At 72.7% G+C, this 55532-nt stretch carries 54 protein-coding genes (1 of these 54 running past the window's edge); 29 read left to right on the top strand and 25 right to left on the bottom strand.

The window, feature by feature from the left end; translation table 11 throughout:
• Nucleotides 1-167: 167 nt before the first annotated feature.
• Together ABEA26_RS04605 and ABEA26_RS04610 are read right to left on the bottom strand one after the other, a co-directional pair.
• Nucleotides 168-1460, bottom strand: coding sequence for a GAF domain-containing protein (locus tag ABEA26_RS04605; protein WP_345589460.1), 1293 nt, complete (start codon nucleotides 1458-1460; stop codon nucleotides 168-170).
• A gap of 305 nt (nucleotides 1461-1765) precedes the next feature.
• Entirely contained in the window at nucleotides 1766-3427 is a 1662-nt protein-coding gene (locus ABEA26_RS04610; RefSeq protein ID WP_345589462.1) for an acyl-CoA dehydrogenase family protein, read from the bottom strand.
• A gap of 99 nt (nucleotides 3428-3526) precedes the next feature.
• Between ABEA26_RS04610 and ABEA26_RS04615 the strand changes: the two genes are divergently transcribed.
• Nucleotides 3527-4660, top strand: a complete 1134-nt coding sequence (locus tag ABEA26_RS04615) for a YihY/virulence factor BrkB family protein (RefSeq protein WP_345589464.1) — start codon at nucleotides 3527-3529, stop codon at nucleotides 4658-4660.
• A 17-nt stretch (nucleotides 4661-4677) separates the two neighbouring features.
• Here the strand turns inward: ABEA26_RS04615 and ABEA26_RS04620 are convergent, their stop codons facing one another.
• On the bottom strand, nucleotides 4678-5568 hold the full coding sequence (locus tag ABEA26_RS04620) for an NmrA family NAD(P)-binding protein (RefSeq protein ID WP_345589465.1): 891 nt from the start codon (nucleotides 5566-5568) through the stop codon (nucleotides 4678-4680).
• Nucleotides 5569-5650: 82 nt separating this feature from the next.
• Here ABEA26_RS04620 and ABEA26_RS04625 point away from each other — a divergent pair, with 82 nt between their 5' ends.
• Nucleotides 5651-6586, top strand: coding sequence for an AraC family transcriptional regulator (locus tag ABEA26_RS04625; protein WP_345589466.1), 936 nt, complete (start codon nucleotides 5651-5653; stop codon nucleotides 6584-6586).
• Between the two features lie 10 nt (nucleotides 6587-6596).
• Nucleotides 6597-7286, top strand: coding sequence for a helix-turn-helix domain-containing protein (locus tag ABEA26_RS04630; protein ID WP_345589467.1), 690 nt, complete (start codon nucleotides 6597-6599; stop codon nucleotides 7284-7286).
• Here ABEA26_RS04630 and ABEA26_RS04635 read toward each other — a convergent pair.
• Complete coding sequence (locus ABEA26_RS04635) at nucleotides 7266-7670, bottom strand: VOC family protein (RefSeq protein WP_345589468.1); 405 nt, start codon at nucleotides 7668-7670, stop codon at nucleotides 7266-7268. The two genes, ABEA26_RS04630 and ABEA26_RS04635, sit on opposite strands and share 21 nt — an antisense overlap.
• Before the next feature lie 94 nt (nucleotides 7671-7764).
• Between ABEA26_RS04635 and ABEA26_RS04640 the strand changes: the two genes are divergently transcribed.
• From ABEA26_RS04640 to ABEA26_RS04650, 3 genes are read left to right on the top strand one after another with little or no spacing between them, the layout of a single operon-like run.
• On the top strand, nucleotides 7765-8439 hold the full coding sequence (locus ABEA26_RS04640) for a hypothetical protein (RefSeq protein WP_345589470.1): 675 nt from the start codon (nucleotides 7765-7767) through the stop codon (nucleotides 8437-8439).
• Between the two features lie 25 nt (nucleotides 8440-8464).
• Nucleotides 8465-9127: a ThuA domain-containing protein gene (locus tag ABEA26_RS04645; protein WP_345589471.1), complete on the top strand. Its 663-nt coding sequence runs from the start codon at nucleotides 8465-8467 to the stop codon at nucleotides 9125-9127.
• Between the two features lie 51 nt (nucleotides 9128-9178).
• Nucleotides 9179-10102: a phosphotransferase gene (locus tag ABEA26_RS04650; RefSeq protein ID WP_345589472.1), complete on the top strand. Its 924-nt coding sequence runs from the start codon at nucleotides 9179-9181 to the stop codon at nucleotides 10100-10102.
• A 35-nt stretch (nucleotides 10103-10137) separates the two neighbouring features.
• Here ABEA26_RS04650 and ABEA26_RS04655 read toward each other — a convergent pair whose 3' ends face one another.
• From ABEA26_RS04655 to ABEA26_RS04675, 5 genes are all read right to left on the bottom strand, one after another.
• The gene (locus ABEA26_RS04655) at nucleotides 10138-10992 is read right to left on the bottom strand and encodes an ABC transporter permease (protein ID WP_345589473.1); all 855 of its coding nucleotides are present in this window, start codon (nucleotides 10990-10992) and stop codon (nucleotides 10138-10140) included.
• Between the two features lie 65 nt (nucleotides 10993-11057).
• Complete coding sequence (locus ABEA26_RS04660; RefSeq protein ID WP_345589474.1) at nucleotides 11058-11972, bottom strand: ABC transporter ATP-binding protein; 915 nt, start codon at nucleotides 11970-11972, stop codon at nucleotides 11058-11060.
• A complete protein-coding gene (locus ABEA26_RS04665; protein WP_345589475.1) occupies nucleotides 11969-12337 on the bottom strand; it encodes a transcriptional regulator in 369 nt (122 codons plus the stop codon). Before ABEA26_RS04665 ends, ABEA26_RS04660 begins: the two co-directional genes overlap by 4 nt.
• Complete coding sequence (locus ABEA26_RS04670) at nucleotides 12334-12840, bottom strand: hypothetical protein (RefSeq protein ID WP_345589476.1); 507 nt, start codon at nucleotides 12838-12840, stop codon at nucleotides 12334-12336. The genes ABEA26_RS04665 and ABEA26_RS04670 overlap by 4 nt, the downstream gene beginning before the upstream one ends.
• 119 nt (nucleotides 12841-12959) lie before the next feature.
• Nucleotides 12960-13298 (bottom strand): STAS domain-containing protein, encoded by a 339-nt coding sequence (locus ABEA26_RS04675; RefSeq protein ID WP_345589477.1) that lies wholly within the window; start codon nucleotides 13296-13298, stop codon nucleotides 12960-12962.
• 155 nt (nucleotides 13299-13453) lie between these two features.
• Between ABEA26_RS04675 and ABEA26_RS04680 the strand changes: the two genes are divergently transcribed.
• The gene (locus ABEA26_RS04680) at nucleotides 13454-14956 is read left to right on the top strand and encodes a carboxylesterase/lipase family protein (RefSeq protein WP_345589478.1); all 1503 of its coding nucleotides are present in this window, start codon (nucleotides 13454-13456) and stop codon (nucleotides 14954-14956) included.
• Here the strand turns inward: ABEA26_RS04680 and ABEA26_RS04685 are convergent.
• Nucleotides 14913-15152, bottom strand: a complete 240-nt coding sequence (locus tag ABEA26_RS04685; RefSeq protein ID WP_345589479.1) for a DUF397 domain-containing protein — start codon at nucleotides 15150-15152, stop codon at nucleotides 14913-14915. The two genes, ABEA26_RS04680 and ABEA26_RS04685, sit on opposite strands and share 44 nt — an antisense overlap.
• Nucleotides 15149-15967, bottom strand: coding sequence for a helix-turn-helix domain-containing protein (locus ABEA26_RS04690; RefSeq protein ID WP_345589566.1), 819 nt, complete (start codon nucleotides 15965-15967; stop codon nucleotides 15149-15151). Before ABEA26_RS04690 ends, ABEA26_RS04685 begins: the two co-directional genes overlap by 4 nt.
• A gap of 112 nt (nucleotides 15968-16079) precedes the next feature.
• Between ABEA26_RS04690 and ABEA26_RS04695 the strand changes: the two genes are divergently transcribed.
• Nucleotides 16080-16487: an ATP-binding protein gene (locus ABEA26_RS04695; RefSeq protein ID WP_425587783.1), complete on the top strand. Its 408-nt coding sequence runs from the start codon at nucleotides 16080-16082 to the stop codon at nucleotides 16485-16487.
• A 24-nt stretch (nucleotides 16488-16511) separates the two neighbouring features.
• Here ABEA26_RS04695 and mmuM read toward each other — a convergent pair whose 3' ends face one another.
• Entirely contained in the window at nucleotides 16512-17420 is a 909-nt protein-coding gene (gene mmuM / locus ABEA26_RS04700; protein ID WP_345589482.1) for a homocysteine S-methyltransferase, read from the bottom strand.
• 160 nt (nucleotides 17421-17580) lie between these two features.
• On the opposite strand from mmuM, the gene ABEA26_RS04705 reads away from it, so the two are divergent.
• From ABEA26_RS04705 to ABEA26_RS04715, 3 genes are read left to right on the top strand one after another with little or no spacing between them, the layout of a single operon-like run.
• A complete protein-coding gene (locus ABEA26_RS04705; RefSeq protein ID WP_345589483.1) occupies nucleotides 17581-18417 on the top strand; it encodes a CPBP family intramembrane glutamic endopeptidase in 837 nt (278 codons plus the stop codon).
• Nucleotides 18414-19595 (top strand): sensor histidine kinase, encoded by a 1182-nt coding sequence (locus ABEA26_RS04710; protein ID WP_345589484.1) that lies wholly within the window; start codon nucleotides 18414-18416, stop codon nucleotides 19593-19595. Before ABEA26_RS04705 ends, ABEA26_RS04710 begins: the two co-directional genes overlap by 4 nt.
• The gene (locus tag ABEA26_RS04715; RefSeq protein WP_345589486.1) at nucleotides 19592-20251 is read left to right on the top strand and encodes a response regulator; all 660 of its coding nucleotides are present in this window, start codon (nucleotides 19592-19594) and stop codon (nucleotides 20249-20251) included. The genes ABEA26_RS04710 and ABEA26_RS04715 overlap by 4 nt, the downstream gene beginning before the upstream one ends.
• Nucleotides 20252-20342: 91 nt before the next feature.
• Here ABEA26_RS04715 and ABEA26_RS04720 read toward each other — a convergent pair whose 3' ends face one another.
• Nucleotides 20343-20879 carry a hypothetical protein gene (locus tag ABEA26_RS04720; protein WP_345589488.1) on the bottom strand — a complete coding sequence of 179 codons (537 nt, stop codon included), beginning with the start codon at nucleotides 20877-20879 and terminating at the stop codon, nucleotides 20343-20345.
• 118 nt (nucleotides 20880-20997) lie between these two features.
• Here ABEA26_RS04720 and ABEA26_RS04725 point away from each other — a divergent pair, with 118 nt between their 5' ends.
• The 5 genes from ABEA26_RS04725 to ABEA26_RS04745 all read left to right on the top strand — a co-directional run bounded on the left by ABEA26_RS04725 (nucleotide 20998) and on the right by ABEA26_RS04745 (nucleotide 26052).
• Nucleotides 20998-21480 carry a hypothetical protein gene (locus ABEA26_RS04725; protein ID WP_345589490.1) on the top strand — a complete coding sequence of 161 codons (483 nt, stop codon included), beginning with the start codon at nucleotides 20998-21000 and terminating at the stop codon, nucleotides 21478-21480.
• Nucleotides 21477-22265 carry an isocitrate lyase/PEP mutase family protein gene (locus ABEA26_RS04730; protein WP_345589492.1) on the top strand — a complete coding sequence of 263 codons (789 nt, stop codon included), beginning with the start codon at nucleotides 21477-21479 and terminating at the stop codon, nucleotides 22263-22265. Before ABEA26_RS04725 ends, ABEA26_RS04730 begins: the two co-directional genes overlap by 4 nt.
• Nucleotides 22266-22442: 177 nt before the next feature.
• Nucleotides 22443-24167 (top strand): PHP domain-containing protein, encoded by a 1725-nt coding sequence (locus ABEA26_RS04735; RefSeq protein WP_345589494.1) that lies wholly within the window; start codon nucleotides 22443-22445, stop codon nucleotides 24165-24167.
• A complete protein-coding gene (locus ABEA26_RS04740; RefSeq protein WP_345589496.1) occupies nucleotides 24164-24697 on the top strand; it encodes a hypothetical protein in 534 nt (177 codons plus the stop codon). Before ABEA26_RS04735 ends, ABEA26_RS04740 begins: the two co-directional genes overlap by 4 nt.
• A gap of 89 nt (nucleotides 24698-24786) precedes the next feature.
• Nucleotides 24787-26052 (top strand): MFS transporter, encoded by a 1266-nt coding sequence (locus ABEA26_RS04745; protein ID WP_345589567.1) that lies wholly within the window; start codon nucleotides 24787-24789, stop codon nucleotides 26050-26052.
• A 45-nt stretch (nucleotides 26053-26097) separates the two neighbouring features.
• Here the strand turns inward: ABEA26_RS04745 and ABEA26_RS04750 are convergent, their stop codons facing one another.
• Nucleotides 26098-27354, bottom strand: coding sequence for an FAD-binding protein (locus ABEA26_RS04750; protein ID WP_345589498.1), 1257 nt, complete (start codon nucleotides 27352-27354; stop codon nucleotides 26098-26100).
• A 106-nt stretch (nucleotides 27355-27460) separates the two neighbouring features.
• Between ABEA26_RS04750 and ABEA26_RS04755 the strand changes: the two genes are divergently transcribed.
• On the top strand, nucleotides 27461-28780 hold the full coding sequence (locus ABEA26_RS04755; RefSeq protein ID WP_345589500.1) for a radical SAM protein: 1320 nt from the start codon (nucleotides 27461-27463) through the stop codon (nucleotides 28778-28780).
• Nucleotides 28781-28813: 33 nt separating this feature from the next.
• Here ABEA26_RS04755 and ABEA26_RS04760 read toward each other — a convergent pair whose 3' ends face one another.
• From ABEA26_RS04760 to ABEA26_RS04775, 4 genes are all read right to left on the bottom strand, one after another.
• A complete protein-coding gene (locus ABEA26_RS04760; RefSeq protein ID WP_345589502.1) occupies nucleotides 28814-29413 on the bottom strand; it encodes an FHA domain-containing protein in 600 nt (199 codons plus the stop codon).
• A complete protein-coding gene (locus ABEA26_RS04765) occupies nucleotides 29410-31407 on the bottom strand; it encodes an AAA family ATPase (RefSeq protein ID WP_345589504.1) in 1998 nt (665 codons plus the stop codon). The genes ABEA26_RS04760 and ABEA26_RS04765 overlap by 4 nt, the downstream gene beginning before the upstream one ends.
• Before the next feature lie 32 nt (nucleotides 31408-31439).
• Nucleotides 31440-33098, bottom strand: coding sequence for a hypothetical protein (locus ABEA26_RS04770; RefSeq protein WP_345589505.1), 1659 nt, complete (start codon nucleotides 33096-33098; stop codon nucleotides 31440-31442).
• Nucleotides 33099-33200: 102 nt separating this feature from the next.
• Nucleotides 33201-35483: a serine/threonine protein kinase gene (locus ABEA26_RS04775; RefSeq protein WP_345589507.1), complete on the bottom strand. Its 2283-nt coding sequence runs from the start codon at nucleotides 35481-35483 to the stop codon at nucleotides 33201-33203.
• A gap of 187 nt (nucleotides 35484-35670) precedes the next feature.
• Between ABEA26_RS04775 and ABEA26_RS04780 the strand changes: the two genes are divergently transcribed.
• Nucleotides 35671-36900, top strand: coding sequence for a macro domain-containing protein (locus tag ABEA26_RS04780; protein ID WP_345589509.1), 1230 nt, complete (start codon nucleotides 35671-35673; stop codon nucleotides 36898-36900).
• On the opposite strand, the gene ABEA26_RS04785 is transcribed toward ABEA26_RS04780, so the two are convergent.
• Complete coding sequence (locus ABEA26_RS04785; protein ID WP_345589511.1) at nucleotides 36875-37600, bottom strand: 4Fe-4S single cluster domain-containing protein; 726 nt, start codon at nucleotides 37598-37600, stop codon at nucleotides 36875-36877. The genes ABEA26_RS04780 and ABEA26_RS04785 overlap by 26 nt on opposite strands.
• Before the next feature lie 238 nt (nucleotides 37601-37838).
• Between ABEA26_RS04785 and ABEA26_RS04790 the strand changes: the two genes are divergently transcribed.
• Genes ABEA26_RS04790 through ABEA26_RS04800 form a run of 3 tightly spaced genes read left to right on the top strand, consistent with a single transcriptional unit; the run spans nucleotide 37839 to nucleotide 40880 of the window.
• Entirely contained in the window at nucleotides 37839-38522 is a 684-nt protein-coding gene (locus ABEA26_RS04790; protein ID WP_345589512.1) for a hypothetical protein, read from the top strand.
• 26 nt (nucleotides 38523-38548) lie between these two features.
• The gene (locus ABEA26_RS04795; RefSeq protein WP_345589513.1) at nucleotides 38549-39307 is read left to right on the top strand and encodes a hypothetical protein; all 759 of its coding nucleotides are present in this window, start codon (nucleotides 38549-38551) and stop codon (nucleotides 39305-39307) included.
• Complete coding sequence (locus ABEA26_RS04800; protein ID WP_345589514.1) at nucleotides 39285-40880, top strand: hypothetical protein; 1596 nt, start codon at nucleotides 39285-39287, stop codon at nucleotides 40878-40880. The genes ABEA26_RS04795 and ABEA26_RS04800 overlap by 23 nt, the downstream gene beginning before the upstream one ends.
• Before the next feature lie 70 nt (nucleotides 40881-40950).
• Here ABEA26_RS04800 and ABEA26_RS04805 read toward each other — a convergent pair whose 3' ends face one another.
• Genes ABEA26_RS04805 through ABEA26_RS04815 form a run of 3 tightly spaced genes read right to left on the bottom strand, consistent with a single transcriptional unit; the run spans nucleotide 40951 to nucleotide 45976 of the window.
• A complete protein-coding gene (locus ABEA26_RS04805) occupies nucleotides 40951-41604 on the bottom strand; it encodes an RES family NAD+ phosphorylase (RefSeq protein ID WP_345589516.1) in 654 nt (217 codons plus the stop codon).
• Nucleotides 41604-42281: a hypothetical protein gene (locus ABEA26_RS04810; protein ID WP_345589518.1), complete on the bottom strand. Its 678-nt coding sequence runs from the start codon at nucleotides 42279-42281 to the stop codon at nucleotides 41604-41606. Before ABEA26_RS04810 ends, ABEA26_RS04805 begins: the two co-directional genes overlap by 1 nt.
• Entirely contained in the window at nucleotides 42278-45976 is a 3699-nt protein-coding gene (locus tag ABEA26_RS04815) for a CHAT domain-containing protein (protein ID WP_345589520.1), read from the bottom strand. The genes ABEA26_RS04810 and ABEA26_RS04815 overlap by 4 nt, the downstream gene beginning before the upstream one ends.
• Nucleotides 45977-46215: 239 nt before the next feature.
• On the opposite strand from ABEA26_RS04815, the gene ABEA26_RS04820 reads away from it, so the two are divergent.
• From ABEA26_RS04820 to ABEA26_RS04830, 3 genes are all read left to right on the top strand, one after another.
• On the top strand, nucleotides 46216-46593 hold the full coding sequence (locus ABEA26_RS04820; RefSeq protein WP_345589521.1) for a hypothetical protein: 378 nt from the start codon (nucleotides 46216-46218) through the stop codon (nucleotides 46591-46593).
• Complete coding sequence (locus tag ABEA26_RS04825; RefSeq protein ID WP_345589523.1) at nucleotides 46590-47246, top strand: hypothetical protein; 657 nt, start codon at nucleotides 46590-46592, stop codon at nucleotides 47244-47246. Before ABEA26_RS04820 ends, ABEA26_RS04825 begins: the two co-directional genes overlap by 4 nt.
• A 183-nt stretch (nucleotides 47247-47429) precedes the next feature.
• Complete coding sequence (locus ABEA26_RS04830) at nucleotides 47430-47684, top strand: hypothetical protein (RefSeq protein WP_345589525.1); 255 nt, start codon at nucleotides 47430-47432, stop codon at nucleotides 47682-47684.
• 123 nt (nucleotides 47685-47807) lie between these two features.
• Here the strand turns inward: ABEA26_RS04830 and ABEA26_RS04835 are convergent, their stop codons facing one another.
• Both ABEA26_RS04835 and ABEA26_RS04840 read right to left on the bottom strand, forming a co-directional pair.
• Nucleotides 47808-48602, bottom strand: a complete 795-nt coding sequence (locus tag ABEA26_RS04835; RefSeq protein ID WP_345589526.1) for a nucleotidyltransferase domain-containing protein — start codon at nucleotides 48600-48602, stop codon at nucleotides 47808-47810.
• Between the two features lie 168 nt (nucleotides 48603-48770).
• Complete coding sequence (locus ABEA26_RS04840; RefSeq protein WP_345589528.1) at nucleotides 48771-49649, bottom strand: CPBP family intramembrane glutamic endopeptidase; 879 nt, start codon at nucleotides 49647-49649, stop codon at nucleotides 48771-48773.
• A 186-nt stretch (nucleotides 49650-49835) separates the two neighbouring features.
• Between ABEA26_RS04840 and ABEA26_RS04845 the strand changes: the two genes are divergently transcribed.
• Nucleotides 49836-51095: a sensor histidine kinase gene (locus ABEA26_RS04845; protein WP_345589530.1), complete on the top strand. Its 1260-nt coding sequence runs from the start codon at nucleotides 49836-49838 to the stop codon at nucleotides 51093-51095.
• Nucleotides 51092-51778 (top strand): response regulator transcription factor, encoded by a 687-nt coding sequence (locus ABEA26_RS04850; RefSeq protein WP_345589532.1) that lies wholly within the window; start codon nucleotides 51092-51094, stop codon nucleotides 51776-51778. The genes ABEA26_RS04845 and ABEA26_RS04850 overlap by 4 nt, the downstream gene beginning before the upstream one ends.
• 154 nt (nucleotides 51779-51932) lie before the next feature.
• Here ABEA26_RS04850 and ABEA26_RS04855 read toward each other — a convergent pair whose 3' ends face one another.
• Nucleotides 51933-52796: an MmyB family transcriptional regulator gene (locus ABEA26_RS04855; RefSeq protein WP_345589534.1), complete on the bottom strand. Its 864-nt coding sequence runs from the start codon at nucleotides 52794-52796 to the stop codon at nucleotides 51933-51935.
• A 164-nt stretch (nucleotides 52797-52960) separates the two neighbouring features.
• Between ABEA26_RS04855 and ABEA26_RS04860 the strand changes: the two genes are divergently transcribed.
• From ABEA26_RS04860 to ABEA26_RS04870, 3 genes are all read left to right on the top strand, one after another.
• The gene (locus ABEA26_RS04860; RefSeq protein WP_345589535.1) at nucleotides 52961-53749 is read left to right on the top strand and encodes an alpha/beta fold hydrolase; all 789 of its coding nucleotides are present in this window, start codon (nucleotides 52961-52963) and stop codon (nucleotides 53747-53749) included.
• 382 nt (nucleotides 53750-54131) lie between these two features.
• Nucleotides 54132-55247 carry a ribosome small subunit-dependent GTPase A gene (rsgA, locus tag ABEA26_RS04865; RefSeq protein WP_345589537.1) on the top strand — a complete coding sequence of 372 codons (1116 nt, stop codon included), beginning with the start codon at nucleotides 54132-54134 and terminating at the stop codon, nucleotides 55245-55247.
• A gap of 130 nt (nucleotides 55248-55377) precedes the next feature.
• Nucleotides 55378-55532, top strand: partial view of a DNA-3-methyladenine glycosylase 2 family protein gene (locus tag ABEA26_RS04870; protein WP_345589568.1) — the beginning only. It continues 1288 nt past the right edge of the window; the window shows 155 of its 1443 coding nt (coding positions 1-155); its start codon is at nucleotides 55378-55380; the stop codon falls past the right edge of the window.

Below are 55532 nucleotides of genomic sequence, written 5' to 3' on the forward strand. Positions count from 1 at the left end.
CGAACCGTTTTTGCGGCCATCCGGCGGCCATCCGGCGGCCATCCGGCGGTGCGGGGCGCGGGAGGGCCCGGGCGGCGCGGGTTGTGTCGCGGGTGCGGGTGCGGGTGCGGGTGCGGGTGCGGGTGCGGTGCGGCCGCCCGCCGGTGCGGCCGTCCGGCCGGTCGCTGTCAGGTAGCCGGCAGCGCCCCCGCCCGGTGCTCCGCCACGACCGGTGCCGTCGAGTGGGGGAGCAGGTCGCGCGGGTCCTCGGGGAGGACCACCTCCACCTCCGCGCCTTCGCAGAAACGATACGGCCGGTGTTCCAGATAGGCCCCGAGGTACCTCCGTACCCGCGACATCTCCGCCCGTACCGTCACCGTGCGGGCCGGGTCGCCGAACACGTCGTCGGCCAGCTCGGCGGCGCTGCGGCCGGAACGGTGGACGGCCAGCAGGTACAGCAACTCGGCGTGCCGGGGACTCAGTTCCCGGGCCCAGTCCTCCGCCCCGCCCAGCACCCGGACCGACCAGCGGCGCGGCTGTCCGAGATTCAGCACGATCCGGGCGGCGTCCTGCGGTACCGGCCCTCCGGCGGCCCGTACCAACCAGCCGTCGCCCAGCGGCTCCACGGTGCACGCACCGAATCCGGGCAGCCACCTCGCCCCCGCCGCCGGGGACTTGGGCAGCACCACCCGGTCCAGGTACGGCATCCCGGTCACCGCCGCCGTCCAGCCCTCCCGGTCCGTCACCAAGGCCCGCCCGTCGAGTCGGGCCAGCACCGGAGCGGCCACCGCCCGCAGCCGCTCCAGCGACCTCACGTGCAGTTCGCGCAGGCGGGCCTCGGCGAGTCTGGCCACCGAGTCGACCCAGGCGAGCGTCGCCGGGTGCATCGTCTCCAGCGGCCCGCTCACGTCGACCACGCCGAGCAGAAGGCCGCTGCGCGGGTCGGTGATGGGCGCTCCGGCGCAGGTCCAGGTCGCCTGCGACCGGACGAAGTGCTCGGAGGCGAAGACCTGTACGGGCCGCCGGGTGACCGCCGGTGTGCCGATACCGTTGGTGCCGACCACGTCTTCCCGCCAGTCCGCCCCGAGTTCGAAACCGAGACCGTCGGCCTTGCGCAGCACTCGCGCGCTGCCCTCCCGCCACAGCACCCTGCCCTCGTCGTCGGCGACCACCATGATGTGGTGCGCGACGTCCGCGACCGACAGCAGACCCTCTCGCAGCACGGGCAGGACATGGCGCAGTGCCGAGGCCTCACGCCGCCGTCGTACCTCCTCCGGGGCCAGCAGCCCGGAGCGGAAGTCGTGCTCGGGATCGACACCGCTGCGCAGCATCCGGTCCCAGGACTGCTCGATCACCGGACGCGGCGCGACGGGAGCCCGACCGCCCGAGAGCTTCGCGGAACGGACCTCGTTGAGCATCCGCGCCGCACGCGCCGTGTCGACCGCGGCGAACTGAGTCACGTCCATCGGCGAGAGCGCCACTGGTCCCGTCCTCCCGGAAGCCGGATGCCCGGTTGTGCGGATATTCGATACTCGGATTCGTTCGAATGCTCGGACGTCCCGGCACCCGGGTGTTCGTCCGATACCGACCGCTTGCCCGTGACACGCGGACACAGTCCGCACACGGCCGGCGGCAAGTTGCAACCCCCTGCAACCCTGGTGGACGGCCATACCGGTGCCCAAACTTGAACCACGCCGCCCCGAGCGGCGTACGCGGCCTGCACAGGCCTGTGTGGTGGGGGTGGTGCCGTGTCGGCGCAGCACCACCTCCGCGCCACCCGGCGGAATCAGGCCACGGCCACCGGACGGGCCCGCTCCACCACCGACGCCAGGTCCAGCGTGGGCGGCAGCGTGCCGAAGGCCGCGCCCCCGTCACCGCCCAGCCGCGCGGCGCAGAACGCGTCGGCGACCTCCGGCGGCGCGAACCGGACCAGCAGCGAGCCCTGGAGCACCAGCGCCAGCCGCTCCACCAGCCGCCGCGCCTGCCCCTCGGCGGCCTCCAGATCGGCCAGCTCCGTCAGCAGGCCCCTGATCGCCGCGTCCAGCCGGTGATCGGCGCCGCGTGCCAGGCCCACCTCCGTCAGATAGGCGTCCATCGCGAGCGGCTCCCGCCCGAGCGCCCGCAGCACGTCCAGCGCCTGCACGTTGCCGGCGCCCTCCCAGATCGAGTTCAGCGGCGACTCCCGCACCAGCCGGGGCATCCCCGACTCCTCGACGTACCCGTTGCCGCCCAGACACTCGGCGGCCTCCACCGCGAGGGGTGCACACCGCTTGGTCACCCAGTACTTGGCCGCCGGCACCGCGATCCGCAGCAGCGCCCGCTCACGCTCGTCGCCACCGCCGTCGCCGTCGTGGGCGGCGTCGTAGGCCGCCGCCAGCCGCAGCGCGAGCGTGGTGGCCGCCTCCGACTCGATCGCGAGATCCGCGAGGACGTTGCGCATCAGCGGCTGGTCGACCAGCTTCGCGCCGAAGGCCTCCCGGTACGTGCAGTGGTGCACCGCCTGCGCCACGGCCTGCCGCATCAGGCCCGCCGAACCCAGCACACAGTCCAGCCGGGTCGCCGCCACCATGCCGATGATGGTGCGCACCCCGCGCCCCTCCTCGCCGACCCGGCGCGCCCAGGTCCCGGCGAACTCGACCTCGGCGGAGGCGTTGGACCGGTTGCCCAGCTTGTCCTTCAGTCGCTGGATCAGGAACACGTTGCGGGTCCCGTCCGCCAGCACGCGCGGCACCAGGAAGCAGGTCAGCCCTCCCGGGGCCCGCGCCAGCACCAGGAACCCGTCCGACATCGGCGCCGAGCAGAACCACTTGTGCCCGGTCAGCTCGTACGTGCCGTCCTCGGCCAGCGGGCGTGCCGAGGTGGTGTTCGCCCGTACGTCGCTGCCGCCCTGCTTCTCCGTCATGCCCATCCCGAGGAGCGCACCGGCCTTCAGGTGGGCCGGCCGCAGCTCCCGGTCGTACACCCGGGAGGTCAGCCGCGGCTCCCACTCGGCGGCGAGTTCCGGGTCGGCGCGCAGGGCCGGCACCGCCGCGTGGGTCATCGACAGCGGACAGCCGTTGCCCGCCTCCACCTGGGTCCACATGAGGAAGCCGGCGGCGCGCCGCACATGGCCGCCCGGCCGGGACCAGGCCGCGGTCAGGCCCGCCGAGACCCCTTTGCCGAGGAGCCGGTGCCATGCGGGGTGGAAGCCGACCTCGTCGACGCGGTGGCCGTAGCGGTCGTGGGTGCGCAGGACCGGCGGGTTCTCGTTGGCCTGCGCGCCCCACTCCTGGGTCTGGACCGACCCGCAGCCGCGGCCCAGCCCCGACAACTCCGCCAGCGCCTCCTCGTGGAGTTCCGGTGCCAGATGCCGTTCGACCGCGGCCGTCAGCGCCCGGTCGGCGGTGAAGACGTCGTAGCCGACCAGCGGCGGGGCCTGATTCGTCACGGTGTGGGTACTGCCTGCCATGACCGTGAACCTACCGTGCCGGGCGCCGGCGGGGGGCCCGCACGGCGCGGAGGACGTCCGCGGATGAGTGCGACCCTCCGCGGCGGATACCTTTAGGACGTGCAGCCAGCAAGTGAATCCCCTGAACAGCCCTCCGGCCGACTCCATCGCGCCCGGGTTCTGTACCGGAACGTATCCAAACGCAGGACCACCTGGCTGCTGCTCAAAAACACGGTCAACTCGTGCATGGAGTACCGCATCCTCGGCCTGGCCGCCGAGGCCGCGTTCTTCACGCTGCTGTCGGTGCCTCCGCTGCTGCTGAGCGTCATCGGCCTGCTCGGCTACGTCGACCTGTGGATCGGCGCCGACACCACCGAGAGCCTGCGCACCAGCATCCTGGACGCCTCCCGCGCCGTGCTCTCCGAGAAGGGCGTCGAACAGATCACCGAGCCGATCCTGGACGACGTGATGAAGGGCGGCCGGCCCGACGTCATCTCCCTCGGCTTCCTGTTCGCCCTGTGGTCGGGCTCCCGCGCGGTGAACGTCTTCATCGACACCATCACCGTCATGTACGGCCTCGACGGCGTCCGGGGGATCGTCAAGACCCGCCTGATGGCGTTCCTGCTGTTCCTCGTGGCGCTGCTGATCGGGTCCATCGCGCTGCCGCTGATGGTGGCCGGCCCGGATGTCGTGGTCGGGATCGTGCCGTGGTCGACGACGGTCGTCCAGGTGCTGTACTGGCCGGTCGTCATCATCCTGTCCGTCGCCTTCCTGACCACGCTGTACCACGTCTCCGTGCCCGTGCGCTCCCCGTGGATCGAGGACGTGCCCGGCGCGCTGGTCGCCCTGGCGATGTGGGTGCTCGGCAGCTTCCTGCTGCGCATCTACCTCACCAACACCGTCGAGGGCCCCACCATCTACGGCTCGCTCGCCGCGCCCGTCGCCGTACTGCTGTGGATCGGCGTGTCCGCGTTCGCGGTGCTCGTCGGGGCCGCGGTCAACGCGGCCATCGACCGGGTCTGGCCGGCCGCCGCCACCGCCGCGGCGCGCGAGGCCAACGAGCGGCTGCGGCAGGCGCAGGTCGCCGAGTACGTGGCCCGCTCCGCCGCGAACGGCGAGGCGGACCCCGACATGCCCTCCGAGTTCCCGGAACGCTGGTCCCGCTTCCTGCCCCCGGAGGACGTCACGTCCCGCCTGCGCACCCACGTGAAGAACCACCCGCCCGTGAACCACGACAAGCCGGAGGCCTCGTAACCGGCCGGCCAGGCTCCCTAGGGCCGGTCGGACGCCCCCGCGGCCCACGCCCCCGCCGCCGCGCCCTCCCGTACGAAGTCCCCGAAGTCCCTCGGCGCACGGCCCAGCACCTGCCGGACCCCGTCCGACAGACAGGCGTTGCGGCCGTCGAGCAGGTCGCCGAACAGCTCCACGAGGAACGCGACCTCCTCCTCCGGCACCCCGAAGCCGGCCAGGTTCTCCCCGTACTCGCGAGGCGACACGGCCCGGTACGTCAACGGGCGGCCCGTCTCCCTCGCGATCTCGGCGACCGCCTCCCCGAAGGTCAGCAGCCGAGGCCCCGAGACCTCCAGCACCCGCCCGGCGTACCGGTCGCCGGAGGTCAGCGCGGCCACCACCACGTCCGCGACGTCCCGCAGGTCCACGAACGGCTCCCGCGCCCGGTCACCGGCCGGGAACACCAGCTCCCCGCGCTGCCGCAGCTCCTCCACCAGCGGCCCCTCGCTGAAGTTCTGCGCGAACCAGGCGGCCCGTACGACCGTCCAGTCCACGCCCGCCCCGGCCAGCGCCTCCTCGGTGGGCCGCGCCTGCTCCTCGCCTCGCGCCGACAGCAGCACCAGCCGCCGTACGCCGAGCCCGGCCGCCTCCCGCGCGAGCGCCCCGACCGCCCCGGCGGCGTCGGGGGCGCCGACGTCGTCGGGACAGACCAGGTAGGCCGCGTCGGCGCCGCGCAGGACGTCCGCCCAGGTCGACCGGGACCGCCAGTCGAAGCCGGTCGCCCGGGACGCCGCCCGCACCGTCAGCCCGGCCGCCCGCGCCGCCTCGGCCACCCGCCGCCCGGTACGACCGGACGCCCCCGTCACCACGACCGTCATGTCCCCGTGTGCCCGCATGTCTCCGTGCGCCCTCATGTCCGCCATGTCTGTCATGGCTCCAGTCAACCGCCGGGCGCCCTACGTGCCCATCGCCGAACGACTCGCCGGCATACGCCTACGTCTACGCTGTGGCGCCATGGACGCACTCGCCGGTCTGCTGGAGGGGCCCCGCGCCCGGGGCGCGTTCATGATCCGTGCCTGTTTCGACCCACCGTGGGCCGTGCGGGTCGAGGACCGGGCGCCGCTGACGGTGATGCTCATGGTCCGCGGCGACGCCTGGATCGTCCCGGACGCCGGGGAGCGGCTGAGGCTGAGCGCCGGCGACCTCGCCATCGCGCGGGGTCCCGACCCGTACACCTGCGCCGACGACCCCGCCACCCCGCCGCAGGCGGTGATCCTGCCGGGCGGCGAGTGCCACTACCCCGACGGACGCCCCCTGGGCGGCTCGATGGACCTCGGCGTGCGCACCTGGGGCGGGCGGACCGACGGCGGCGCGGTGCTGCTGATCGGCACCTACCTGGTGCGCGGCGAGATCGGCGGCCGGCTGCTGGACGCCCTGCCGCCGCTGCTGTCGCTCCCCTCCAACGGGTGGGACAACCCGCTGACACCCCTGCTGATGACGGAGGTCACGCGGGACGAACCGGGCCAGGAGGTCGTCCTGGACCGGCTCCTGGACCTGCTGGTCATCACCGCGCTGCGTGCCTGGTTCGCCGGCCCGCGGGCCGAGCCGCCCGCCTGGTACCGGGCCCTGGGCGACCCGGTCGTCGGCCGGGCGCTGCGGCTGCTCCAGGACGACCCGGCCCACCCCTGGACGGTGGCCTCGCTCGCCGCGAAGGCCGGGGTCTCCCGCGCCGCGCTCGCCCGGCGCTTCACCGACCTGGTGGGCGAACCTCCCATGGCCTACCTCACCGGCTGGCGCCTCGCCGTCGCCGCGGACCGGCTGCGCGACACCGACGACACCCTCGGCGCCATCGCCCGCCAGGTCGGCTACGGCAGCGCGTTCGCCCTGTCCACGGCCTTCAAACGGGTGTACGGCGTCAGCCCGCAGGAGTACCGCAAGGCGTCGGCGTAGCCTGGCACCCGTGTACGTGGAACGGGCGTCCCGGCTGACCGGCGCGGTGGTGTGGACCAACACCCCGACCACGCCCGGCACGGGCCGGGTCCTGCCCGACGGCTGCATGGACCTGCTCTGGTACGACGGCCGCCTGCTGGTCGCCGGCCCCGACACCCGCGCCCACGTCACCGAGGGCGCCCCCGGCCCCTGGACGGGCGTCCGCTTCTACCCCGGCACCGCGCCCGCCCTCCTCGGCGTCCCCGCCCACGAGCTGCGCGACCGGCGGGTCGACCTCACCGACCTCTGGCCGGCCGACCGGGTACGGCGCCTGGCCGCGCGGGTGACCGCGGCCCCCGACCCGGCGAGCGGCCTGGAGGAGGCGGCGCTGTCCCGGGCGGCCGAGACCGAGCCCCCCGACCCGCTGCTGCGCCGGATCGTGGCCGCCCTGGACGCGGGCCGCCCGGTCGCCGCCACCGCCGACGGACTCGGCTTGAGCGCCCGCCAGTTGCACCGCCGTTCACTGGCCGCGTTCGGCTATGGACCCAAGACCCTCGCCCGGGTACTGCGGTTGCGGCGCGCTCTCGACCTGGCCCGCGCCGGCACGCCCCTCGCCGAGACGGCCGCCCGGTCCGGTTACGCGGATCAGGCCCATCTGACTCGGGACGTGCGGGAGTTGGCGGGCGTGGCGCCCGGGGAGCTACTGGGCCGACGCGGCTAGCGGCGCGAACAGGTCCACCCCGTGGCCGTCCGGGTCGTTCACGACGGCGTACCGCTGCCCCCAGACGGCGTCCCAGGGCTTGAGTTCGCCGTGGCACCCGGCGCCGGTCAGCTCCTCGTAGAGCGCGTCCACCTCCGCGGGACTGTCGCACAGCAGCGCGAGCGAGTGCCGCCCGCCGCCGGCCGGCGGCTGCCATCCTGGGTGGAAGGAACGGACGGACTCCTCGGTGTCGAGCAGCAGCCGGATTCCGCCCGGCAACTCGGCCTCGGCGTGCGGCTGGTCCCCGGTGTCCTCGGGGAACGCGAAACCGAGCCGGCGGTAGAAGGTCACGGACGCGGCCATGTCGGAGACGACGAGGCCGATGGCGTTGAATCGTGCGGTCATGGGGCCACCGTAGGCGGGGCGTGCGGGCGCGCTCTTGAAGGAATCGGACACGGAACGACTCCGCTGTGGAACACCTGTGCGGCAGGATGGGCGCATGAATCGTCGCGCGCGCGTCCTGCCGCTGTTGCTGACCCCGCTGTTGCTCACCGCGTGCGGTACGGGGTACCCGGCCGACGACCCGGTCGCCGTCGACGCCACTGCCGTCGCGGACGCCGGCGCTTCCGCCGGGCCCGAGGCGGCCCCCCTCGCACCCGACGAACTCGAGAAGCGGGCGAAGGCGATGGGTGCCTTGCCCGAGTTGGTCTACGTCACCAGGATCCCCGGTTTCACCCTGGCCCAGCAGTCCGTCGGCGTGCTCGGCGACGACGGTTTCTCCGCCGCCTACACGGACGGCTCGGGTGCCGTGGTCCACATCATGGTCGAGCGGGGCTCGATGACCGAGGAGACCTGCCGCAGCCAACCGGTCGGCGACATCAGCGGTGAATCGACCACGTGCGAGCCCGACGCCGAGACCTTCTACCGCACGGGCGGCGGTCGGCACGAGTACGCCCTGCCGAAGAACGGGCATGTGGTGAAGGTGTCCGCCGAGGCGGACGACGTGTCGCGCGAGGTCCTGCGCGACGCCGCCGTGTCCGTCCACCGGCCCGACGCCGCCGAGGCCGCGGCCACCCTGCCCTCACCGAAGCCCGTCACCACACCCGTGGAACGCGGCGACCTGCCCCCGTTCGGTGACGGCGCCCCCGACAACAGCGTGGACATAGGCGGCTGAACTTCCACGGCGAAGGGCGATGTTCATGGTTCCCCGGCTTCTCCTCTACACCCGCACCACCGGCTACCGGCACGACTCGATCCCGGCCGGGATCGCGGCGCTGCACACCCTCGGCGACTTCACGGTGGAAGCCACCGAGGAACCGGCGGCCTTCGAACGGCCCCTCGACCCGTACGCCGCCGTCGTCTTCCTCTCCACCAGCGGCGAGGTGCTCACCCCGGCCGGCCGCGCCCGGCTCGCCGCGTACGTCGAGGCGGGCGGGGGTTTCGTCGGCGTGCACGCGGCGGCCTGCACCGAGGACGACTGGCCGTACTACGGCGAACTGCTCGGCGCCCGCTTCGAGCGCCACCCCGCTTACCAGCCGGGCCGGGTGGTCGTCGAGGACCACGACCACCCGGCGACCCGGGACCTGCCCGCCGTCTGGGAGTTCACCGACGAGTGGTACGACTTCCGCACCAACCCACGGAGCGCGGTCCGCGTCCTCGCCCGCGCCGACGAGTCGTCGTACGAGGGCGGCGGCATGGGCGACGACCATCCGCTGCTCTGGTGCCGCGAACAGGGCGCCGGCCGCGTCTTCTACACGGCCCTCGGCCACGCCGCCGACGCCTACACCGACCCCGACTTCCGCGCTCATCTGCGGGGCGGCATCACCTGGGCGGCGCGGCCGGCCGGGGCACCACGGGCGTGAGCCGTCAAATCCCGTTGCGACCCGGCGACCAGGCGATCTACGGTCCCGATCATGCTGCCCTTGGTGGAGACAGACGAGGAATGGGACGCCGTCGTCCCCGACGAGACGGTGATGCGCCCGGGAGCGGAGGACCTCTGCGCACGACTTGGCCTCGCCGGCGCGCCGCTGACCCGATTCCCCGACGGCTCGCAGCCGGTCTACGCGGTGGGTGAGGAGCACGTTCTCAAGCTGTTCCCCAAAGCCGCCGCTCAGGACGGCATCGCCGAAGGCCGCGTCCTCTCCCACATCGAGGGGCGGCTGCCGGTACCGACACCGAAAGTGCGTGACTTCGGTCCGTACGAGAACGGCTGGCAGTACGTCCTGATGTCCCGGTTGCGCGGTGAGAACCTGGCCCGCAGCTGGGGGAGCGTGGCGCGGGCCGACCGGGAGCGGCTCGTCACCGAGGTCGGTGAGGCCCTCGCGGTCCTGCACTCGCTCGACTCCGCCCCCCTCAAAGACGTCCTCGGACCGGGAGACTGGGGTGCCTTCCTGGACCGTCAGGCCGACGGTGCCGTGGAACAGCAGCGCGGACACGGCCTGTCGGCCGCCTGGCTGGAGCAAATACCGGACTTCATCGCGGCGGCCGCCCTGCGGCGCACTCCGTCCCCCTCCCTGCTGCACACCGAGGTCATGCAGCAGCACTTCCTGGTCGACCCCGACGGATGGCGCCTGACCGGGCTCTTCGACTTCGAACCGGCCATGATCGGTGACCGCGCCTACGACTTCGTGGGCGTCGGCCTGTTCGTCACCCGCGGCGATCCACACCTGCTGGCCCGGCTCGCCAAGGCCTACGGCCGGACCTTCGAACCGTCCGACCTGCTCGCGTACACGTTGCTGCACGTGTACAGCAACCTTCCCTGGTACATGAGGGAACTGGGCGCGCCTGCCGAAGGCACGCTGTCCGCGCTCGCGGAGGCGTGGTTCGGCAGGGAGTGACGCCGCTACGGGGGGAGGGGCGCGGGCGCGGTCTCCTACGCGGGCATCGCCCCGCTCTGGGCCGCCTTGCGGTGGCGGGCGGTCATGCGGGAGCCGGACTCGCGACGGGCGGCGCGGCGCAGGAGGGGGATCGCGAGGAGGAAACCGAGGACGGTCCAGGCGGTCAGTACCAGGGCGACCATGGGCAGTTCCCATGCTCCGGCCACCTCGGCGGCCTGCGCGGAATCCGGCAGCAGCGCCGAACGCAGGCCCTGCGCCATCCACTTGAGCGGGAAGACGGAGGCCACCTGCTGGACCGGCACGGGCATCGAGGTGATCGGGATCACCGCTCCGGAGGTGAACAGCAGCCCCATCGCGGGGAGCATGATCAACGCCAGTGCCTCGCGCGGGTTGGGCAGCACGGCGCCGATGGCCGCGCCCAGCGGCACGACGGCGAGCAGCCCGAGCATGGTGACCCACAGCAGCGTCAGCCAGTCGCCCGGCCCGGACGGCAGCGGGCCGTTCACCAGCATTGCCGAGGTCGCAAGAAGCAGGATCAGGGTGCCGACCGCCGTGCCGACCACCAGCAGGCACTTGGCCATGAGGTACGCCGGTATCCCACCGGGTGTCGCGCGCAGCCGCAGCAGGGCGCCCTCCTCCCGCTCGGTCACCAGCATCTGCGGGAGGTTGATCAGCCCGATCTGGAACAGCAGGTAGGCGGCGAAGCCCGCGAGCACCAGATGGGCCATCGGGGTGTCGGTGCCTGGCACGTCGTCGCTCATGTAGCCGGCGATCACCAGGGCGACGACCACGTTGCTCAGGTGGCCGAACAGCTCCTTGGGGGTGCGGAGGAGCTGCCGCAGCTCGATGCCGCCGCGGAGGAAACCGGCCCGCCAGTGCCTCTTCGTCATGTGTGTTCCGTGTGGTCGGGGTGCTCGGGGCGTTTGGGGTGCTCGGGGTGTTTCGAGTGTTTCCCTCATGCGGCCTGCGCCTTCCTGTCCACGGCCTCGTCCGTGTCGTCGGACTCCCGGTGCACCATGTGCAGGTAGGTGTCCTCCAGCGTCGGGCGGCGGACCTCCAGGTCGGCGATCGGGCCGTCCGCGGCCCGGTGGAGTTCCCAGACCAGCTGGGAGGGGTCCTCCGTGCGTTCGCGGCGGGATGTGCCGTCGTCGGCCGTCCAGCGGACCTCGGCCTGCGCGGCGGCTCCCCGGGCCAGTTCCGACGGGGTGCCGCAGGCCCGGATCCGGCCGCCGACCAGCATCGCGATCCGGTCGGCGAGCCGCTCGGCCTCCACCAGGTCGTGCGTGGTGAGCAGGACGGTGACGCCTTCGTCGCGGGCCAGCCGTTCGACCAGGAGGTGGAACTCGCGCCGTGCCTCGGGGTCGAAGCCGGTGGTCGGCTCGTCCAGGAAGAGGAGTTCGGGGCGGCCGACGATGCCGAGCGCCACGTCCAGCCGCCGGCGCTGGCCGCCGGAGAGCCGGTTCACCTGCTGGCCGGCCTGCTCGGTGAGGCCGACGAGGGCCAGCAGCTCGTCCGGGTCGCGCGGGTTCGGGTAGTACGTCGTGAAATGAGCCAGCAGCTCGGCGACCCGCCAGCGCGGGTGGTCGCGCCAGGACTGCAGGACCAGTCCGATGCGGCCGCGCCAGGCGTCGTCGCCGCGCTCCGGGTCCGCGCCGAGGACGGTGACCTCTCCGGAGGAGCGCTGCCGGAAGCCCTCCAGGATCTCCACGGTGGTGGTCTTGCCGGCGCCGTTGGGTCCGAGCAGGGCGAAGACCTCGCCCCGGTGGATGTCCAGGTCGACGCCGTGGAGGACGTCGACGTCGCCGTAGGCCATCGTCAGGTCGCGTATCCGGATCACCGGTCGGGCGGCCGTGTGCTCGTGCTGCGTCATCGTCCTGCCTTCGAGGGTTGCTGCTGCTGTGGTGCCGACGCCGTCGCCGTCGCCGTCGCTGTCGTCACCGGTCCGGCGCGCTCGACGATGGCCCGGAGCGCCGCCACATGGCCCTCGAAGGCGGTCCGGCCGCGGTCCGTCAGCCGTACCTTCGTGCGCCTCTTGCGGCCGCCGCCCTCCTTGCGGATCTCCAGGTACTCGGCTTCTTCCAAGGTGTGCAGCTGCTTGGAGAGCGCCGAGTCGCTGAGCGAGAGGCTGTCGCGGATGAACGCGAAGTCCGCCCACTCGGTGGCGGCGAGCAGCGAGACCACCGACAGTCGGGTGGCGGGATGGATCAGCTCGTCGAAGCCGGTGGGTGTACTCACCGGCTCGCCTCCTCGCGGGCCGTCCGTGCACCGCGGCCCCGCAACGCGTCGGTCGACCAGCGGGTCGTCGTCCCGGCGCACGCGATGTACACGGCCGCCGAGACGGTGGCCTGGATGAGACTGGCCGACATGGCATCCAGCGACTCGAGCAGGCGGCCGGAGAGCACGATCGTCGTGCCGGTCACCACCATCCCCGCGACGAAGGCGGCGAACATGCGCCAGTCGGCGTGGGAGTGGTGCAGTTGCATCCGGCTCCTGCGGTTGAACCTCACGGCCAGTGCGCTCAGCAGCGTGACGTAGGCGGCGAGGGCCAGCCAGACGCCCCACCGGGGCAGGTCCAGGCCCAGTCCGGCCAGGAAGACCCACATGATCGCGGCCGTGACGTAGGTCGCGCCGGGGCCGTTGGCTCCGGACCGCTCGAACTCGTCGTACACCCGCTCCTGCGGAACCCGGATGCGCTGAAGATCCCGCCATGCCTGTTCGGCGTCCACCGGTGCGCTCACGGCCACCGCCTCCCCGTTCCCTGTCCTCGTGCCCGCTCGACTTGCCTACTGGGAAAGTTACCTTTGGCTTTCCCGGTAGGCAAGTAGGCTGGTAGGGGGCTGGGCGCCGGCCCGGCCGGTCAGTCCGCGAAGGTGGCGACCGTTTCCAGGCCGGCGTGCCGCAGGGTCCGGTGTACGGCCGGGTGGGCCCCGCGGACGGTGATGGCGGCCGGATCCGGGGCCCTGGTGACCGCGCGCAGGAGTGCGTAGGCGCAGGCCAGGTCGATGTGGTGCAGGTCGCTCATTTCAAGGGTCCAGGCGCCGGGCTGCCGCAGACGCTCGTCGAGGAGGAGTTCCTCCAGAACGCGCAGCGCGGGGGCGTCCAGGTCGCCGGAGAAGGCCAGCACGGCGTGCTGCCCGTCGGCCTCGGCGATCCTCACGGGCGGGGAGTGGCTCGGGCGATGAGGGTCGGCGGTCACGACGGCCTCCTCGACAGCGCGTAGCGGGCGTGCGTGGCTTCCATTGTCCCCCAGCGGCGCCGAGCGGGAGGTCCGGAATAGATCCGTTCGCCGGGACGCTGTGAGATGAGCAGTGCGGCAGGGCATCAGTGCGGCGAAGGGCTGGTGAGCGGGTGATGGTGGACAGGACGAACCCCGTGGTCAGGACGCCGCACGGGGCGGTACGCGGCAGGTACGAGCACGGAGTCGCCGTGTTCCGGGGCATCCCGTACGCGGCTCCTCCCTTCGGCTCCCTGCGGTTCCGTCCGCCCGTGCACCCCGAGCACTGGGACGGCGTGCGCGACGCGGGCTCCTTCGGCCCCACGGCACCGAAACCGCCGTACTCCGACGCCTTCGCCCAGTACCTCTCCGACCCGGCGATCCCCGGCGACGACTGCCTCAACCTCAACGTCTGGACCCCCGAGCCGGGCCCGGGTGCCCGGCTGCCCGTCCTGGTCTGGCTGCACGGCGGCGCCCTGACCAGGGGCTCCTCCGCCGTACCCGTCTACGACGGCCGCACCTTCGCCCGGGACGGCGTGGTCTGCGTGTCGATCAACTACCGGCTGGGCATCGAGGGCTACGGACTCTTCCCGGACACCCCCGCCAACGCCGGCCTGCGCGACCAGCTCGCCGCCCTGGAGTGGGTGCGCGACTCGGTCGCGGCCTTCGGCGGCGACCCCGACCGGGTCACCGTCGCCGGCCAGTCCGCCGGAGCCATCAGCACCGGCGCCCTCCTCGCCGCCCCGCTGGCCCGGGGACTGTTCCGGCGGGCCGTGCTCCAGAGCGGCGCGCCGGAGGCCTCCGACCGCGACAGGGTACGGCGGATGGTCCGCCGCATCGCCTCGCGCCTGAGGATCCCCGCCACCGCCGAGGCCTTCGCCGCCGCCGACCGGGAGCAGCTCCTGCGCGCCCAGGCCGACGTGGGCAGGCTCAGCAGTCCCGTACTCGGCGGGCCCGCCTTCGGCGTCGTCGTCGACGGCGACGTGGTCCCGCGCGATCCGCTGGAGGCGCTCGTGGAGAGCGGGGCGGCACCCGGCGTCGACCTGATGATGGGCTGGACCCGCGACGAGTACCGGCTCTGGCTGGTGCCCGGCGGCCTCCTCGAACGCGTCGACCGGCTCGGCGCCGTCGCCCTGGCCGGTGCGCGCGCCCGCGTCCACTGCGGCAACGAGGTCGTACGCGGCTACCGCGCCCTGCGGCCCGACGCCGGTGCCGCCGAGACCGTCGGCCAGCTCGTCACCGACCACCTGCTCCGCATCCCGCTGCACCGCCTGGCCGACGCGCGGCCGGGCTCGTCCTACGTCTACGAGTTCGCCTGGCCGTCCGGGCTCCCCGACCTCGGCGCCTGCCACGCCCTGGAGCTGGGTTTCGTCTTCGACTCCGGGGACACGCCCGACTCACGCAGGCTGGCGGGCGAGGGTGCCCCGCAGGAACTGGCCGACGCGATGCACGGGGCGTGGGTGCGGTTCGCGGAGACCGGCGACCCGGGCTGGACGGCGTGGGACGCCACGCATCCCGTGCGGATCTTCGGCGACGGCGCGGCGCGTACGGCGTACGGCCCGCGTGACGCCGAGTTCGACCTGTGGAAGGCCGACGTCACCACGCGAGGAACGCGGTCCAGGCGGCTGGTTCGACGGTGATGTGGGGGGCGGTGGGGCCGGAGGCCTTGGAGTCGCGGATGTGGATGGTGGTGGGTTCGGTGGCGACCTCTACGCAGTTGCCGCCTTCGTCGCCGCTGTAGCTGGACTTGCGCCAGGTGTAGGCGACTTCCAGGCAGGCGCCGCCTTCGCTGCCGCTGTAGCTCGATTTGAACCACCGAAGTGCGGTGCTGCTCATTGCTCTCCCAGGAGACGGTCCAGTAGATCCCTCGTGTCCTCGGGCGTGAGGGCCTGAGACCGCAGCATGGCACATTTCTGCGTGAGGATCGCCACCTCATCCGGGTCGGCGATCAGTTGGCTGCCGCGCTGATTCTCCGTGTAGGCGAGCCGCTGGTGTTCGGGGGTTTCCAGCAGTACGAAAGGGCCGTTGAGCCCTGCGTGACTCGTCCGGCTCTGAGGCAGAACCTGAAGCATGAGCCCCGGCGCTTCCGCGCACGCGCGCAGGTGGCGGAGTTGTTCGGCCCAGACCTCCTGTCCGCCGATCGGCGCCCGGACGACCGGCTCCCAGACCACGAAACAGGTGATCGGTGGCTCCTTGCGGTGCAGGATCCCCTGTCGCTCAATGCGCGCCGTCGCCAATTGGGCGATCCGGTCTTCGTCGTAGAACGGCACGCGGCTGTGGAACACCGCACGGGCGTACCCCTCCGTCTGGAGCAGACCGGGCAGCACCTGGTTCTCGTACGACGAGATCACGATGGCCTCCCGCTCCCGGTCCAGGAACTCCTCCGCCCACAACGGAACCAGATCCACCTCCGGCATCCTGCTCAACGCGACCGACAAGGCCCCTTTCGTCCCCAGGAGTTCGTCGAGCTGCTCCGCGAGATCCGGCTTCAGCGGGCGTCTGCCCTGTTCGATCGACGCGATCTGCTCCTCGCCGATGACGAACCGCTCGCCCAGCGACCTCTGCGTGTGTCCGGCTTCCTTGCGGTAGAGGGCGAGCAGTGCCCCCACCATCTTCATCGCGGAGGCGTTCCTCCGTGTCGTCGTGCCCATGAGGTCGAACTCCCCACCCGCCCACGTACGTTCACCGTCGCGCACCCGTACGGTCCCGCTGTACGGCAGTGCGCTCTGTCTCATCATGGCCACGGAGAGTGACTCTCGTCACGTGAACGAAGAAGCTCAACCCCCGTCCCCACGAGAACGCCTCTACCGCCGCGAACGCCGGTCGGTTCCCGCCGCCAGGGCCTTCGCACGGGAGGCACTCGCCGAGTGGGGTGTGCATGAGCGCGCGGACGATGTGGTGCTGTGCGTCAGCGAACTGGCGACCAACGCCCTGGTGCACGGCGTACCACCCGGCCGGGGCTTCCTGGTGCGGCTCCTGCCCTGCGGCGACGGCGTCCGCGTAGAGGTGCACGACAGCGGGGACGGCGTACCGGCGGTGCCGCAGACGGACGTACGGGAGCCCGGCGAGGGCGGGCGCGGGCTGCTGCTCGTGTCGGAGCTGGCGGACAAGTGGGGGGTGGGGGAGCGGGCTCCCGGCAAGATCGTGTGGTGCGAGGTGGGGATCACGTAGGGCGTGACGGGCGCGGGCGTCCGGTCATGCCGACGCGGGCCCCGACGCGATCGACGTGATCACCTCCGGCCCCACCCGGCAGCACCCGCCGACCAGCCGGGCCCCGGCCGCCCGCCAGCCCCGTACCCGCTCGGTGGTGAACGAGGAACGCCCCCGCCACGTCCGCGCCTGAGCGTCCCACGCCTCCCCGCTGTTGGGGTAGGCGACGACGGGCTTGCCGGTGACCCGGGCGGCGGTCTCGACCGCGCCCGCCACGTCCTCGGGGGCGCAGCAGTTCACGCCCACCGCGATCACCTCCTCCGCGTCGGCCGCCAGGGCGAAGGCCTCCTCCAGCGGCTGGCCGGCGCGGGTGCGGTCGCCCGTGACGGTGTACGACAGCCAGGCCGGCACGCCCAGTTGGCGCACCGCCCGCAGCAGCGCCGTGGCCTCCTCCGTGTCGGGGACCGTCTCCAGGGCGAGGACGTCGGGCCGGGCGGCGGCCAGGACCTCCAGCCGTGGCCGGTGGAAGCGCTCCAGTTCCCCGGCGCCGAGCCCGTAGCGGCCCCGGTACTCGGAGCCGTCCGCGAGCATCGCGCCGTACGGGCCGGCCGACGCCGCCACCCACAGGGGGCGGGACGCACGTGCGCGGCGGGCGGCGTCCCGGGCCAGTTCCACGCTGAGCGTGAGCAGTTCGGTCGCGCGCCGCCGGCCGACGCCGCGCCGGGCGAAGCCCTCGAAGGTGGCCTGGTAGCTGGAGGTGATCGCCACGTCCGCGCCCGCCTCGTAGTAGGCGAGGTGCGCGTCGGCGATCGCGCCGGGGTCCTCGGTGAGCAGGCGGGCCGACCACAGTGCGTCGCTCAGGTCGTGACCGGCAGACTCCAGTTGGTTGGACAGCCCGCCGTCGAGCACGAGCGGGCGGCCGGACGCGAGGGCGTCGGCGAAGTCGCTGGTCATGGCACGAGGCTAGCCAGTCCGGCCGGAGCGCGTAGGACTTGTCCCCCGTGAGAGCTACGGCGAGGTGCCCACCGTGGGGTGACGATCTCCGGCCGCCGGATCCGTAGCGTCCATTGCAGTCCGCGGCACTTGGGCCACGGCCCCGATCAAGGAGCTTTCCGTGAGGTTTGTCTGGCAGTTCCTCGCCGTCATGGTGATGTTCGCCGCCACCGGCAGTGCGACCAGCGCGGTGAAGGACAACGACTGGCTCTCACTCGTCGTCGGTCTCGCGTCGGCCGCGCTCGCGATCCTCGTGTACGCGTGGGTGGTGCGGCGCACCGAACACCGGGCGGCAATGGACGTGGCCCGTGAGGGTGCCGTCGTCAAGACCGGCTGGGGGATGCTGATCGGTATCGGCATGTTCGGGGCCGTCATAGCGAACCTCTACGCCGCCGGGCACTACGAGATCGACGGCCTGGGCTCGCCGGAGGGCGCCGTGGGGCTGGTGGGCTTCATGGCCGGCGCGGCCGTGGCGGAGGAAGTGGTCTTCCGCGGTGTCCTGTTCCGGATCATCGAGGAGCACATCGGCACCTACATCGCGCTCGTGCTGACGGGCGTCGTGTTCGGCCTCATGCACCTGGCCAACGAGAACGCGACTCTCTGGGGCGCGATCGCCATCGCCATCGAGGCCGGCTTCATGCTCGCCGCCGCGTACGCCGCCACCCGCACCCTGTGGGTCCCGATCGGCGTGCACTTCGGCTGGAACTTCGCCGCGGCCGGCATCTTCAGCACCGAGGTGTCCGGCAACGGCGCCAGCCAGGGACTGCTCGACACCGCGACGTCGGGGCCGGAGCTGTTCACCGGCGGCGGGTTCGGACCGGAGGGCAGCATCCACGCGATCGGCTTCGGAGTGGTGCTGACGATCGTGTTCCTGTGGCTGGCCCACCGGCGCGGCAACATCAAGCCCCGCCCCCGGCGTGTCGCCCGCGTCGACTCCACCGCTACACTTCCCCGGTGATCGATCGTCGGTGGGTTCCAGAGCTGTGGCACCGGCTCGACGTCACGGTCCGTGACCTCCCCTTCGGGGTGCTGCTCCTCGTCGCGTCGCTCCTGCCGGGGCTGCGCGGCAACGGGACGGAGGTCGGCGGCCTGCCGACCCAGCCCCTCGACGACGTGCTGGGCGGCGTGGCGGTCGCTCTCCAGTCCCTTCCGCTCGCCCTGCGCCGGCGGTGGCCCGCCCTCTGCCTCGCGCTGATCGCCATCGGCTTCGTCGTCGACCAGGTCAACGGCTACCACCTGCTCGCCGGCACCGGGCTGCCCATCGCGCTGTTGAGTGCCGGGTCCTATCTGGAGCGGTACCGGCGCGTCACCCTGCTCGTCGGCTCCGCCGCGTACGTGCCGCTGGCCGTGGTGCTCCACCGGCGCGGTCCGGGTGATCCGGCGGCCGAGTTCGTGACGTTCTACCTGGCCATGGCCCTCGCGTGGGGTGTCGGCGTGTGGATGCGCTCCGTCCGGGCCGCGGAGGCCGAGCGCCGGGCCCGCGTCGCCGACGACGCCCGCGCGGCCGAACGCGGCCGCATCGCCCGCGAGTTGCACGATGTCGTGACCCACCACGTGACGGCGATGGTCGTACAGACGGAGGCGGCACGGTATCTGACCGCCGCGCCGGAGCGCCTCGACCAGACCCTGACGGCCGTCAGCGACACCGGCCGGCGGGCCATCACCGACCTGCGGCACCTGCTCGACCTGCTGAACCCGGACCACGGGACCGGCCACGGATCCGGCCCCGGCAGCGAGGCCAGGACGCCGCCCGTCGGCAGACTGCTCACCCTGGTCGAGCAGACGCGGCGGGCCGGACAGCCCGTGGAGTTCACCGAGGAGGGCACGCCGGCGACATCGACCGGCAGCGCCGATCTTGTCGCGTACAGGGTCGTGCAGGAAGCCCTGACGAACGCACTCAAGTACGACCACGGAAGCCGCACCGTGGTCCTGGTCCGTCATTGCGAAAGAGAGATCACGGTGGAGGTCGGCACGGACGGGTCCGGTTCGCGGGCCGCGTCGCCCGGCGGCAGTGGGCGGGGCCTGGCCGGGCTGCGCGAACGGGTCGACGTCCTGGGCGGCGACTTCAGCGCGGACCGCGAGGCGGACGGCGGCTTTGTCGTCCGGGCGCGGATACCCGCGGGGAGCCCGTCATGAGCGCGCCTATCCGGGTCCTGGTCTGCGACGACCAGGTACTGATCCGTACCGGGCTGGCGACGATCATCGACGCGCAGCCCGACCTGGAGGTGGCGGGCGAGTGCGGGGACGGGCAGGCCGCGGTCGATCTGGCCGGCGAACTACGCCCGGACGTCGTGGTGATGGACGTACGCATGCCGGTGCTCGACGGCATCGAGGCCACCCGCCTGCTGGCCGGCGCCGGGGTGGCGCATCCCGTCAAGGTGCTCGTGGTGACGACGTTCAACCTCGACGAGTACGTGTACGAGGCGCTGCGTGCGGGAGCGAGTGGGTTCCTGCTCAAGGACGCGCCGCCCGACCGGCTGCTGCACGGGATCCGGACCGTGGCGATGGGCGCGGCGCTGCTGGACCCCGACGTGACGCGCCGGCTCGTGGGCCAGTACGCCGCCCGTATCCGGCCCACCCGTGGCACCCCGAACGACCTCCCGCTGACCCCCCGGGAGACGGAGGTGCTCCGCCTCATCGCGGACGGCCTCTCCAACAGCGAGATCGCCGCTGCCCTCGTGATCAGCCCCGAGACCGTCAAGACCTTCGTGTCCCGCATCCTCACCAAGCTCGACCTGCGCGACCGCGTCCAGGCGGTCGTCTACGCCTACCGGCACGGCCTGGTGGCCTGACGCGCGTGCTGCGAGAGCAGCCGTGCCGGACCCGTTGACCTCTCCACGTCACACCACACCTTTTCGAGGCGTAAGGCGCGGCACGGGCGGCTCAGCCCTGAAGCCGGCTCCGCATCTGCGACAGGCGCCGGTCGAAACGGAGGTTGAACCAGGTCAGCCAGCCCAGGAAGACGACCGCCAGGGCGAGGGTCAGGCTCCCTGCGGTGACGGAGCCGGAGATGAACCATGCGACCGACGTACCGGAGAAGACGACAGCCAGGAGCGGGAACGCCCACCAGCGGTTGCGCCGTAGCCTCCGCTGACGGGAGTCGACCAGCGCCGCCATGGTCTGCCGCTGTCGCGGATCCTCGGGGGGCGGCCCGCCCTTGAGGATCCGCCGCTCCATGGCGGGCACGTCGTCCGGCTCCGCACCGGTGTCCCGCGCGTCGTGCCGACGGCGAGGGCGCACCAGGAACACGATCCAGACGCTCATGAGGGCGGCGCCGACGAGTGCCGACGGCCACGCGTCGGCCCCGTTGAAGAGCAGTCGCACCACCAGGCCGACGGCCAGTGCTGCCAAGCCGATGACCGACAGTCTGTCCCGCCACAGCGGCTCGGATGAGTCGTCGCGTCGCTCGCGTCCGTCCATGTCCGCCTCTCGGGCAGTCAAATCTCGTGGTGTCGCCGGGATGACCGTCCAGGTACCCGCCCGAAGGCCGGGAACACTTCGGTCGGCGCCGAAGCAACGGGCTCATAGCGTGCGAGACATGAGCGACACGAACACCGTCACCCCAGCCACGGCCACCGCCGTCCCGCCGACCGACGCCGTCACCGGCATGGTCGACCACGTCCTCGCCCTGGCCGCCACCTGGACCCGCTGGGACGGGCGGCCCGCGCACGTCGACGGCCGCGTCTACACCCCGCACAAGGCGATTCGGCGGGTCGCCGACCACATGGTCGACCACCTCGCGGAGCTGGAGGCGCGGTTGGCCGGAGAGGCGACGCAACCCGACCACTGGCACGCCTCGATGACCACCACGGAGGCGGACCGGGCCCCCTTCACGCAGGAAGACCTCGACGAGGCCCGCAGCCGCCTCGTCCGGCTCGCCCGCGTCTGGGCCAACCGCCTCGACGCGCTCACCGACGAGGAGCTCGACCACTCGCCCGGCGAGGGCTGGAGCTTTCGCGAACTCGCCGTCCACCTCACGGAATCCGTGTACTACGCCGACGCGGTGGGGGACCTGTCGTGACCGCCGCCTTCGCCGAGCTGCACCGTGCCGGCGAGCCCCTGCTGCTGCCGTGCGCCTGGGACCACGCGTCCGCGCTCGGCCTCGCCGGGCAGGGCTTCCGGGCGATCGGTACGACCAGCCTGGGCGTCGCGGCGGCGGGCGGGCTGCCCGACGGGGCGTCGGCGACCCGTGACGAGACACTGCGGCTGGCCCTCACCCTGGGGTCGGCGCCGTTCCTGCTCACCGTCGACGCGGAGGACGGCTACAGCGACGACCCCGACGAGGTGGGGGAGCTGGCACGGCAGCTGGTGGCGGTCGGGGCCGTCGGCATCAACCTGGAGGACGCCCTGGGGCCCGCCGACCGGCACGCCGCGAAGATCGCCGCGGCCAGGGCGGCGGCCCCCGGCTTGTTCGTGAACGCCCGCACGGACACGTACTGGCTCGGCGACGATCACGGTGACGGTGACGGTGACGGTGAGGGCGCGGGTCGCTTCACGGAGACGATGCGGCGCCTGGACGCCTACCGCGAGGCGGACGCCGACGGCGTCTTCGTACCCGGCCTCACCGATCCCGGCCGGATCGCGGCCCTCGCCGCCCACTTCGACGTCCCCCTCAACGTCCTCTACTCGCCCACGGGTCCCGCTTTCCGGCACCTCGCCGACCTCGGCGTACGCCGCGTCAGCCTCGGCTCGCTGCTGTACCGGCGGGCGCTCGGCGCCGCCCTGGAGACGGCGGCCGAGATCGTCGCGGGGCGGGCCCCGGGCGGCACGACACCCACGTACGACGAGGTGCGGGCACTGACCTGAGCAGAGGGACGTCGTTCACTGCTTGCCGGGGACACGGGGCCCGGCAAGTCCCTGCGCAGGTTTCACGCCCGGGCAGGCGGGGCGGCGGGCGGAGATCACCTTCGGGTCGTTCAACGTTCACCTTCTTCCTCGATTCTCCTCGGAGCCGCGCACTGCGGCGGTATCCAGGAGGACTTCATGGGGCACGGTCACGGGCACGGGCACACGCACGGCCATCACCACCACGGACACGCACACACGCACGACCACGAGCACCAGGCCGCGCAGCCCCTGCCCGCCGCCTTCGACGCCGACGTCCCCGACGAGGCCCTGAGCCCGGAACAGCAGTCGCGTCGCGGTCTGCTGCGCCGCGCGGGCCTGCTCGGCGCCGGACTCGCCGCGGGCACCGTCCTCGCCCAGACCGCGACCGCCGCTCCCGCCCGGGCCGCGGGCAACGGACGCCGCAAGAAGGGCTTCCTCTGGCTCGCCGGCGACCACCACATCCACACCCAGTACAGCAGCGACGGCAAGTACCGTGTCGTCGACCAGGTCCGCCAGGGCGCCCGGCACGGCATGGACTGGATGGTCATCACCGACCACGGCAGCGTCACCCACGCCAAGATCGGTGTGGAGAAGGTCAACCCGGACATCCGCGAGGCCCGGGACGCCCACGAGGACACCCTCGTCTTCCAGGGCCTGGAGTGGAACATCCCGGCCGCCGAGCACGGCACCGTCTTCGTCCACCCCGGCCGCAACGAGGTCTCCGTCCTCAAGCAGTTCGAGACGGACTACGACGGCAGCGTGACGGGCGCGGGCGACTCCACACCCGCCAACGAGGCCCTCGCCGTGGCCGGGCTCTCCTTCCTCGCCGACCAGGTCAGGCGGCGCAAGGTCAAGGACGCCCTGATGCTCGCCAACCACCCGGCGCGCAAGGGCATCGACTCCCCGCACGAGATCCGCGCGTGGCGCGACGCCACCCCCGAACACCACCAGATCGCCGTCGGCTTCGAGGGCGCCCCCGGCCACCAGGCGGCCGGCCTGCCCAAGCCGCTCGGCATGGGCCGCGCCCGAGGCATCTACGACGGCAGCCCGGGCGCCAACTCCTTCCCCGGCTACCCGCTGGAGAGCTACCGCACCTGGGGCGGCTTCGACTGGATGACCGCCACCGTCGGCGGCCTGTGGGACAGCCTCATCGCCGAGGGCCGCCCCTGGTGGATCACCGCCAACTCCGACTCCCACCAGGTGTACGCCGACACCGGCGCCCGGGGCGGCGGCGACTTCGCGGCCAACGGCCGCTACGACGACCCCGTCTACGCCGGGCAGATCGACGTCACCCAGGGCGACTTCTGGCCCGGCCAGTACAGCCGCACCCACGTCGGCTCCGACGGCTTCAACTACGCCGCCGTCATGGACGGCATCCGCGCCGGCCGCATCTGGGTCGACCACGGCCAGCTCATCAGCGGCTTCGACGTGCGCGTCTCCGGCGGCGGCCGCTGGGCCACGCTCGGCGGCGCCCTGCACGTCCGCAAGGGCACGCGGGTCACCCTGTCCATGGACGTGGCGATGGCCGGCGGCCCCAACTGGGCCGGATTCACCCCCAAGCTGGCCCGCGTCGACGTCATCCAGGGCGAGGTGACCGGCGAGGCCGCCGACAAGGACACCTTCAGCGCGCCGACGGCCCGGGTGGTCAAGTCGTACGAGGTGAACAAGGACACCGGCACCGTCCGGCTCACCTACGACCTCGGCCGCGTCGACCGCCCCGTCTACCTCCGCACCCGCGGAACCGACGGTAACCGCTCCGCCGTCGGCGCGCTGGGCGCCAAGGTCGACCCGGCAGGCCCCGCCATCGACGTCGTCGGCGACGCCGACCCGTGGCGCGACCTGTGGTTCTACTCCAACCCGGTGTGGATCCTGCCCTCGTGACGCCGCCACCCGCGCCGTACGCCCTCGGCATCGACACCGACGCGACGACACTGCGCGAGGCCGACCACCTGCTCCAGGCGCTCGCGGCCGAACTCGACCTCCCTGAGGACGTCTTCGGCTGCACGCACCTGGTGCGGGACGGCCGCCCGCGCGTCGCCCTGTCCCTCGCGGCCCACGCCGCCGGGGCGGAGCCGGTCCTGCGCACCGCCCGGGACCGGCTCACCGCCCAGGGGTACGAGGTCCGCGAGGGCGCCCCGGACGAGGTCGGCCGCGCCGTCCTCTACCCGGGCGCGGACGCCCTCACCGGCACGCTGACGCTGGCCGAACTGGTGGCGCGGTCCGCGATCGAGCGGGTGACCGTACTGGGCACGCCGGAGGAACCGCCGGCGGACATGCGGCTGGTGACCCGGGAACACGTCCGCCCGCAGTGGCAGAACGGCCGCCTCGTCCTGGCCGCCATGCCCGCCGCGGGCGGCACCCTGGTGCCGTTCGAGGACCCCGACCCGACACCGTGCTGCGCGGACCACTGACACGTCCGTAAGGTGGTCGCCGACCGGACAGGGGCGTGACGGGGGAGGCGACGGATCATGCGGCGGCGACGGCGGACGGCACCGGCCCGATGACCCACGGGGCACGGGACACCGGGCGCGCCGCCGACCACTCCCCGAAGGACGGCCGCCCCCTGTGGCGGCAACGGGACTTCGGCGTCTTCTGGGCCGCGCAGACCCTCTCGGTCCTCGGCGACTCCTTCGCCCTGGTCGCCCTGCCGCTGCTGGTGCTGGAGGCCACGGGTTCGATCGCGCGGATGGGGCTGCTGACGGCCGTCGGCGGCGCGGCCGCGGTCCTGGCGGCCGTGTTCGCCGGGACCGTGGTGGACCGGGTGGACCGCCGCAGGCTGCTCATCGGCTGCGACCTGGTGCGGATGGTCCTGTACGGGCTGGTCCCCCTGGTGTGGCTGATCGACCCGCAGATCTGGCTGCTCTACGTCGTCCTGCCGGTGTGCGAGGCCGTCGGCATGTTCTTCGCCGTCGGCTACGTCACCGTCGTCCGCAGCCTGGTCGGCACCGAACAGCTCACCGAGGCCAACGGACGGCTCAACGCCACCGCCGCGGCGGCCGGAGTGCTCGGGCCGCTGTGCGCCGGAATGGTGGCCGCCTGGTCCGGCCCGGCCGCCGCCGTCGGCGTGGACGCGGCCAGCTTCGGCGTCTCCGCCGCCCTCGTCGCCTTCGTCCGCTTCCGGCCGCGCCCCGCCGACGACGCCCGGGGCGCCGGTGAGCGCCCGGGACTGTGGCGGGACCTGCGCACCGGAGTGGGCTTCCTGTACCGGCATCCGGTGCTGCGCGCGCTCACCGTCCTGCTGTGCGGCTTCAGTTTCCTCACCCTCGGCCTCAACGACCTGGTCATCTACCACCTCAAGCACGACCTCGGCCGCGACGACGGCACGGTCGGCACCGTCATGGCCCTCGGCGCCCTCGGCACCATCACCGGCGCACTACTGGTGGCCCGGGTGCGCCGTCGGCTCGGCTTCGGCCGGACCTGGACCGGCGCGGTCGCGGTGTGCGGACTGGCCTTCGCCGGGCTGGGCTGGGCCACTGACGTACCCGCCGTCGCCCTGCTGAGCGCCGCCTTCCTCGCCTGCGTCGGCATGTCGGGCACCTGCTCGATGTCCCTGCGGCAGGAGGTGACCCCGGAGCCACTGCTCGGCCGCGTCACCTCCGCCTTCTGGACCCTTCAGTACTCGGTGGCGCCCATCGGCGCGGCCGTCCTGACCTGGGCGGCGGAGCGGCGCGGCACCACACCGGTCGCCCTGACGGCCGGCGCGTGCTGCGTGCTGATCGCGGTCGCCGCGCTGTTCACCCCGATCCGCCGGGCAGGCCGCGCCTGACCCTCGCCCCGCGGCCCCGCCCGGCGGATGGGAAGCGTGGGTGCCTCAGCCGCCCAGCACCCCGCGCACGAACGCGTTGGTGAACTTCCCCGCCGGGTCCAGCGCCCCGGTCAGCGCCCGGAAGTCGTCCAGCCGCGGGTAGAGCGCGCGCAGCCCGTCCGCCGGGGTCGTGAACACCTTGCCCCAGTGCGGGCGGGCCGCGAAGGGGGCCAGCGCCTCCTCCAGCCGCCGCACCACCGGCAGCACCGCCGCCGTGTCCTCGACCCACGTGAAGTGCGCCGCCACCGTGTCCCGCCCGTAGGCCGGGCTCAGCCACTGCTCGTCGGCGGCGACCGTGCGTATCTCGCAGGTCTGCAGCACGGGTGCCACGGTCTCCCGGATCGCGTCCATCGCGCGCAGGGCGTCCAGGGCGTGCTCGCGCGGCATCAGGTACTCCGACTGGAGCTCCGCGCCGCTGCTGGGCGTGAACTCGGCGCGGAAGTGCGGCAGCCGCTCGTGCCAGGGCCCCGGCACGCCGAACTGCTCGGTGCAGTTCACCGCGGGCATGCCCGGTACCGGGTGCATCTTCTGGGTGGCCGGCGCGGCGTACGGGAAGCCGGGCAGCGGCTGGTCGGTGCGCCGCTTCAGCCACACCTGCCGGAAGCCGGGAGCCCGCCAGTCCGTGAAGAGGCTCACGCTGTACGCCGCCGCCATCACCGTGTCGAACGCCGCCGTGTCCAGTCCGGCGAGCGGCAGCTCGGTGAAGACGTGCTGCTCGACCTCGTAGGCCGGCTCCAGGTCGAGGGTGAGCGAGGTCACCACGCCCAGCGCGCCGAGCGAGGTCACCGCGCCGCCGAACCGCTCGTCACCGCGCGCGACCCTCACCGTCGAGCCGTCCGCCGTGACCAGCTCCACCTCGCGCACCACCGACGCCAGCGAGCCGTTGCCCACGCCGGAGCCGTGCGTGCCGGTCGCCACCGACCCGGCGACCGAGATGTGCGGCAGCGACGCCATGTTCGGCAGCGCCAGCCCCCGCCCGTGCACCACACGGGCCAGCTCCGCGTACCGGACGCCGCCGCCCACCCGTACCGTACGGGCTGCCGTGTCGACGTCCACCTCGGCCGGCAGTGCGGCCAGCGACAGCAGGGCACCCTCGGACCCCGGCTCGGCGATCTCGTTGAAGGAGTGCCCGCTGCCCAGCACCCGTACCCTCGCGCTGTCCGCCACCAGGGCCCGCAGCGCGTCCAGCGAGTGCGGCCGGAGCAGCTCCTTGGCCGCGTACGTGATGTTGCCGGCCCAGTTGGTCACCGTGATGTCGCTCATACCCCGGAAACCTACCCGGCGCGCCTGGAAGGGGCCCCGGGCGGGAAGCCGCACCGGCGGGGGCATACCGTGAGAAGTCGAACGCCTGAGCCGGGAGGAGACACGGATGGGCAACCGCACCGCGCTGGTCGAGGATCTGATGGAGCGCTTTCCGCATGTGCCGCGGGAAGCCGTCTTCAAGGAGGACCTGCTCCGCGGCGGGGTGGCCTTCGACCCCTCCGCGCTGAGCGACAACGAGGACGGAGACGTGAAGCCGAAGTCGTACTTCATCTTCTCCTTCGACCACGGCACCCTGCCGGAGCTGGGCGAGGCCGCGCTGCGCCGCCCGCCCGAGGAGATCATCCTCACCGGCGGCCCCTACGGCCTGCGCCGCACCGTCGTCTCGGTCCGCGTGAACCCGGCCTCCCCCTACCGGGTCGCCGCCGACGAGGAGGGGCAGCTCGGCCTCTACCTGGACGGCAGGCGGATCTCCGACGTCGGCGTGCCGCCCATGCCGGAGTACTACCGCCACAAGCTCGCCAACGGGAAGTCGGTCATGGAGGTGGCCCCGACCATCCAGTGGGGCTACCTGATCTACCTGACCGCCTTCCGGGTCTGCCAGTACTTCGGCGCCAAGGAGGAGTGCCAGTACTGCGACATCAACCACAACTGGCGCCAGCACAAGGCGGCGGGCCGCCCGTACACGGGCGTGAAGGACGTCGACGAGGTCCTCGAGGCACTGGACATCATCAACACCTACGACACGGCCAAGACGTCCACCGCCTACACCCTCACCGGCGGCGCCATCACGTCGAAGGTCCAGGGCCTCGACGAGGCGGACTTCTACGGGCGCTACGCCAAGGCCATCGAGGAGCACTTCCCCGGCCGATGGATCGGCAAGGTCGTCGCCCAGGCCCTGCCCAAGGACGACGTCCAGCGCTTCAAGGACTACGGCGTCCAGATCTACCACCCCAACTACGAGGTGTGGGACGAGTACCTGTTCAAGATGTACTGCCCCGGCAAGGAGCGGTACGTCGGCCGCGACGAGTGGCACAAGCGCATTCTGGACTCCACCGACGTCTTCGGCGCGCGCAACGTCATCCCGAACTTCGTGGCGGGTGTGGAGATGGCCGAGCCGTTCGGCTTCAAGACGGTCGACGAGGCCATCGCCTCCACCACCGAGGGTCTGCGCTTCTTCATGTCCCACGGCATCACGCCCCGGTTCACCACCTGGTGCCCCGAGCCCACCACCCCGCTCGGCAAGGCCAACCCGCAGGGCGCGCCGCTGGAGTACCACATCCGGCTGCTGGAGGCCTACCGCGCCACGATGGACGAGTTCGGCCTGGCCTCGCCCCCCGGCTACGGCCTGCCCGGCGCCGGCCGCGCGGTCTTCTCCGTCAGCTCCTTCATGGACAGCCTGCCGGAGGACGCACCCGTCGAGGTGTGAGCCGGAGGGAGCCGAAGTGCGAGCCGGCCACGGTCAGCACAACGGTCGTCCCGGGACCCGCACCGTGAAGCTGACCAGCGGACCGAGCCACACCCGGTCGCCGTCCACCAGCAGCTCGGTGCGGCCGGGGATCAGGACCCGGTCGTTGATCCGTACCCCGTTGGTGGAGCCCTGCGGGACCTCCGTCAGCGAGGCGGTGCCGTCCTCGCCGTGGGCGACGCGGGCGTGCCGGGACGACACCGTCGACTCCTCCGCGAGGAGCCCGGCCGCCTCCGGGGCCCAGTCGGGGTCCCGCCCGAGGGGCAGTTCCCCGCCGGGCGGCACCTCGAGACGGCTCCCGGCGCCGCGGAACACCAGACGCAGCGCCGTGCCCCGGGCCGACGCCCGTGCGGTGCCCGTCGGCGCCCGGCCGTCGGCCAGCGGTGACAGGCAGGCCGGACACGAGGCGGTGCCCGCCGGGAGCCGGGCGTCGCAGTGTGGGCACCGGACGATCCGCGGTGCGGCCGCGGGTGGTGCCTCGGGTGCGGCGGAGCCGCCCCCGAGAGGACGCAGACCGGACAGCGGGACCAGGTCCAGCCCGTCGTCCTCGGGCCCGATCGCGTCGTCGTCGACCCTCTGGTCCGGCACCGTCATCGTGTCCCGTCCCCTGCGCCGTTCGCCGCGCCGTTCGCCGCGCTGTTCTCCGTGCCGTTCTTGAAGTCGACCTCGACCTCCACCCTGCCGGTCTCGTCCTGTCTGACGTCCGAGACGAGTGCCGTCGCACCCGGGCGCAGATGGGGCTTGGCGAACAGGGCGCGGGCCAGCGGGTTGATCAGGTGGGTCTCCAGGACCATTCCGATGCCCCGCCCGCCCTTCCACGGGTCCTGGGTGCAGTGGCCGAGCAGCACCTCGCGCGCCTCGTCGGTCAGTTCCAGCTCGATGCCGTGCCCGGCGGCCAGCTGCCGCCGGATGTTGCCGACCTGGAGATCGAAGATCTGCTCGGCCACCTGAGGGGAGATGAAGTCGAACACCACGACGTTGCCGCCGAGCCGGTTCATCAACTCCGGCCGCCCGATGACCCGTTCGAAGTGCTCCTTGATGTTCCTGCGGACCATGGCCTCCAGCTCCGGGTACGGCGTGCCCGGTTCCACCAGCGGCTGCCACTCCTGGGTCTGCGGATCGGTGCGCTGCACTCCCAGGTTGGAGGTGAAGATCAGCACGCACTCGCTGAAGTACGTGGTGACGCCCTGCCCGTCGGTGAGCCGGCCGTCCTCGAGGACCTGGAGGAACTTGTCGAGGACGCCCTTGTCGGCCTTCTCGATCTCGTCGAAGAGGATCACCCGGAACGGGTTCTCCCGTACGGCGGTGGTGAGTTCACCGCCCGCCTCGAACCCGACGTAGCCGGGCGGCGCCCCGACCAGGCGGTCTGCTGAGTGTGCCGCGGAGAACTCGCTCATGTCGAACCGGAGGTACGCCTGGTCGCTGTCGAACAGCACCGAGGCGACCGCCTTCGCCAGCTCCGTCTTGCCGGTGCCGGTGGGCCCGGCGAAGAAGAGCACGCCGCGCGGCCGGTGCCCGGGGCTGGTGGCCTGCGCGCCGGAGAGTCCCAGCGCGGCCCGCTTCAGGATGTCGAGGGTCATCGCCACGGCGGCCTCCTGGCCCAGGACCCGTCGCGGGATGGCCCGTTCGTCCGAGGGGTCCTCGCCCTTGAGGATGCGCAGGCGGATCTCGTCGCGGCTCCAGGGGTTGCGTTCCACGCCGAGCCGGTAGATCCGGACGGCGTCCGGCATCCGGTCGAACGGGAGGTTCCGGGCGAGCGCGAGGCGCAGGCTCTCCTGCATGGCGGTGAGGTTCATGCCGGCGGCGGCCCGCGCGAACGCGCCGACGGTCTCCTCCGCCGCCTCCTCGGTCGGCTGCCAGGACGGTGCGGTGCGCAGGTACTCCCGTCGGAGCTGGCGCGCCATGCGGCGCCGCTCGTCCGCGTCCGGCTCGGGCACCGCCACGGTACGGATCCGCTCGCTGCCCGCGAGCAGCCAGTTCGGCAGGTCGCGTTCGCCGTCGGCCAGCCAGATCAGCGGGTTGAACAGGGCTCCGGTCGCGTCACCGGTGGCCCCCGGCGGGCCCTCCAGGGGCTTGGCCTCTCCCGCGAGCTGGAGGCAGGCGAGGAAGAAGTCGCGCTCCTCGGGGGTCAGCCGGTTCACGTCGCCCACCAGGCGTGAGGCGTGGTCGATCACCAGGGCCACGCGCAGCGGCGGCAGCACGCGGTCGCCGCGCACTTTCGCCCGTTCCGGCCCCCAGCCCTCGCTGATCGCCCTCAGCTGCGCCACCGTGCGCTGGGTCTGCGCCGGGCTGGTGCCAGGGAAGTCCAGCGGCTCCAGGAGCGTCAGCACCGCCTCCCGGACGTTCTCGTCGGCCTTGATCACCTGGATGCCCGAGACCTGGTCGCACAGCAGCAGCGCCTGGTAGCCCAACGGGCGCAACCGGTTCCACAGCACCCCCCGCAGCGGCAGCGGGTGGTCGCGGTCGCGGATCCGTACGAGGTGCAGGTCGCGGAAGTTGCCGTACAGGACGTACTGCGCGTGCACGCTCAGGGTGCCCGCCAACTCCTCCGCGAAGAGCGGGAACCGGGCTTCCTTCTGCAGGTCCATGTGTCCTTCCCGATGGGGGTGGCCCGGCCGCCTCAGCGGGTCCGGTCACCTACGGTGCGCTGTTTGCGGGCGGTGCCCCCGTCATCCGGTGTGCGGCGCCGCGTGCCCTTCCCGAGCGCGCCGTCCATGTCGAAGGCGTCCTCGCCGTGCAGGCCCGGCCGCGCGCCCTCCGTCTGCTCGATCCGCACGTCCATGTCCAGTCCCAGCTCGCGGGCCACGACGGCGAACTCGTCGATCCGGTGGCGGGCCTCCGCGCAGCGTTCGTCGTCCACCGCGCGGTCCTCGGGCCGGCGCTCGCCCGGGCCGCCGCGGTACATGGTGGCGATGCGCAGCGTGCCGCGGACCAGGGCCGCCCGCAGCCAGTGGTCGGGCCCCCACCCCTCCGGTGTCCAGTCCAGGCGCAGTTCCTGTCCCTCGGGACACGTCGCGTCGGCCGGTCCGCCGTAGCGGGCCGCCAGTTCGGTCATGACCTCGGTCAACTGGGCGCGTACGTACAGGGCTTCCAGATGTGTCAGCCGCTCCGTGACGCCGGTCTCCACCAGCCGCCGCTCCTCGGAGGTGAGTGGCACTCCGTCCGCCAGCAGGCGGCGCAGGGGCCGTTCCGCGTCGGGTGCCTCGGGCAGCGGCTCCGTGTCCTCGGGGGCGCGGCGGGTGAGGAAGTCCAGCTGGGCGGCGGCCCACTCCTCCTCGGCCCGGCGGGCCCGTGCCCTGCGGTTGGCGTCCTGCACGAACTTGCGGGCCTCGCCCAGGTGGCGGCGGGCCCGCGTCGGGTTCTCCGCGGCGTGCCGCGCGGCCCGCCCCACCGACGCGGCGGCCAGCTCCACGGTCTCCGGCGCCGCCTGCGGGTCCAGCGCGGCCAGGATGTCCGCGCCCAGCCGGCGGACGGCAGCGGTGTCCCGTTCGGTGTCCGCCGTCGCGCGGGGCGGCTCCACGGGGGCCTGGCCGGCCTGCTCGGCACCAGGAGCGCGGCTGGTCAGGTGGCGGCTCAGTATGGCCTCGCGGCGTTCCCGGATCAGGCGCCGCCAGGTGTCGTCGGCCTCGTCCGCCTCCTCCGCGTCGCCCGCCTCGTCCATCACGTCCGTGAGCCGGCCGACCTCCCAGTCCGTCTGCGCCGCCTCGGCCCGGCGCACGGCCTCCTCGAAGCACACCAGATCCGCTCGGAGCGCGCCGAGCGGACGGCCCACCGGGTCCAGGGGCGGAGGGAGGTCGGGGCGCGGCGGTCCTTGGCCACCCCCGCCCGGGTCTTTGGCGCGGGCGTGCCGGGCCAGCAGCGCGGTCCTGCGGGCATTTGCCCGTACCACGGCGTACGCGGCCGCCTCCCACTGTTCGGCGGCGGTGGCGGAGAGGGCCTCCTGCCGCTCCAGGCAACGCTGTTCCTCGGCCGCCCGGACGGCGGCCGAGGCGAGGACCCGGGTGGTGAGCATCGCGGCCCGGCCCGCGAGCAGCACGCCGCTGAGCGTGCCGAGGGCCTCCAGCGCGGCCTGGCCCGCCTCCTGCAACCCGTGGCTCACCGCGTCCGACACCTGCGTGGCGGCGTCGCCCACGTGGGTGGACGCCTGGGCGGCGGCGTCGGCCACCTGTGCCGCACCGGCTTCCGGCACCGCGTACAGGTCGACCGGCGGGGCCTGAGCCGGAAAGGCCACCCCCGGTGCCACCAGGTCGAGGGTGGGAAACGCGGCTCCTACGCTCATCCCCTGCCTCCCGTTTCTTGATCACTCGTGCCTTTGGCCACTCGTGCCTTGGTCACTCGTACCCTGGTCACTCGTCTCGGACATCCGATGCTTGACGACCCGTCAGGCACGGCGTGCGGCGACCCGTCCGCGCCGCACGCCGACCCGGCGGGCCAGCCGGGCGCGCCGTTCCCGGCGCCACGCGTGGCAGCGGCGCACGCCCCACCCGGCGAGGAGTACGACACTGGCCAGGGGCCACACCCACGGGGCGACCGCGAGCGCGTAGAAGCCCAGCAGCACCGCCCCGACCAGGACGGCCGCGCCGAGCAGCACCGACCAGAACCGACCGGAGCGCACGAACGTCGCGGGCCGGTCGGAGGTACGGATCAGCAGACCGGCCAGCGACCGGTGCGGATGGTACGCGGGCGGCCCGATGTAGGCGGCGGTCAGCAGTTCCGTCGCGAAGACCACGGCCGCCGCCGGGACCGTCTGCACCCAGGCGGTGACGACCGCCTCCTGGGAGGCGCGGCCGAGCACGTCCGCCAACCCGATCACGAAGCACCACGGCGCGGTCAGCACGGTGGCGCCGAACAGCGCCCAGGCCAGCGTGGGCAGCCGGTCCATGCGCCGCATGACGGCCACGACACCGTCCGCGTCCTCGTCCATCAGCCGCTGGATCTCCTCGTCGACCTGGCGCGAGTGCCGCTCGTTCGCCTCTCGGACGGCGTGCCCGGCGAGCAGTAGCGCCATCAGCAGTCGCGGCGGCTCACTGTCCTCGCCGGAATCCACGAGCCGGTCGAACCAGGGCACGGGCGCGTTGAGCCGGCCGCGCACCGTGGCGGCCTCCGCGGCGAGCCGGGATGTCGCGTGGTCGGGTTCACGGGCCAGCTCGAGGAGCCGGGCGTCCACGGCGGAGGTCCGCCTCAGCGCCCGGCGGACGCGGTCCAGCCCGGCGATGTCCGGCGCGCGACGCACCTCCCGCACCAGGTGCGGCCAGCGGTCCCGCAGTGTGTCCCAGCGCACGCGCACCTCGTCCAGTCCTTCCCCACGCGGGCGGCGGGACAGGACGGTCAGGATCTCCGGTGCCGTCGCCAGGTGCCGGATCAGGGCGAGGGCCTCGGAGTCGTCCCGGCGGGCCCCCTGGCTCAGCGCGCGGATGCCCTCGGGGGTGAGCGGCAGGCCCCACAGGGACACTTCGCGGTACGGGCCGAGCCAGGTGATCAGCCGGACGGCGGTCTCCGGGCCGGGGGGCTCGCGCAGTTCGCCGCGGAGCGCGGTGAGCCGCCGCAGTTCCTCGGGGCTGCGCCCGCCGGCGGTCTCGAACTGTCCGAGCCACTCCACCAGGGCGGCGCGGTCCTCGGCGTCGGACAGCAGCGCGGCCGTGGCGGGCGGGTGGCGGTCCAGGGCCCGGGCCAGGTGCTCCGGTTCCGTGTGCCGCTCGCCGAGGAAGTGGAAGGGGCGCAGGTCGGAGGGTGGCGGGGTGCCCGGCGGCTCTCCCCGGGTCCGGCCGGGGACCGGAGGTGACTGGCCGGCCAGCCAGGCCGCGACCTCGTCCGCACCCCAGCGGTCCTCCGGGGCGCGGGTCAGCAGCCCTTCGCACAGCCGACGGGTGCGCCCGTCGCGGACGCCGCTGACATCGGGGTCGTGCGTGGCCGTCTCCCTGAGCACCGCCTCGTCACTGAAGAAGTCGACGGGGTGCGTGCCCAGGGCGAGTTCGGCGAGGATCATGCCGACCGACCACCAGTCTCCCGCCTCGGAGACGGTCTGGTGGAGGGAACCGGCCTCGGGCGCGAGGTACTTCGGTTTGCCCCGCCAGGCACGCCGCGGTCCCGGGTCCTCGTCGGGCCGGTACGCGGCGACCCCGAAGTCGACGAGTACCAGGTCCAGCGCGTTCCCGCGGCGGCTCTCGACCATGACGTTGTCCGGGGTGATGTCGCGGTGGACGATCTCCCGCTGGTGCAGCGCGGACACCGCGACGTGCAGTTGCCGGGTCACCTCCTCGACCCTGGCGGGCGGCATGGGGCCGGGACTCCCGTCGAGGTAGGCCCGCAGGTCCGTCTCCCCGTGCGACCGGAACAGCTGGTAGGGGTGGCCGTCGGCGAGGCCGGCCTCGACCAGCCGTTCCAGGTGCGGACCGGGCTCCTCGCCGAGCAGCCGTCCCACCGCCGGGTCCGGGGCGTGCATGCGGTGGTACCACTTCAGAACCATCGGTGCGTCACTCGCCCCCGCGTCGCTCTCCCGGACCCGCAGCACGACGGCCTGGCTGGGGCGTTCGGCGGCTTTGATGACCTTGACCAGGACGAATCTGCGGGCCAGCGCCGGTGGTACGTCGTCGCGTACGGGGCGGGTCTCGGTCCGGCCGGCATCCGTGAATCCGCCGTCCTCGGGAGAGACGAAATCAGTCACGATCGGCCTTCCGGAAAGTCGACATCGGGGACGACCGCAAAGACGGGGGAGAGGGGGGCAAGACAATACCGAAGGCAATTCCCGGTACGGACGGGTTCCGCGGAATTAGCAGGGCGCGCACCGGCGCATACAGGGGGCGCACTCCTGACCGGTCTCTTCTCGTCTCTCCCGGATTACCATGCACCGCATGCGCTCCCTTCCCCCGCACCACAGCCTCGTCGAGGAACTCAGGGCCCTCAGGCGGCCCGGACTGCCCAGGCTCCGGCACTGCGCCCGGGAAGCGCTGCGGGACACCGCTCTCGCGGCCGGGCTGTGCGGCGGGGAGGACGACGAACTGGAGGGCATCGAACGGCTGCTGGCAGCTGCCGTGCGCCGCCTCACGGGCGGTGGCCCGCTGCACGACGGACCGGGCTGTGATCCGCTGGCCCGCGCCGCCGCGCACACCTTCGGGCTGTTCGCCGACCGGCGCGGGGTCCCCGCGGCCGACCGGCGGAAGGCCGCGGCGGCCGTCTATGGAGTGAGTACCGAACGGTTCCGGCGCAGCTACGAGCTCGAGGTGTTCGCCGAACTGGCCACCGCAGCGCTGGCATTGACACGTGAAGCCACGGCGAGGCCGGGCCCGAACGGCCAGAGCGGCGCGAACGGCGGTGGCCCGAGCGGCCGTGGTCCGAACGGTCAGGGCCTCCCGAACGGCGAGGGCCGTCACGTCACGGCGGGCGACACCGCGTCGCGGACCGCACCCGCGACACCCGCTTCCCTCCTGCTCGCCGATCCGCCGTCCGCCGCCCCGGTGCCCGCACACGTGGCCGCCCGGATCGACATCCGGGTCTGCCCGATAGAACTGGTACGGGACGCGGACATCCTGGTCTCCTCGGAGAACGTCTACCTCGAGATGTCCAAGATCTTCCGTCCGACCGTCTCCGGCGCGCTGCGCAGGGCCGCCGCCACCCGGAACACCGCAGGAGAGATCGTCGACGACGTCCTGCCGCGCGAGTTGGGCACCTGGCTCCGCAGCCACGGCCGGGCCGGCCTGCCGGTGCGGCCCGGCACCGTGGTCGCCACCTCTCCCGGCGCTCTCGCCGCGCACGGCGTACGACGCATCCACCACGCCGCCGTCTCCACCCCCGTGGAAGACGGTGACCGCTACCACGTCGCACCCGCCGCACTGGCCGAGGCCGTGCAGGCCTCGTTCGCCCTCGCCCGCACGGAGCGCGCGGCCCTCTCCCTGCCCCTGTCCACCATCTGCTTCCCCCTGATCGGCGCCGGGCGCGGCGGCCTGCCCGCCCTGATCGCCGCCCGCTGGCTGCTGTGGGCCGTCCGGCGCGAACTGCGCGAGGACACCACCTGGTCGGTGCGTCTTGTGACGCGCCGACCGGACCACGCCGACGTCCTCAGGGCCGCCAGCTCGGATCGCTGAGCGACACCCCCGCCTCCTTCGACCGCCGTTCCAGCTGGGCCAGTTCGCCGCGCAACGGCACCCCGTAGAGCCGCAGACCCACGGCGGCCCCGGTGTCGACCACCGCCTGGAGGCGAGCACCCGTGCTCTCCCGCTCCTGGTGCGGCGCGTAGCGGGCGACGCCCCGGGGGGTGCGCGGCCGGATGCGCTGGTTGGCGGAGCCCCGCCACACCAGGCCCGTCGGCTCGGCAACCCGGAAACGACCGGTGATCACCGCGTCGGTATGCCGGAGTGCCGCCTTCTGGCCTTCCGTCAGCTCCTCCGGCTCGTAGCCCGTGTACACCAGCAGGTCGGCCCCGTCGGTTCCCCCGGCGGTCGAGGCGCCCTCCGCCCCGTCCCGCAGACCCTCCGCCCCGTCCCGCAGACCCGCCGCCTCGTCCCGCAGACCGGCCGCGCCGGCCAGCAACCCGGCCAGCGCGTCCGGCTGCTGGAGGGGCTCACCGCCACTGACCGTGAGCCCCTCCGCACCCTTTTCCAACGCCTCCCCCCACAACTCCAGCAGCGCGGGAACGGATACGCGCGTCCCCCCTCGGGCATTCCATGTGTGCCGGGACATGCAGCCCGCGCACGCCAGCGAGCAGCCCTGGAACCAGACACCGAGACGCCTGCCCGGCCCCAGTGTCTCCAGGGGGAAGTGGGTCCCGCCGATCCGGACGTCCATGACCGCTCCTCCTCCGGGTGCTGACCGCGAGTATGTCGGGCTCCGGATCCGGCCCGCAATCGCGTTCCCGCCTCTGTCCGGCCGGATGCCGGGCGGAATCCGGTTGTTTTTCGGAGGGCCGCCGGAATGGTTTGTTCCCCCTCTGATTTCGCCTCTCCGGAGGAGATTGTTTCCGCTACTCTCTCCGTCACCGCGCCACGATCTCCACGGAGATCGCACGGGAATGGGGGTAGCTCAAATGATCAATTCCGGCCGCACGGGCGGAACCGCCCGAAGACTGGGAATCGGCATCGTCTCGGCGTCCGTCGCCCGCGCCCACGGCCGACGCGACGCACCGGGACTCCTGGACGTGCTGACGGAGATCGGAGAGGGGCGGCACCCCTCCACGGACGGCCTGCCGCCCTACGTGCTGGGCGTGCGGGCGCAGGTGCTGCGCAGTACCACCCGGTTGCGCTCGCGCATGCTGCTCGGCAACCGCGCACTGAGCGCGAAGATCCAGGCGGAGTCCGTCCGGGTCGTCAACCAGTACACGGAGCGCGGCGAACCGGCGCCCGCCGCCCTCGCCGGCTACGGCAGATCGGTCGGCAACTGGCGCAACTCGGCGGCCGTCTGCCGGTCCCGTGCCCAGGGCCTGGTCGACGAGGCGAACCACCTGCTGACCTGCTACTGGGACGCCGTCTGGACACGCGCCCGACGCTCGTCCGAGATCCCGGAGCGGCGCCCGACCGGCTGGCTGCCGGGCCGGATCGAACTGGACACCACCTGGCACCGGATCGACGACGGCCTGCTGCCCGACCGCTGGTACGGACCCGGGGCACCCCGGACGGGCGGCGACCCGGCGGCGATCGCGCAGGCCCTGGCCATCCTCGACACGCAGGCCACCGGGACAGGCGCGCCGCGCGGAACAGGCAACGGGGGATGAGCTCCCCCTCCACAAGGAAGGTCACCGTGCACTCCTCAGCACTTGTGCGGCCCCGGCCGCCCCGCAGGGGTCGGCCACTCGCCCTGATACCGGCGGCGGCCCTGGTCGCCGCCCTGGCCTCCTGCACCTCGCAGTCGGAGGCGCTCACCACACCCTGCGGAGTGGTCGTCGACGGTTCCGGCTCGGCGGCCGCGACGAAGAACGGCTTCGACGCGGAGGCGAAGCTGAAGGACGAACTGCTCCCGTTCCTCGAGGAACAGAAGTGCGGCACCGTCGACTTCGCCCCCATCACGTACACCTCCCAGATCTCCTCGTGCAAGGTGGACCGGGTCGACCTCGACCCGCCGCACGACGAGACGACGGACCAGGAAAGCCAGCGGAGCAAGGCCCGCGCCGGCGCCGCCGGGCAGGCGCTCAAGGAACTGGAGTGCGCCATGAAGGAGCGCCCGGGCTCCGACGTGTGGGGCGCGCTGGACCGCATCGCCTCCGTGATGCCCTCGGACGGTCCGAAGGCCAAGCTGCTCGTGGTGAGCGACTTCGAGCAGTCCGACCCCGAGTTCTCGATCGGCGACGCCGACCTCACCACCGAGGCGGGGCGCGACAAGGCCATCTCCTCCCTCGTCAAGGAACGCGGCCTGCCCGCCATCAACGGCATGGACGTCTACCCCGTCGGCTTCGGCATGAAGTACGGGGACCGGGCCAGTGAGTTCGAGGGGTTCGAGACGTTCTGGATGGAGGTCCTGGAAGAGAGGGCGAAGGCCGATGTCCACAACGAATACCAGTGAGCCGCGCCGCCGGCGGCGCGGTCGGCTGAGCCCGCCGGCACCCCGCAGGGCGGACACGCAGAGCGGTGTCCGCGGACGCGGCCGCGCGCCCGTACCGAGGTCCGCCGGGTCCGCCGTCCTCAACGACCGGGCCGAGCGGCGACTGCTGCGGACCGCCAGAGCCATGGGCCACAAGGCGGCCAAGCGGAAGGTGTTCGACCCCTGGGTGCTGCGGGGCGGGCGCCCTCTCTACTTCGGGACACTCGCCTCACAACGTGACTGCGCGATCCAGGGGATCAGTAAACAGGCCGCGGACACCGAGGACGAGGCGAAGAGGCAGGACGCCGCCGCGGAGTCCGCGGTCACCAAGTGGACGACGGACACCAGGCTGATCGACCACCGCCTGCGCGAGGCCGAGGAGCAGATCGCCACCACCAAGCAGCAACTGGACGCCCTCGCCCGGCGCACCAACCACTGGAACGGCTTCCGCGACCGCATCCGTCGCCGGCTGGAGGACCGGTGGGTGAAGAAGACCTTCCCCGCCGTACCGTCACCCCGCCGCGCCGGCGACGACCGGCCTCCTGAAACGCCGGCGGTCGTCCCCGAGCAGGCGCGGCAGGCCCGTTCCGAAGAGGAACCGGACCTCCTCCAGCCGGTGCCCAGCACAGGTGAGGCCCCCCGGTCCGCCGACGGTGACGGTGACGGTGGCGGCGGCCCGACACCGGGGCGGGCGCCGCACCTCGGGGAGCGGACCGCGGTCGGGGACGTCACCGCCGACGCGTGGGAGGGACTGGCCAAACGGCCCGGGCTGCACGGCTGGATGACGTGGGCGACGCTTCTGGCGCTCGTGCTGGTGGAAGCACCCATCTACTGGGCGGCGTTCCAGCCGTTCCACGGGGTGGGCAGCGTCAACGCCGACACCCAGACCATCACGCTGGCCGCGGCCGCCGCGTTCGTCATGGTCCTGCTGCCCCACCTGGCCGGCCGCATGCTGCGCTGGCGGGCCACGACCGGAGCCGTCCGCGCCCTTTGGCTGCCGTCCCTCACCCTGCTCGGGGTATGGGTGGCACTGACCGTCCTGTTCGGCGTCCTGCGCGCCAAGTTCGTGACGCAGGGTGAGGGCGAGACCGAACTGCCGCCGGAGGCCGAGGGCTTCGTCGGCGCGGACACCGGGCCGACCTCCACCCTGCTCGACCGCCTGGATCTGGCGCCCCAGACGGTCACCGCGATGTTCTGTGCACTCCTGCTGCTGTCCGGCGGGATCGGCTTCCTCCTGGGGCTCTTCCGCGAACACCCCTTCCTCGACGCCTACCGTTCGGCACTGGAAGACCGCGACGCACTCCTGCGGCGCCGAGAGGAGAGCGTCGCGGCGACGGAACGGGCACGGGCCACGCAGAACACGGCCGAGGCCCGCAGGGAGGACCGCCGGCAGGCGACGGAGCACCGGATCCGCGCCGTGCACGCGCTCTACGACGCGGCGGCCTCCAACTATCTGGACGGCCTGATCGAGGGATCCGGCGATCCTGCGATGACGGAGGCGGCCATGAAGCTGGACGCGAACTGGCCGATGCTGCCGACCGCCGGTCAGAACTGACCGCGGCACACCTCGGGTGCGCCGCGGTACCCCGGGGGCCGTCGTCGGGGCCGGGAGCTGAGCGGACCGCTCAGAACTCCGGCTGGGAGACCACCGCCCGCAGCGGGCCCAGCAGCCGGTTGACCTCTGCCAGGCCGGCGGGGGAGTCCAGGCGGTAGCACTCCTCCGGCCGGGACGCGACAAGCGCCTCGGGACACCGGTCGCCGAACAACTGCAGGGCTCGCCGCGGCATGCAGCGCTTGGACGTCCAGCACAGTCCCTGCGCCTCCGGGCTGTGCTCACGTATCAGCCGCACCCAGTACCGGGTCTGCGCGTACTCCATGCTCGTCACCAGCCAGTCGTCCTGCCACACCGCCGCCAGGCCCTCCGCGCTGGTGAGGTCGACCATCGTCACGTCCGAGACCGTACGGACCGCCGAGAGCAGGTACCGGGACGCCTGCGCCCACGGCACCTGCCGGACGGCCGCCCGGTCGTCGAACTCCACCGACCTCAGCAGCACCTCCGCGAGCGCCGTCACCGGATCGAGCGCGGCGTACAGGTACGGGTACGGGTCCTTGTCCGTGGGGTCGAACCGGCTTCCCTTGAAGTACTCGTGCGCCGTGCGCCGGTTGTACTGACCCACGCCGTACTGGGCCTCGTGACAGCGCCAGAGCAGGGTTCCCGCCGCGAGCCCGGTGAACACCGGCTCCATCGGTACGCCGTCGGGCGGAATCTGCCCGCCCATCAGTCACCCACCACGAGTTCGGCGGCGGCCGCCACCAGGTCCTCGTCCGGGAGGGTGCCGAGCAGATCCGCCGGGACCCCGCGCAGCCACGCGTTGCCGCCCAGCCACCAGTCGGCGGCACCCCAGGGGTCCCGGTCGGCCCGCAGCAGCTCGTTGATCCGCCGTACGACCGGCAGCGGCTCGGCCGTGCCGGGCCTGAACTGGAAACGTGGATAACGCGGCCCGATCCCCGGGTCGTTGAGGCGGATCACCCCGGGTGGCTCCGGTGCGCCGTCCGGCACCCGGGCCAGCAGGCCCGCGTGCTCCCGCGGCGACAGGGCCGGGGCGGCGAGCAGCCGCGCGCGGGCAGAGCGGCGCAACTCCTCCGGCCCGTCCGGTGCTTGGCCCAAAAGAACGATCAGGTCCGCCACGAGCGCGGCGGACGGGACGCCGGGGGCCTCGGACGCGTACCGCCGTCCGTCGAGATGTCGCGCGACGGGATGGCCGGGCGGGAGCACGGCCAGCGCGCGCATCAGGCGGCGCAGCGCGCGGGCCGCGCCCGGCGCCCGGCCGGCGACGGCCTCGTCGTGCAGCAGGCGCAGCGCCGAGACGACCTTCTGCCGGTCCTCCTCGTCGAGTTCGCCCGACAGCAGGCGGGCGTTCTCCTTCAGTGACAGGAGCAGGTCGGTCGGATTCACCGGGTTCCCCCCTGGGCGGTCTCGGGCGGTGCGGCCGGGGCTGGATTGCCCTGGTGGACGAAGGCGGCCCAGGTCTCGGGCCGGTCGCGGAAATCCTGGCGGAGCCGGTAGCCGGAGACGTCCGTCAGCCCGGCCACCGCGGGGCGCAGATCCGGCGGGGTGATCATCCAGCGCTGCGCTGCCCGCAGTGCGTCCGGCGGCGCGAGCCCCGCTGCGAGCCGGTCGTGCAGGACCAGCATGAGGATCTCCGAGCTGCCGTCGGGGACTTGCCACCGGGAGCCGATGGCGTCGGCCGCGAGTCGGTGGACCAGGACCGAGGTCACCGTCAGGGCCTCGTCGTGGTCGCGGGTGGTGAGGTCCGTCTCGCACGCACTGCACACCACCAGCGGGCCCTGCGTTCTCGGTGAGGCGTCTCCGGACGGGGTGTCCAGCAGGGTGCTGAGGGTGAGGTCGGCGCTGACGGCGCCGCCCGCCGCGGTCGCCGGAGGCGGGGCCAGCCGCAGCGTGGAGGTGGTCGGGTCCGGCCCGGCCAGCCCGTGGCAGGCGAGGTGCACCAGCGAGGCGGGAGCGGCGTCCCGCGCGCCGAGCAGCCCCAGTACCGTCTCCGGAGTGGGAGTGGTGCCGTACGACTCGGTGAACTGCCCGGCACCGGGGTAGTACCGCTCCTGGAGGACCTCGACCTCCTCCTCCGCCCACATCAGGTCGTGCCCGTGGAAGACCAGGGCGGGCCGCTCGGCCGGGCGCATGCGCCGCCGTGCCGACGCGCGGAGGAACTCACGCCCCGAGGCCGCGTGCGAGACCACCGCGATTTCGCACAGCCGCACCGAATCCGGGCCGCCGGCCCCGAGGGGCGGTCGCAGCAGGGCCGCTTGCCACGGCACCACGCCCAGTTCGCCGCAGGGCACCAGCACCAGCCGTACGGCGGGCTCGGGCGCGTCTTCCGCGGCGGCGGAGTGCGGGCCCGCGAAGCCCCCAGGGTGACGGGCGAGTCCGGATTCGCGCAGGGCCCGTCCCCACAGGCAGAGGTGGTCCAGGACCGGGCCGACGACGCCACCGGCCCAGTCGCACAGCGCGGTGAGCGCCGACGCCCATGCCCGGTCCGCCCGGTCGAGTTCCTGGGGCGACACCTCGCCGTCGGCCGACTCCAGACGCTGCCGGGCCGCCCCGGTCGCCAGGAAGTCCCTCACCGGGGCCCGGCCGGCCACGGACAGCTCGGGCGACCGGACCACGCCGACCGGCCCGTCCGGGGTGACGAGGAGCAGCGCGCCGTCCTCGGCCCCGGAGCCCGGCAGCAGATGGACCAGGGCGTCGGCCCCGGACCGGGCCAGACCGGCGCGCAGGGCGGCCACCGTCTCGGCCGACGGTTCGGCGGCCGGCCACTCCCGGCCGCGCAGCAGGGCCAGTGACTCTCGCCGCACGGCGCCCGGGAGCGCGGGCCCGCCGGACGAACCGGACAGCAGCTCGTCGAGCGCGGAGCGGGCCACCCCGTCGGCGGCCGGTATCTCTCCCGCCGGCGCGGTGGTGCGCCAGCGTTCCGCGAGTTCCGGCGCGCCCAGCGCGGTCAGCCGGTCGGCGACGCCCGAGGACACCGCGGCGGCCCGGAGCACCAGCGAGCGGCCGGCCTCCAGACAGCCGACCGCCTCCTCCGGGTCCCCGATCCGCAGCGCCCACAGGGCCGCAGTACATCCCCGGTCGGCGCCCTGCCGGGCCATCCGCAGGCCGTGGCGCACCCCCGCCTGAAGCAGCACGTCGTCCGCCGTGGCCCGCAGCGCGTCCCGTGCGGCGTCCACGGCGGCACGCAGGTCCTCGGTGGCCTCGGGAGTGCCGGGCCGGGCGCCCGCCCGGTCGGCCAGTGTCTTTGCCAGCGCCCCGTGCACGGAGGCGTTGCCCGGGGCGTCCGGCCGCAGCGCCGACCGGGCCAGCCGCAGCTCCGCCACGGCCTCGTCCAGGGCGGCCGGGTCGCCCGTGAGCTCGTGCAGCGTCCCCAGGGCGAGGGCGAGCACCCTCCGTACGCGGGCCTCGAAGTCGAAGGTCACTCCCGGGCCCTCGAGAGCGGACCGGGTACGCTCGATCCCCGCGGCGAGACGGCTGGGGTCCTTGTCCAACTGCGCGGTGAGCGCCAGCAGAGGTGCCCACGTGGCGTCCAGCAGTTTCCGGATGGCGAGGGTCTCCACCGACTCTTCCATGACCTGCTCGAAGTGGTGCACGGCCGTGCGGACGTCCTGCGTCGTCCTGCTGCGCAGCGCCATCGCCAGATACGCCGAGCCCAGCAGGAACGAGTACCCCACCGTCACCCATTCCTCGGCCCCGGCGAGCGAGTCCTCCATTTCCTGGAGGTCGAGCAGCACGGACTCGACGGCGTCGCCGTCACCGCTGTCCAACGCCCGGGTCAGGGCGATCTGTAGCCGGGTGATCCGGCCGGAGGCGCGCAGGCTCATCGCCAGCCGGCCGCCCGCGGGGGCGTCGGCCCGCTCGAGGTCGCGCAGGATGGCGTCGGCCAGGTCCTCGTCCTGGAGGCTGCCTCCTGTCATGGAAGCCCCGGCGAGCATGCCGGCCATGACACCCGGCAGCCAGTCGGCGAGCTGGCCCTCGTCGAACTCCTCGGCCACGAAAGCCTCGTGCACAAGTCTCAGCCCGGCATTCATGCCCGTCATGTCGCCGGTACGGGTGGCCTGGGAGAAGTGGGACATGGCCGCGATCATCCGGGCGGACAGTGTGGGACCACCCGGCCCGGCGTCCTCGCGGCCCGTCAGGGCGTCGATGAGCTTGGGCAGTTCCACGGGATCCAGTGTTCCGGGTTCCTGCACCTCGGTCAGGGCCAGGATCTCCCACACGGCGTCCAGGCCGCCCTGCGGGCCCGTGGCCTGCTCGCCCCCGTCCGCCGGGGACTCGTCCGGCAACACCGACCGCAGGGTGGGCATCACGGAGTTCAGGATCCGGGGCAGGAAGGAGCCCTCGTACCGGCCGGACCGCATCAGCTGCTCCGCCGAGGCCAACACACCGGGCATGTCGTTGCGCTGCATCGCCTCCGTGGCGGTGTCGATGAGGAGGAGATGTTCGCGCTGTTCGGGACTCAGATTCACCGACTCGTTCGCCAACAGGAGTTGGGACAGCAGGTGGGAGTCCTCCGGGATGCCGGAGCCGCCCTGTTTCTCGGGCCTGCCGATCTCCATGGCCATGCGGATGTCGCCCAGGCGGAGGCCGTCCGTGGTGTTGAACCCCGTCTCACGCACCGTCGCGTCCAGTCGCACCAGCCGTGACCCCAGCAGGGCGACGAGATCGCGGCGCGCGGTGCTCCGGCCCGCCGCGTCGAGCAGCTCGGACTCGCGTGCCTCCTGGAGCAGTTCGCGGGCCCGGAGGCGGTCCTCGGGCCGCTGCCCGAGGACGAACCGCGTGGCGACCAGTGCGCCGAGCCGCGCCCTGAGCCGGGCTCGGAGCGTCTCCTGACCGGACGCTTCGCCCGACTCGTCGACGAGCAGGGCGACCTCGTCGATGCGGGCGTCCAGCTCCGGGCCGCTCGGACCGCTGTGCTCCCCGGCTCGGAAGGGGACCACGCAGTCCGCCGTACCGGCCAGGACGGAGTCGGCACGTGCGGAGACGCCGGCCGGAGACCCGGCCGGTGAGTCGTCCGAGTGCTGCGCGGCGTGAGCGTGGTGCGGAGCGTCGTGCGAGGCGTGGTGCGGGGCGTCGTCCATCCAGCTCTCCCTCCCGTACTCATCATGCCCGTCGACGCGTTCCGGCACGGCCGGTTGACGAGAGACACCCGTCGGCCGACCGGAGATCGACCGCTTCCCGCCCGGCAACCGACCACTCTCCGTCCCGACCGGGCGTTTACCGGCCGCGGCCCGCCGACGCGGCGTGCCCCGTGGTGTCCTGGACGGGGCGCCGGGCCAACGGGCGGCCTACAGGCATGTGGTGGTGCGAGGAGGCACACATGACGGACACGGACGCGCACACGGGCACCGGCACGTCCCTTCCGGCCCGGTCGGGTTCGGCCGCGACCGGTGCCGCGGCGGGCGCCGGCCAGGAGCCCGTCGCGTACCGGGAGACGACGCGGGCCGACTACGCGGCGACGTACACCGAGGCCCTGGACGTCGTCCCCGTCAACCAGGAGACGGTGGTGCTCAGCGGGCGGTGCCCTCGGTGCGGGTGCGCGTGCACCTACCTCCACGTCCGTCGCGCGTACCGGCGACCGTCGCACCGCGCGGAGGGCATCCCGGTCATCTGCACCTGCGAGACCGCGCACCCCGGCCGGCCGGACGACGAGACCGGCTGCGGCGCCTACTGGAACGTACGGCTGGAGCAGACGTGACGGCCGGCCGGCGCGTCGTTCCCGGGCCCCCGGCGGCGCCCGCGGACCGAGAGGCGGCCCGCCGTGCCCTGGACCTGCTGGCCGCCGAACTGCCCCGCGTCCGGGAGGCCGCGTACGCCTGGCGGCACGGACTGGCCGGCCTCTTCGTCGGACTGCTCGGATTCGGCCTGATCAAAGGACGCACCGACGTCAGCAAACTCGCCGCGCCCTACGGCGCGTTGGTCGGTGGGACACTCCTGCTCTCCCTGGTGTGCGGCACGGCCGGCGCCCTCCTGCTGCTGCGCGCGGCCCACGGCGCGCCCGGCATGGTCTCCCTCGCCTCGGACACCGCGGCCGCCGCCGCCCGGCTCCGGGCGGGCGAGCACGTGGAGACGCTGCGTGCCGTGCGGGCGCTGCGGCTGGGCGTGCTCCTCACCCTGGTCTGTGGTGCGGCGCTGGTGGGAGCGGTCGCGATCACCTGGTACGGCCCGGCCCAGGAGGGGCCGCGGCTGCTCGTACGGACCTCCTCGGCCGCCCACTGCGGTCAGTCCCTGCGGGTCACCGACGGCGGGCTGGTACTCAAGACGGACACGGGCGAGGTGACGGTGCCTCTGGCGGACATCGCCGCCCTGGGCCCCGTCGACGCCTGCCCGGCCGCCGGGGCCACCCCGTGAGAGGGACGTCCCGGGCCGGGACCCTGCTTCGGCGACGGCGTCAAGCCGATGTCCGACGGCCGGGGCTCCGGCACCTGCCGTCCGAGGAGTGGTGTTCACCCCGCCGCACAACCAGTAGCGTGGCCGGGTGAGCGCCGTTCCCGTAGTTCGCGTACGGCTCCCCACTCGCCACGGAGGTCGCCCATGAAGCGCGTCGGCATCATCCGCGCCCTCGTCCTCACCGCATGCGCCCTCGTCGTCACCGCAGGCGTCGCCGCGGCCGTGGCCACCGTCGTCGCGCTCCGTCAGGACACGTCCGAGTCTCCCGCGTCTCCGCCCGCGCCCGGGGGCGGTACATCGGCCTCCGAGGTCCAGGACGACCAGCGCGAGGTGGAGGAGTACTGGACCGACCGCCGCATGGAGGAGGCCGAACCGGCCCCCATGCCGATCGAGGAGTGACGACGTACCGCCGAAGGCGCCTCCTCGGCTCGCACCATGGGGAGTCGGTAGGCAGGGGCGGCGCCGTCACCGCGGAACCGGAGGCAGTCGCGGGACGCCGATCGGTGCGCCGAGGGGGCGCGGTCAGCTCGCCCGGCCGATGACGTCGTGCAGGTACTGCACGGCGAGTCCTTCGGCGTGCCGACGGCGTTCGATCACCGCTCCTGTGTCGTTCAGCCACCGCCGGTAGAGCTTGACGCACGCGAGGAGTGCCTGACCGGCGTCTTGCCGGTCGTAGCCGCACAGGGTCGCCCGAAGGTCGCGCGTCTCGTCGGGTGCGACGGATTCGAGGTGGCGCACGCCGCGGGGTGTCGCACCCACCCGGGCGGCGGCCAGGGGCCCCAGCACGGCCTCGCGCAGGTAGCCGAGAAAGCCGATGAACTCGAACAGTTCGCCGCGGCCGAGTTTCGTCGCACCGTAATGCACCCAGACCCAGAATCGGTCCTCGATCCACTGGAGGTCGGGCGCCGGCGTCGTCGGTGGATGCTCCGCGAGCGAGTCGCCCAGGCCGCCGTCTCTGTCCCACAGGATCTCCCGGTCCTCAATGCGCTCGGCGAAGTCGGAGGTCCGCACGAACTTGAAGTCGACATGGAGGAGGGGCGGCCCGATGAGTGTGATGATCAGGCGTGGTTCGCCGACGTGTTCCCCGGTGAATCCGGCCACGAGCGCGGCCCATGAACCGATCAGCGTGAGACGCTCCTTCATGACCGAGTCGAACGCGTCGTCGTCGATGACCACGATCAGGTCGACATCGGAGTAGATGTCGGAGTGTCCACCCGCGATCGACCCCGCGAGGGCAACACCGGTCACTCGTGTGTCCTGCCGGATCCGGGGAAGCACGTCGACGAGGAACCGGCTGTGGAGGGTGGGGACGTCCATGGCATTCCTTCCGATCGCGACAAAGTCTTGCAACGTAGCACGCGACCAAGGCGCATTCACAAGGAGACCAACGGCACGGAAGGCCGCGTCGAAGGATGCGCCGCCACGCCCTCGGGTTGCGATCCGAGGGGGGCGGCGACCACCGGTGGTGCGCGTCCGCGGCTGTCCTCAGTCCGTTCCGCCGCCGTGCCGTGCGAGCAACGGGTCCGGAACCCGGCGCTCGCGTGTCAGCCTTCGGCTGCCCACGATCCACAGGCAGATGGCAGCCATCGGGACGAGGGACAGCACCATGGGGGTGGCTGCGCCCAGCCCTTCCTTCTCGTCCAGCATGTCACCGAGGATCAGGAAGAGAACCATGTTGTTCCCCGCGTGGGCCAGGCTCGCGGTCCAGACGCTGCCGCTGCGCTGGTACAGCCACATGAGCATGACTTCTTGGAGCTGAAAGGAAAGTGTCCACACGGCCAGGCCGACCACCACGTTCGTGAATTCGACGTAGCCGATGAAGGCCAGTGGAAAGTGCCACACCGCCCAGATGAGGCCCGTGGCCATGGCAGACGGCACCGTACGGCCGCCGAAAATGCGCGGCCTGAGATAGCTGGTCCAGCCGAATTCCTCGCCCGCGTAGAGGGGAGTAAGGATCAGGGCCACAACCATGAGGCCGAGAACTGATGCCAGTTCTCTCGTTCCCGGTATCCCGCCCGGGCCGGACAGGTCCGGTTCCCACAGGCCCACCAGCGCGGCGAGAGCGAGGGTGACCGCAGCGATGAGCGGCGGCCCCAGCCAGGCCACGGCGTAGTAGCGCCAGGCAGCCTTGAGGTGGAGTTTCAGGCCTGCGTCGGCGAATCCCTCCTTCGTGATCCAGCGGCGGACGGCCACTGCGGCGATGCCGGGCATACAGAAGCCGGGAAGCTGCAGGAGCGGGTTCAACGGGGACAGTCCGAGGATCGATCGGGCGAAAAGCAGCCACAGCCAGGTTCCGGCGAAGGAAATGAGGAGGAAGGCTGCCACGCCTTTACGGGCGACGGGTTTCGAATCGTTGGAGAGCACGTACGTACACGCCTTTCGGCTTCTGTGACCGCGGTTCCCGCATCGGGGATTGTGTTCGCCAACCCTCGCATTCGGCAGGAGGATGCGTATCACCACCAGGAGCCAATCAGGTTCCCCCGTTGTCGGGAGGAGTTCTGGCACTTTCGGGGGAGGCGGCCGGGCGTGGCACGCAGGTACGGTCCGACCGTGCGTAAATCAATTCGCCCGCCTTCGCGCGGGACCGTGTTCCGGGGCTGGATGTACGCGGCGCTGGGCACGGCCATGAGCCTTCCGCCGCTGACGGCGGCGATCCTGTTCGCACCTCCGAGGTGGCCGGCGGAATTCCGCGTGCTGGGCTTCGTGCTCGCGTTCGCCGTGGTGACCGTGGCCATGGGCTCCCCTCTGACGGTCAGGCGCGTGAGCGTGCGGCTGGCCAATGGGCTGCTGGGGGCCGGCCTGCCCGCGCCGCTGGACACGACGGGACGGCGCTGGGACAACCGGCTGCGCACGTCGGTGTGGCTGGTGCTGCACATGGTGCTCGGTGGGGTGGTGACCGCGGTCTCGTGCGTGGCCGCTTTCGCAGCGGTCGCGTTTCCCGCCGTCTGGCTGGGCGGTGAGGAGCGCATGGCCGTGTTCGGGCTGTCCCTGCGGATCGGGGAGGGTTGGCGGGGAGCGTGGGCGTTGCTGCCGGCCCTGGGATGTCTGGCGCTGGCGGTCGGGGGCTCTCTCGGCGGCGCGGCCGTGCTCCGGCCGCTCGCGCCGGTGTTCCTCGGCCACCGGCTCGGCGAGCGGCTGGCCGCCGCCGAGGAGCGGATGAACCTGCTGGCCCAGCGGAACCGGCTGGCCCAGGAGTTGCACGACTCGATCGGCCACACCCTGACGGCGTCCACGATCCAGGCGGCCGTGGCAGTGGAGCTGATGGGCACCGACCCGGCCGGGGCCAGGCGCGCGCTGAACAACATCGAGGAGACCTCCAGGGCCGCCATGGACGATCTCGACCATGTCCTCGGGATGCTGCGGGAGGAACGGCCGTCCACAGCGCCCCGGCCGACCCTCGCGGACCTGGGCCCGCTGGTGGAGCAAGTCCGCGGAACGGGTGCGGAGCTGGCGGTGGAGGTCCAGGGCGACCTGTCCCGAGTGCCGGCCACGGTGTCGCGGGAGGCGTACCGCGTCGTCCAGGAAGGGCTGACCAATGCCATGCGGCACGGTGGGAAGGACGGGATCCGGCTGCGGACGACGGTGCGGGACGGGTGGCTGGAGATGGAGCTGATCAATCCGGTGGGTGCGGGGGCACCTGCCCGACAGCGGCGCGGGGGCCATGGTGTGAAGGGGATCAAGGATCGAGTGCGGCTGCTTCGGGGGGAGATACACGTCGGGGTGGTGGACAGTGCCGGCAGCGACGGCGGGGACGTGGGGGAAACACACTGGCGGATAATGGCCCGGATACCGCTACGGTCAGTTTCATGAACGTCTCCAACGCGCCGGGCCAGTACGTCGATCCGCCCGTGACCGTGCTCGTCGTGGACGACGACGAGCTGACCCGTACCGGCCTGCGGACACTGCTGTCGGCCAAGCCCGACCTGGACGTGGTGGGCGAGGCCACCGACGGGGCCGAGGTCGTGGCCGCGGTGACCCGGCTGCGACCGGATGTGGTGCTGATGGATGTGCGCATGCCGCGAGTGAACGGCATCGAAGCCACCCGGCGCCTGCGGACGCTGCCCGACCCCCCGAAGGTCGTGGTGATCACCACGTTCGAGAACGACGAGTACGTCTGGGACGCCCTGCGGGCGGGCGCCAGCGGGTTCATCCGCAAGCGGGCCCCGGCACAGCAGATCGCGCACGCCATCCGGTTGGTGACGGCCGGCGACTCCGTGCTGTTCCCGGACGCGGTCCGCCGGATGGCCGTCGGCCGGCCCGTACGACGGGACGCCGCCGTGACCGCCGCGCTCACCGGCCGTGAGACCGAGACGCTCCGGCTCATGGCTCGGGGGCTGTCCAACCAGGACATCGCCGTCCAACTGGTGTTGAGTCTGGAGACCGTGAAGACCCATGTGGGCAACGTGCTGTCCAAGCTGGGTGTCGGCAACCGCACCCAGGCGGTCGTACGGGCCTTCGAAACCGGGGTGGCCGACCCGGGGGGCACGATCTGACCCGGATCAGCCCACCGCGCCGGCGCCGAGCTCGGACGGCACGCGGCTGCCGAAGTGGCGCGTCGGTGAGCCGGGGTTCCTGGCCCACCGCGTGCCCGCCCCTCCCGGGTTTTGACGGGTGGTGCTTCCCGGGCCGCAGGTCGACGACGCCGAATCAGCTCCGGCCGGGATCGACTTCGCGGAACCGTTCGGTGCCGATGACCTGGAGGAGCGCGAGGCGGCCGGCTGTGTCGCTGCCGGGCGGCGGGGTGTGCAGGGCGAGGCGGTGGTCGCCCTCGGGAGCCAGCAGCACCTGGCAATCGAGGTCGATGGCACCGAGTTCGTCGTGAAGGATCCGCATCCGGGTGTGCCTGCGCACCGCGACCTCGTGCAGTTCCCACAGCTCGCGAAACTCCTCGCTGGCCGTGCGCAGGCGCTCCAGGAGCCGGGTCGCCTCGGCGTCGGTGCCGCGCCGTGTCACCGCGGCCCGCAGATCGGCGACGTGCAGACGGCTGTAGTGGTGGTGCTCCTTTGGCGGGTAGGCGGCCCGGACGACAGGGGAGGTGAACCAGCGCCAGACGACGTTGCGGCCGTGCTCGGAGACTGTGCACACCCCGCCGAACAGGGCCTCGGCGATGGTGTTCTGGGCGAGGACGTCACCGAGATCGCTCAGTACCTGGGCCGGGGTGTGCGGCAACTGGTCGAGCAGGTGCAGCAGGCCCGGGCCGACGTGGCCGGTGCCGGTGCGGGCCGCGGGCGGCGGGTGACCCGCCAGTACGTAGAGGTGGTCCCGTTCGTCCGCGGACAGACGCAGGGCGCGGGCGAGCGCGGCCAGCATGGACGCGGAGGGCTGCGGCCCGCGCGCCTGCTCCAAGCGGATGTAGTAGTCGGCCGACATCCCGGCCAACTGAACGACTTCCTCCCGCCGTAGTCCCGGTGTCCGCCGCCGGGGGCCGGGCGTCAGTCCCACGTCCTGCGGGCGCACCCGGTCCCTTCGGCTCCGCAGGAAGTCGGCAAGCTCGCGACGGTTGATCGGCATGACGGTCATCCTGCACGAGTGGGCCGAGCCGAACCAGGGACTGCCGATCCCAGGGTGAGCAGGTCTCTGCCGCCCCTGGCCGTTCACCGGCACGGTGGTGACACCGCAGGGCGGGAGCACCCGACCTCGCGGTGACCGTTGTTCCCAGTCGAGGAGGTTCCACCATGGCCACCGTCACCGTCGCTGACGCCCAGGTTCACTACGAGATCACCGGCACCGGTCCCACCCTGGTCCTCGTGCACGGCACCGGCTCCGCGGGTGCCGCGCTCACCTGGGGGGAGATCGCCCCTCGGTTCGCCGCCGCACACACGGTGATCACGCCGGATCTGTCCGGCACCGAACAGACCACCGACGCCGGCGAACCGCTGACCGTCGAGCGACTTGCCGCGCAGGTGATCGCAGTCATCGAGGACACCGGCGCGGGCCCCGTGGACCTGCTCGGCTTCTCCATGGGCACCGCGGTCACCGCGGCCGTGGCCGCGCTGCGGCCCGACCTCGTACGGCGGCTCGTTCTGGTCGCCGGCTGGGCGCACACCGACAGCGACGAATACCTGCGCAACCTGTTCACGCTCTGGCAGCAGCTTGGCGACAGCGATCCGGCCGCCTTCGGCCGCAGCGTCACCATGACCGGCTTCAGCCGCGCCTTCCTCAACACCATCGGCCGCGACCAGGTGGAAGGGTTGATACCCAACATGCCGCCCACTCCGGGCACCCTGCGCCACGTCGACCTCGACACCCGCGTCGACATCCGCCACCTGCTGCCCCGTATCCAGGCATCGACCCTGGTGCTCGGCGGCACGCAGGACGCCACCGTCCCCATCGAGCACAGCCGCGTCCTTCACGAGGTGATTCCACACAGCACCTATGCCGAGATCGACGCCGGACACGTCGTGTTCTTCGAGAAGGCAGACGAGTTCACCGCGGTGGTAGGTGAATTCCTTCACGCGGTGTGACCGACACCGCTGAGCAAGGAGCCGCCCCTCTCGCCGAGCGCTCGAAAACGCCCGGAACGTGGCTCTGTTCACGAGGGCGGCTTCTGGCTCGACTCCGGTCGGCTGCTGCTGTGGCCTCGGCGTGTGCCGCGGTACGAACCGGTGCAGATTAATCGGTGGTGCCGCTCCCCGGGGCGAGGCTATGGTGCTGCTCAGCCGTTCCCGAAGGGACGGTGTCGGTTCGTCTCGAAGAAGCAGGAGGTGAGGACGTTGATGACTGTCACGGTGACGGGCACGGCCCGCATTCAGGAGTTCATCCTTCCCACCCCTGTGGTCTCCGGCTGACACCCACTCGACTTCCGCGCGGAGCGCGCAGCCGGGGCCACCCTTCGAAGGGCCCCCCTTGTTCAACGCCTCACTCGACACGTCTTCCCCTTCCGGCGCTCAGCAGGTCCTCGCCGCCTATGGCTGGGACGAGGGCTGGGAGGCCGAGTTCGCCCCGTACGCCGCCCAGGAGCTCGTCCCCGGCCGGGTGGTACGGGTCGACCGCGGGCAGTGCGACGTCGTCACCGCCGACGGAGTCCTGCGGGCCGACACCGCCTTCGTCACTCCGCACGACCCGCTGCGCGTCGTCTGCACCGGCGACTGGGTCGCCGTCGAAGCGGACGGCAACCCGCGCTACGTGCGCACGTATCTGCCCCGCCGTACGGCGTTCGTGCGCTCCACCTCCTCCAAGCGGTCCGAGGGGCAGATCCTCGCGGCCAACGTCGACCACGCGATCGTCGCCGTGTCGCTCGCGGCCGAGCTCGAACTCGCCCGGATCGAACGGTTCCTCGCGCTCGCCTGGGAGTCCGGGGCGCAGCCCCTGGTCGTGCTCACCAAGGCCGACCTCGTCCCCGATCCGGTGACCCTGGCGCACCTCGTCCAGGACGTGGAGACCGCCGCGCCCGGCGTGCCGGTGCTGTCCGTCAGCGCCGAGCAGGGGGAAGGGCTCGACGTCCTCGCCGCCGTCGTCGCCGGCGGTACGGCGGTGCTGCTCGGGCAGTCCGGGGCGGGCAAGTCCACCCTCGCCAACGCATTGCTCGGCGAGGACACCATGGACGTACAGGCCGTCCGGGACGTCGACGGCAAGGGCCGGCACACCACCACCACCCGCAACCTCCTCGTGATGCCCGGCGGGGGCGTGCTGATCGACACCCCCGGGCTGCGGGGCGTCGGGCTCTGGGACGCGAGTACCGGGGTCGGGCAGGTGTTCGCCGAGATCGAGGAGCTGGCCCGTGGCTGCCGGTTCCACGACTGCGCCCACGAGAGCGAGCCGGGCTGCGCCGTCGTCGTCGCCATCGACACCGGTGAGCTGTCGGTACGGCGGCTGGAGAGCTACCGCAAGCTCATGCGGGAGAACCAGCGCATCATCGCCAAGACCGACGCCCGGGCGCGGGCCGAGCTGCGGAAGGAGTGGAAGCGCCGGGGCGCCATCGGCAAGGCGGCGATGGAGGCCAAGCGGGGCCGCGTGCGGTAGCGGCAGCTCCTTCCCGGCCGGACTCCGACGCGTGTCCGGCATGGCCTCCGTCACGGCTTCCGGCGCGATGTCCGATATCCGCCAGCCCGGTGTCCCGGCCTGGCGGAGACTGGACAGCGTGAGGGAGCACATGAGGGAGAAGGCGTGGCACGAGGCGGCTGAGCAGCCGCACGAGCCGCACGAGGACAGCAGGTACGAGGCCGTGCGCAGCCGGGACGCCCGGTTCGACGGTGCGTTCTTCTTCGCCGTCGAGACGACCGGCATCTACTGTCGGCCCAGCTGTCC

It is taken from the genome of Streptomyces marokkonensis (assembly GCF_039539045.1).
Lineage (GTDB): Bacteria > Actinomycetota > Actinomycetes > Streptomycetales > Streptomycetaceae > Streptomyces > Streptomyces marokkonensis.

Coding starts and splice junctions, on each gene's coding strand:
- ABEA26_RS04610 (WP_345589462.1), bottom strand. CDS start 3,427: ATGGCAGGCAGTACCCACACCGTGACGAATCAGGCCCCGCCGCTGGTC.
- ABEA26_RS04620 (WP_345589465.1), bottom strand. CDS start 5,568: ATGACAGACATGGCGGACATGAGGGCGCACGGAGACATGCGGGCACAC.
- ABEA26_RS04625 (WP_345589466.1), top strand. CDS start 5,651: ATGGACGCACTCGCCGGTCTGCTGGAGGGGCCCCGCGCCCGGGGCGCG.
- ABEA26_RS04635 (WP_345589468.1), bottom strand. CDS start 7,670: ATGACCGCACGATTCAACGCCATCGGCCTCGTCGTCTCCGACATGGCC.
- ABEA26_RS04640 (WP_345589470.1), top strand. CDS start 7,765: ATGAATCGTCGCGCGCGCGTCCTGCCGCTGTTGCTGACCCCGCTGTTG.
- ABEA26_RS04645 (WP_345589471.1), top strand. CDS start 8,465: ATGGTTCCCCGGCTTCTCCTCTACACCCGCACCACCGGCTACCGGCAC.
- ABEA26_RS04650 (WP_345589472.1), top strand. CDS start 9,179: ATGCTGCCCTTGGTGGAGACAGACGAGGAATGGGACGCCGTCGTCCCC.
- ABEA26_RS04655 (WP_345589473.1), bottom strand. CDS start 10,992: ATGACGAAGAGGCACTGGCGGGCCGGTTTCCTCCGCGGCGGCATCGAG.
- ABEA26_RS04660 (WP_345589474.1), bottom strand. CDS start 11,972: ATGACGCAGCACGAGCACACGGCCGCCCGACCGGTGATCCGGATACGC.
- ABEA26_RS04680 (WP_345589478.1), top strand. CDS start 13,454: ATGGTGGACAGGACGAACCCCGTGGTCAGGACGCCGCACGGGGCGGTA.
- ABEA26_RS04685 (WP_345589479.1), bottom strand. CDS start 15,152: ATGAGCAGCACCGCACTTCGGTGGTTCAAATCGAGCTACAGCGGCAGC.
- ABEA26_RS04690 (WP_345589566.1), bottom strand. CDS start 15,967: ATGGGCACGACGACACGGAGGAACGCCTCCGCGATGAAGATGGTGGGG.
- mmuM (WP_345589482.1), bottom strand. CDS start 17,420: ATGACCAGCGACTTCGCCGACGCCCTCGCGTCCGGCCGCCCGCTCGTG.
- ABEA26_RS04715 (WP_345589486.1), top strand. CDS start 19,592: ATGAGCGCGCCTATCCGGGTCCTGGTCTGCGACGACCAGGTACTGATC.
- ABEA26_RS04720 (WP_345589488.1), bottom strand. CDS start 20,879: ATGGACGGACGCGAGCGACGCGACGACTCATCCGAGCCGCTGTGGCGG.
- ABEA26_RS04725 (WP_345589490.1), top strand. CDS start 20,998: ATGAGCGACACGAACACCGTCACCCCAGCCACGGCCACCGCCGTCCCG.
- ABEA26_RS04735 (WP_345589494.1), top strand. CDS start 22,443: ATGGGGCACGGTCACGGGCACGGGCACACGCACGGCCATCACCACCAC.
- ABEA26_RS04745 (WP_345589567.1), top strand. CDS start 24,787: ATGACCCACGGGGCACGGGACACCGGGCGCGCCGCCGACCACTCCCCG.
- ABEA26_RS04750 (WP_345589498.1), bottom strand. CDS start 27,354: ATGAGCGACATCACGGTGACCAACTGGGCCGGCAACATCACGTACGCG.
- ABEA26_RS04755 (WP_345589500.1), top strand. CDS start 27,461: ATGGGCAACCGCACCGCGCTGGTCGAGGATCTGATGGAGCGCTTTCCG.
- ABEA26_RS04760 (WP_345589502.1), bottom strand. CDS start 29,413: ATGACGGTGCCGGACCAGAGGGTCGACGACGACGCGATCGGGCCCGAG.
- ABEA26_RS04765 (WP_345589504.1), bottom strand. CDS start 31,407: ATGGACCTGCAGAAGGAAGCCCGGTTCCCGCTCTTCGCGGAGGAGTTG.
- ABEA26_RS04770 (WP_345589505.1), bottom strand. CDS start 33,098: ATGAGCGTAGGAGCCGCGTTTCCCACCCTCGACCTGGTGGCACCGGGG.
- ABEA26_RS04780 (WP_345589509.1), top strand. CDS start 35,671: ATGCGCTCCCTTCCCCCGCACCACAGCCTCGTCGAGGAACTCAGGGCC.
- ABEA26_RS04785 (WP_345589511.1), bottom strand. CDS start 37,600: ATGGACGTCCGGATCGGCGGGACCCACTTCCCCCTGGAGACACTGGGG.
- ABEA26_RS04790 (WP_345589512.1), top strand. CDS start 37,839: ATGATCAATTCCGGCCGCACGGGCGGAACCGCCCGAAGACTGGGAATC.
- ABEA26_RS04800 (WP_345589514.1), top strand. CDS start 39,285: ATGTCCACAACGAATACCAGTGAGCCGCGCCGCCGGCGGCGCGGTCGG.
- ABEA26_RS04805 (WP_345589516.1), bottom strand. CDS start 41,604: ATGGGCGGGCAGATTCCGCCCGACGGCGTACCGATGGAGCCGGTGTTC.
- ABEA26_RS04815 (WP_345589520.1), bottom strand. CDS start 45,976: ATGGACGACGCCCCGCACCACGCCTCGCACGACGCTCCGCACCACGCT.
- ABEA26_RS04820 (WP_345589521.1), top strand. CDS start 46,216: ATGACGGACACGGACGCGCACACGGGCACCGGCACGTCCCTTCCGGCC.
- ABEA26_RS04830 (WP_345589525.1), top strand. CDS start 47,430: ATGAAGCGCGTCGGCATCATCCGCGCCCTCGTCCTCACCGCATGCGCC.
- ABEA26_RS04835 (WP_345589526.1), bottom strand. CDS start 48,602: ATGGACGTCCCCACCCTCCACAGCCGGTTCCTCGTCGACGTGCTTCCC.
- ABEA26_RS04850 (WP_345589532.1), top strand. CDS start 51,092: ATGAACGTCTCCAACGCGCCGGGCCAGTACGTCGATCCGCCCGTGACC.
- ABEA26_RS04855 (WP_345589534.1), bottom strand. CDS start 52,796: ATGCCGATCAACCGTCGCGAGCTTGCCGACTTCCTGCGGAGCCGAAGG.
- ABEA26_RS04860 (WP_345589535.1), top strand. CDS start 52,961: ATGGCCACCGTCACCGTCGCTGACGCCCAGGTTCACTACGAGATCACC.